The sequence below is a fragment of the Marinobacterium ramblicola genome, assembly GCF_019084545.1.
Classification (GTDB): Bacteria; Pseudomonadota; Gammaproteobacteria; order Pseudomonadales; family Balneatricaceae; genus Marinobacterium_D; species Marinobacterium_D ramblicola.
The window spans coordinates 1-57,468 of the sequence record NZ_JAHREP010000010.1; the positions used below are offsets into that span (position 1 = coordinate 1).

A 57,468-nucleotide genomic window follows, 5' to 3' on the forward strand; every position below is an offset into this window, starting at 1 on the left:
TGGCGTCCCATAGGGGGTTCGAACCCCTGTTACCGCCGTGAAAGGGCGGTGTCCTAGGCCACTAGACGAATGGGACGTAGCCGTTACGCTTTCGCGTTCCTCATCGAGGAGGCGCAAATAATACGTAGAGGCTTCACCTTCGTCAACACCTAAAAATATTTTTTTTAACCTCTGCGATCGCACCGCCTTCGAGCTAAACCCTTGAATATAAATTGAATACTTTTTATACAAAACTCTTGAAAGCCGATCGCCTGCCGCACAGAAACACAGCGACGGCCGTCACGGGCATCCGCACCCAAGACAGGGTAGTATAGACCCAAGATGCACGAGCGGACTCGCACACTCTCCAACCCGGAGCCGAGCGGCAGGCTCATCAGCGAAGGCCAGCCAGAATACAGGCCCGATATAACAAAACAAGGAGGTTTAGAGCGGACACAAGACCGATCCGGTCGCAGACCCAACCAACAACAGTGGGGTCGCCCAGCTTAGAGGCACAGATACAGCGCGTTGAAATGAAGAGATTTTGGAGCGGGAAACGAGACTCGAACTCGCGACCCCAACCTTGGCAAGGTTGTGCTCTACCAACTGAGCTATTCCCGCATATCATGACCAGAAGCATCATGAATAAGTGGCGTCCCATAGGGGGTTCGAACCCCTGTTACCGCCGTGAAAGGGCGGTGTCCTAGGCCACTAGACGAATGGGACGCTTAGGACGCAACCCGCAGCAGCGGGATGCGGGGCGCATATTAATGAGGCCGACATGACGGGTCAAGAGTTTTTTAACGCTTTTTACTATAGAATCAAACGCTTCAGAGCAGTGAACCGGTTCAGAGGTTAGATCATGAGTCCGACGCAGATAGGCATGCTGATACTGGGTGGCATCCTGGTGATGGCGGTCACCGCCTATATCATTCAGTCGATAGAAGCTCAGCGTCGGCAGCGCCGAATGAAACTGCTGGCGCTGAGAGACCAGATCCGTCGTGCCGACCACCTGCTTGGCAGCCTGCCCTCCTTTTATGTCACCCCCGATATCCGCGCGGTACTGATCAAATACATGGAGCTGAGATGGCGCCAGGTTGTGGAACTTGACGCCAATCCGGCCTACAGGAAGGAGATGGAAAAGCTGGCACAGCAGGCATCCGAACCGTTCGAACCCGGCCACTACCCGACAGGCTCGTTGACCTACTGTTCCGACCGGGATACCGGCCGCCGCGCCAGAGCCCTGCTGCGTGAACTGGCTCAGTTTCTCATCGACCTGCAGAAGCAGCAGCTGTTTTCCCAGCAAACCCTGAATGAGATGATCCGGCATATCAAACAGAGCTATTCTCGGATCACCATCGAGCTGGAGCTGATGGACGCACAGATGACCGAGGAGATCTCGGGACCTCAGGTTGCCCTGCACACCTACCGTAGCGCGATGACCAAGCTGCAGAGCTTCAACAACGCCTACCAGATCGACGCCCAGATCTTCGCCTTGACCCGCAAGATCGAAGAGTGCGAACGGGTTGCGGAGGAGCTTCGCCAGCAGACGGAAGAGGAGCTGCGCCAGCGTGACGAGAAGGAGAGAGAACGCGAGCAGCGCGAACGTTATCGCTAAGTCCAGCTGCCCGCCGCAACAGAGCCTGTCAGCCGAGCAGCTTCATCTTCAGCGTTACGTTGTTACGTGAATCCGCATTGTGCAGCACCTCATCCTCGGCGATCTTGCCAGCACTGTAAAGTTCGAGCAGATCCTCATCGAAGGTGTGGCTATGCGGATCGCTGCTCTGCTCTATCGCCTCGTGAATGCGGTTGAACTCCCCCCTCCCGATCAACTCTGCCACGAACGGCGTATTGACCAGCACCTCGGTGGCCGGCAGGAAATGTTTTTGAGTATCGCGCACCAGGCGCTGGGACACGATCGCCCTGAGGTTCAGCGACAGATCCTGACAGATCTTCTTCTGCTCGTTCTCCATGAAGAAGTTGGCGATATGTTCAATCGCCTGGACCGCGTTGTTGGCGTGCAGCGTCGATAAACACAGATGGCCGGTTTCCGAATAGCGTATCGCTTGCTCCATGGTCTGTCGGTCGCGGATCTCGCCGATCAGGATCACGTCCGGCGCCTCGCGCAGGCCATTCATCAAGGCGTTCTCATAGGAGAGCGTATCGATACCGATTTCGCGCTGGTTGATCAGTGAACGCTTGTTGGCGTGCATGAACTCGATCGGATCTTCGACCGTAAGAATATGCCCACTCGCGCGCTGATTACGGTGGTCGATCATCGAGGCCAGCGTGGTCGACTTACCGGCACCGGTCGCGCCCACGATCAACACCAAGCCACTGCGCATCATCACAAAATCCTGCAGGCAGCCGGGCAGGTTGAGTTCTTTCAGTGACGGGATAGTACTGCGGATATAACGAATGACTAGAGCCACATCGCCACGCTGGCGATAGACATTGACGCGAAAACGGCCTATGCCTTTGGGATTGTGGGAGAAGTTCATCTCCATCTCGGAGGCAAACACCTCCCGTTGCTTATCGGTCATCAGCGACTCTGCCAGTTCGCTGGTGACACCCGCCTGCAGAGCCTTGTCGCCGATCGGCCGTAGTACCCCCTCGATCTTGATTTGCACGGGCGAATCGGTACTTAAAAACAGGTCAGACGCCTGCTTTTCCACCATCAACCGGAGATACTGGTTCAGATCGAGCATGAGTCCTCCCTGCGGATCTCGCGCAACGCATCGTCTACAAACGACGCCGCTTGTTATTGTTGCTCGTTATCCCACAGGGAGCGCTTCGCATCAAGCGCGTGATCGCAAGAGTTCATTGAAAACGCGACGATTACCGCCAGCATCACCAGTATAATCAGGCGCCCCATACCTTCCCTCTCCCTTCATGACCGACAGATTCAAACACCCGTTTGCACCGAGGTAGGATAACGGCAAAGCGGCGCCCGATTAAAGGCTTAATCGCCAGTTACACGAAAGTCCTATCCCGATAATCGCACAGCGCCTGCTCGATCTCGTCCGATGTATTCATGACGAAGGGACCATACTGTACCACCGGTTCGCCTATGGGCCGGGCCGCCACCAGCAGCAACCGAGCCCCATCGCTACCGGCATGCAGGCCGACCCTGTCGCCCGCACCCAATTCGGCGGCACTTTCGCCAGGCAGCGCCTTATCGCCGATCGCGACCGCCCCTTCAAACAGGTAGATAAAACCGGACAGCTCCTCTGCCAACGGCAGCTCGAGACTCGCGCCGGCTGCCAACTGCAGATCGACAAACAGTGGCTGGCGACTGACCCCGCTGACAGGCCCTGTCAGCTGCTGTCCGGCAAAGTTCAGAGTACCCGCCACCAGACGGATCCGATTACCCTGCTCATCTACTGCCTCCGGAACCTCCTCCGGCTCTATATTCTGGTAGGCCGCGGGTTTCATCTTCTCCGCCGCCGGCAGGTTGACCCAGAGCTGAAAGCCGCGCATCAGCCCCTGCTCCTGTTGCGGCATCTCCTCGTGGATCACGCCTTTGCCTGCCGTCATCCACTGCACGCCACCGGAGCGCAACAGCCCCTCATGCCCCAGATGGTCGCGATGGCGCATCAAGCCATCGAGCATGTAGGTGACGGTCTCGAACCCCCTGTGCGGGTGCGCAGGGAAACCGGCGATATAGTCATCCGGGCTGTCCGATGAAAAGGCATCCAGCATCAGAAAGGGGTCGATGCGCGCCCCCATGCTCTGGCCGATGCTGCGTTTGAGGCGCACACCGGCGCCGTCGGAACTGTTGACCGCGCGAATTACCCGTCGAATCGTTCTATTACTCATCGCCCAACTCCCCGCGCCCATGCGGCGCGCTCAGGTCAAACTCGGGCCCAACCGGGATTATGCCGCTCGGATTGATACCCTTATGACTTCTATAATAGTGCTCTCGTATGTGATCGAGACGTGTCGTCCTGGCAAATGCCGGCCGCTGATACAGATCGCGCAGATAACCGGACAGCGCCGGGTAGTCCTGTATCCGATACAGGTCACACTTGAAGTGGCTGACATATACGGGATCAAAACGCACAAGCGTGGTGAACAGCCGGATATCCGCCTCGGTCAGGCGGTTTCCGACCAGGTAGCGCTGCCCCGACAGATGCCGCTCAAGCTGGTCCAGTACCTCAAACAGCTCGGTTACCGCTTCGTCATAGGCGCTCTGGCTGGTGGCGAAGCCGGCACGATAGACGCCGTTATTCACCGAACGATAGATCAGGCCATTCCAGTCATCGATCTCCGCTTTGAGAGGCGCCGGGTAATAATCGCCCTCTGCCGCCCCCAAGCCATCAAACGCTGTATTGAACATGCGGATGATCTCGGACGACTCGTTGCTGACGATTCTCTGTCGCGCCTTGTCCCAGAGCAGCGGCACGGTTACCCGACCACTGGCATCCGGCTGCGCCCGCGTGTAGAGCTGGTGCAGATAGTCGCTGCCGAACAGCGAATCGCCCGTACTGCCCTCAAAATTGCGCGCAAAGGTCCAGCCGTTTTCCAGCATCAGCGGATGCACCACATCGACACTGATCATCGCCTCCAGCCCCTTGAGCGCACGCATGATCAGCGTGCGATGAGCCCAGGGGCAGGCGTAAGAGACATAGAGGTGGTAACGGCCGGGGGCCGAGGCAAACCCCGCCTCCCCGGAAGGGCCTGCCTCGCCATCGGCGGTTATCCAGTTACGAAAACGTGCGGCATCGCGTTCAAACCGACCACCCTGCGCCGCCGTGTCGTACCACTTGTCATGCCAGCGACCCTCGATAAGCAGACCCATATTACCCTCCTCCACCTCCGTCTTGAATTACTGCAGATGCTGCCCCAGCGCCTCACGTGCCGCTGACAGCGTCTGCTCACGCAGCTCACCCATCGCCAACCCCTCGGCGAAGATGACACGGCTGTCATTGAGCCCGATGAAGGAGAAGAACTGGGTGACGAAGGGGATCTGGTAATCCAGCCCCGCATCCTTGTACAGACCGCCGCGAGTCGCCAGTAGCAGCACCGGCTTGTCTTCGAGCAGACCCACAGGACCGGTATCGGTGTATTTGAACGTCACGCCGGCACGCGCCAGATGATCGAACCAGGCCTTCATCTGCGAGGGTACGCCAAAGTTATACATCGGCACCCCCACCACCAGCATATCGGCCTGGCGGATCTCCTCGATCAGCGTGTCGGACAGCTCCACGACCGCCTGCTGCGTCTGGCTGCGCTCCTCTGCCGGGGCGAGGAAAGCACCGAAGCGCTCGCCGTCCAGGTGAGGAATCGCATCGGCGGACAGATCACGAACCACCACCTCACCGCCGGGATTCTGCGCCTTCCAGTCGTCGATCAGCGTCTGTGCGAGCTGGCTGGACTGGCCCTGATCACCAAAGATTGAACTTTTTACATACAGCAGCTTAGCCATGAGAACTCTCCCGTTGAGTGAATATGCAGCCATTCTCACATCAGTCAAAACTATTAAAAACAGCAGAAAATAGCGCTTTATGATCTACTATTTAGATATTTCATTCTGGAGATGAACTATGCAGATTACCCTGGAGCAGTGGCAGACACTGGTCGCAGTTGTCGACCGGGGCGGTTACGCCCATGCCGCCGAAGCCCTGGGCAAGAGCCAGTCGGCAGTCAGTTACGCCATTCAACGGCTGGAGGAGCGCCTTGGTCTTGCGGTATTCCGTATCGAGGGCCGCAAGGCGACGCTGACCGAAGCGGGCAAGGCGCTCTATCTCCAGGCTCAGAGCCTGCTCAAGAGCGCCCGCCTGACCGAGGAGCTGGCACAGCATTACAGCAGCGGCGCCGAAGCCCGCATTCGACTGGCGATCGACATCATCGTGCCGGAGATGCCGATTCTCTGTGCACTGAGCCGCTACGCCGAGGCCTTTCCCTTCGTTCGAATCGAGCTGCTGGAAACCGTACTCAGCGGCACCGACGAGGCCCTGATCAGAGGAGAGGCGGAGATCGTCATCAGCGGTCGCGTGCCGCCCGGTTTCAGCGGCGACCCGTTGATGCGGATGCGTTTCATCGCCGTGGCTCACCCGGACCACCCGCTGCACCAGTTGGACCGGCCGTTGACCCATGAGGATCTGCGCCTGCACCGCCAACTGGTGATTCGCGACTCCGGCAGCCGCAAGCTCGATGCCGGCTGGCTCGGTGCCGATCAGCGCTGGACCGTCAGCCACATCAGCACCTCGATCGACTGCGCCTGTCGCGGACTGGGGTTCGCCTGGTATCCGGAACTGAAGATAGCGCGCGAGCTGGAGCAGGGATTGCTCAAGCCGTTGCCGCTGGAGAGCGGGGCGGAACGCTTTGTGGATCTTTACCTGATCCTGCGCGATGCACACCTGGCAAGTCCCGGGATCAAGCAGTTGGCGAGTCTGATCCGCGAGCAGACCAGCATGCTGTAGCAACGGCTACCCGGCCGCTATCGATTCTGCATCAGCAGATCCAGCTCGTCCGGCGGCAACGGATGACCGAACAGGTAACCCTGGCCAAAGTCGCAGCCAAGCATGGACAGACAGCCCAGCTGGCTATCGCGCTCCACCCCCTCGGCCAGCACCTGTAGCTTGAGCGAGCGCGCCAGCGTCACAATCGAGGTGACCAGCGGCTGGTCCACCTCCCCCTCCTCCAGACTGCTGATAAAACTGCGCGCGATCTTCAGCCTGTTGATGTCGAACCGGCGCAGATAGGAGAGAGACGAGTAGCCGGTACCAAAATCATCGATGGCGAGGCGAACCCCCAACGCCTTGAGCCGGGCGATCCGCTCCTCAACCGACCCTATCGGGTCCATCAGCGCACTCTCGGTCACCTCAAGCTCGATCAGCTCCGGCGGAACACCGGTCTCCCGCAGCACACGTTCGATACTGTCGACCAGCCCCTGATGATGGAACTGTACCGGCGACAGGTTGATCGACAAGGTCGACAGCACCAAGCCCTGATCAAGCCAGCTGCGCAGCTGACGGCAGGCCTGATGTAACACCCACTCGCCAATCGACAGGATCAGCCTGGTCTCTTCGGCAAGCGGGATGAAGGCCTCCGGGGCCAGCATGCCCCTCTCGGGATGGTGCCAGCGCAACAGCGCCTCTACACCGGTGATCTCTCGGTCGCTCAGGCGCACCAACGGTTGGTAATGCAGCACGAACTCCTCACGCTCCAGGGCCAGGCTCAGTGCCGCCTCCAGCGCCAGCTTTTCGCGCGCACTCCGGGTCAGCGCATCGGTATAGAAACGGTAGGTGTTTCGCCCTCCCTCCTTGGCCTGATACAGGGCGGCATCGGCATACTGCAGAATTTCATCGGTGCGACCGGCATCCTCCGGGAACAGGCAGATGCCGATGCTCAGTCCCAGTGACACGTGACGTCCGTCACCGATATCGAACAGCTCATCGAACAGTGCAATCAGGTCGGAAGCGACCGCCGCCACGCTCTGCGGGTTGACGAGATCCTCAAGCAGCACGACAAACTCGTCGCCGCCCAGGCGCGCCAGAGTATCCCCCTCCCGCAGCCGCGTCTTCAATCGCCGTGCAACCTCACGCAACACCCGGTCACCCGCCCGATGACCATAGCTGTCATTGACCGACTTGAACCTGTCCAGGTCGAGGAACATCACCGCCCCCTGCCCGCCGCTACGGTGCAAGCGCTCCACCGCATGACCCAGACGATCGCGCATCATCGCCCGGTTAGGCAGTGCGGTCAGCGGATCGTGGTAGGCAAGATACTCGAGCTGCTCCTGGGACTGCTTGATCACCGAGATATCGGAAAATACGCCCACATAGTTGACCGGATCTCCCTGCTCGTCGAATACCGTGCTGATGGTAAGCCACTCGGGGTATATCTCACCGCTTTTGCGCCGATTCCAGATCTCGCCTCGCCAAAATCCACGCTGTTGGATCGCGCTCCACATCTCGTCGTAGAACCCACTGCTCTGCCGACCGGACTGCAGAATATTCAGATTTTGCCCCCTGATCTCCTCCTGAGAGTAACCGGTGATCGAGGTGAAAGCGGGATTTACCGCCAGGACATCGCCCTGCAGACTGGCGATCACCACCCCTTCGTGTGAGCTGAGAAACACCGTCGCCGCCTGGCGCAGTTCGGAACTCGCCTCATGGCGCTCTAATGCACGCCTGCGCCTGAGCTCACTGATAAGCAGAATGATCCCGCTGCCACAGAACCAGAAGGCACCACCGCCGAGGTAGACGGGGCGAAGCAGCTCCGCCTGATGCTGCCGGAAGGGGGTCAACGGCACGGAGACACTGATCGCGCCGACATCATCCCCCACCGACCGGCGCAGGTGACAACCCTGACATCGCGATTCCAGACCCAGTCGCTGGATCATACGTAACGCTGGCCGGCTGTCAGACTCGATCAACTCGAACGTTTCGTTGTGCCGAGTCTCGATCAACCAATCCAGCTTCTTACGCTCCCACGGGTCGGGACGCTCAAGATTGGAAAGGGGGGAGGCGCTGATCAGGCGGCTTTCAACACCGAGCTGCTCACCAAAGTGCTCATAAAAATGACGAATAAGATAGTCCGAGCTCATTAATGTCAGCTGCCGACCATCGGGCGTCAGCAAACCGTGCGTCGACGCGTCCAGCGCACTGTTTGGCGGTGTGTGCTCGCTGGTTTCGATATAGAGGCCACCGTGCTGATTGATCCAGTTTCGCAGCGCAATGTCGCGGTTGATGTTTGCCTTCGCCGCCTCGCGCGCCAGCGTCACCGAACGCTCCTCGGTCAGCGTGTCATACTCCACGAAGCCACCAAGAAACAGCAGTGACCAGACCACCAGCGCCAGCAGAGCATAGCGCTGAATATCACGACACTCTCGTTTGATCTGGCCCGATATATTGCTCACGCCTCTCTCCCTGGCATCAACCATATCCGTCCGCTTTAACCCGGCCAATGGGCCGGACCATGCACTTTTCTAAAACCAGTCTTGTGGTAACGGCGCGGCCTCCCGGCCCATCAGAAGATCGGCCAATGCGACTATCGCCTCGTGCTGAAACAGCACCGCCCGCCACTGAGACGGGATCGCGTGATAACCGTAAAACGTACCAGCAATCTGTCCGTAAATCGCGCCAGTTGTATCGGAATCTTCACCTAAATTGACCGCGAGCAACATTCCTTCATAAAAAGTACGGCTTTTACCAAATGCCCACAGCGCGGCCTCCAAAGCCGAGACCACGTATCCCCGTCCACGAATCTGCGGCGGCTCCCGCCGCTGGAAGGTGCCCCCGGCGAGCTCGCGCAGCTCCCTGTGTTGGAGATCGCCACTACCACGGGCCAGGGCTAGAAACCCCTCCTCCTTGCTCCCGCCTTCACCCAACAACCGAATCACCCGTGCAAGCAATCTGTTCGCCTCCAGACAGCGAGGATCGCCGTGGGTCAACCGACAGTGTTCCACCGCCAGTCGTTCCGCCTGCTCAGGATCCCGATGACAATGGATCATCAGCGGAGCAAGGCGCATCAAAGCGCCGTTGCCGGCGGAGTCGAACGATTCCTTGCCGGCAAAGAGCTCGCCCTGCTTTTCAAACCGGAGCAGCGCCTGCCGGGTACGCGTACCGATGTCGAAACAGCGCCCGGTGGAGGAGAGATAACCCTCGCGGAACCATCGCAGGAAGCGCTGCATATGGTCTTGCGGATCGAAGCCCCCTTGCAGATACAGGCTGACACCGGAACAGAGCGCCATGGAGGTATCGTCGGTCCAGTAGCCTTCCGGCAAACGGTGCGGACCGCCGGCGCGCATATCGACCACCGGTTCAAAGCTGCCCGGGTTCATGAACTCCACCGGCGCGCCCAGCGCATCGCCGACCGCCAAGCCCACCAACATTCCTCGCAGCCGGTCCTGATCTGGATCCATTCATACCTCCATCATCCGTATAGTGCGCCAGCCTGACATCGCTCCGCCTTCACAGCGGCGGGTCAACGTGGAGGCCAGGCATGAAAAACCCGGAGGCGCGCCACCGATTCCATCGGCAACCCCTGTGCATCATTGTCGTTTTATTGATCACTCCCGAGAATAGCACTCCGTCAGCAGCAGAGGCATTAACACAACGTATCAGCTTAGGAATAGACACAAACGGTAATTTCTGAACCTAATAGCATCGCTTGGCCCGGCAGGATTCTGTCACAGAGGGAAGTCCGATGTGCCTCTGGCGTCGCCTTGCGGCGCGAAGGCGAGATTTTGATCGACATCCAGATCAGCCAGCATTCGCGCCAACACCAGGAAGGCCCGGGCCGTGCCCCGCACCAGGTTGATCAGCATCAAACCGAAGGCGTCGGGCTCCTGCTGATGCAACACCAGAAACTGGTCGGAGCTGATCTCGACTACCACCGAGGCCTCCTCGGCAATAGCGATGGAGGGCCGATCGCACAGTGCGATCATCGGGATGAAGCTCATATCATCGCCCGGTTCATGCCGGCGTGCGAACACCCGACCACCATCCTTTCGTGGCATGTAATTATTGATGACACCTTGCAGGACGATAAAGAAGGAGGCGGCCGGATCGCCACTGGTATAGAGCGTTTCGCCCGCCGCGAGGCTGATCAGCCGACCATCAAGCAACAGCCGGTGGACCACCCTTTCCGGCAGCGCACCGAACGCGGATAACTCTTGAAAATAGGCGGTTCCCTGTGCCTGCCAGTACTCCCGGGCATCGATTACTTTCATCAGTAGTCCACACGACCTTGCCCATCTCAGGTTCAGTATAGCCAGCAGTGCAGCGTTGTAACGCCACGGTGACTAAGCTTTCGCCGCATCGGGTTTCTCGCCACGCCCCAGTTTTTGATACAGCGCCGCACGGGAGATACCGAGCAGTCTGGCCGCCTCGCTGCGATTCCCACCGGTCAGCTGTAACGCCTCCCGAATGGCACGTTGTTCGGCCTCTCTTAACCGCTCCTTCAAATTCAACGACCCCGTGTGTCTCGGCTCCGTCATCGGCTGAGGCAGACCTGCAACTTTGCCGACCGCCAGCGGCTTGGACTCTGCGCTCAAACCGGGCAGCAGCACGCTCAGCGCACTGGCATCGACGTAGGCGCTGTTTTCATTCAGGATGCAAGCCCGCTCCAGCACGTTGTATAGCTCACGCACGTTCCCGGGCCAGCTATGACAGGAGAGCAGCGCCAACCCTTCTCCGGTCAGCACCTTGGTGGTGACGCCAAGACGGGTGCAACACTCATCCAATATGCGCTCGCTCAACGCCTCAAGATCGCTCAGACGATCACGCAGTGCCGGCAGCTGGATCGGCATGGCACTGAGTCGGTAGTAAAGGTCGGCGCGGAACTCCCCGCTGTCCACCATCTCCAGCAGGTTACGACTGGTCGCCGCGACGATGCGCACATCGGTACGCTGCACCTCGTTGGAGCCGACACGCTCGAACTCCCGCTCCTGCAGCACGCGCAGCAGCTTGGCCTGCAGCGCCAGCGGCATATCGCCGATCTCATCAAGAAACAGCGTGCCATCGGCGGCGATCTCCAGCTTGCCGGGACGCCCCTCCTTTTTCGCGCCAGTAAACGCACCGGGCGCTACGCCAAAGAACTCGGCTTCGATCAGGGTTTCCGGGATCGCCGCCACGTTGATCGACACGAACGGCTTATCGGCCCTGGAGGAGAGGTCATGCAGGGCATGGGCGAACAGCTCCTTGCCGGTACCGGTTTCACCGGTGAGCAGCACCGAGACATCAAAACGCGCGGCCTGGCGGATCTGCTCCTTGACCAGGCGCATGGCGTCGCTCTGCCCGGCAACCTGAGACAGCTGATAGCGGGCGGTGCGGGAATCGCGAAAGCGGCTGGCGTTACGCACCTCGCGTTGCAGCAGGTTGTACTTCTCCAGCAGCGATTTCATGCCGGAGCGGCTGTCGGTGGCGACGAAACCGAACGCCCCCTCGATCTCGCCGGCCTCGTTGTGCAACGGAATGACACTGACCAACACCCACTGGTTGCGTATCTGCAGCAGGTCCAGCAGTACCGGTTCCCCGGAGGCCAACACCTGGGGCACGTAACTGCCGGGGATCACATCGGTGATGTGCTTGCCCAACGGCGGTTCCGCCAAACCGAGAAAGCGGCAGTAGTCATCACTGATCCAGTTGATGATGCCCTGACGATCCACGGCGATGGTGTCCTGATAAAAGGTTTCAAATGCGCGCTGCAGATAGGAGAAAAAGCGTTCGCGTACCGCTTTCGAAATATGACCGGTCATCGGCATTGAAACTACTCAACTGTCTATTTTATTGGACATTACTCGTCTACAAATATAGACACACTGTCCATTAAAATATACATGCAACCTTTCACAGCTCCGCTAAAAAATCGACTAAATCAATAAAAAACAATGAATTAAAAATATTGGCAAGAAATCTGCCGTATATGAACTATACCTAAGGGGCCGACGCAAGGCGCGATGATACCCCGGAACGATTGATCGCCGCTCCTGCGCATGAGCGCTATGGATGGCGTAAATGCCGCTTTTGCAGGAGCAAAAAGCGGCCCATGCGCCCGCGGCATACCGCACATTCTGTACATAACAATAACAAGGGTTCGACATGCACACTCCTCTCTGGACGCCGTCAACGGCGCGTATCGCATCCACCCGTCTCTGGCGCTTCATCCAGACGCTGAACGCTGAGCTGCAACTCGATATCCGGAACTACCCCGAACTCTGGCAGTGGAGCGTGGACAACAGCGAACTGTTCTGGAGCCGGCTGTGGGATTACGCCGGCATCAAAGCGGAAAGCAAAGGGATCAACGTGTTGAAAGATGGCGACCTGATGCCGGGCGCTCGCTGGTTCCCGGAGGCCAGGCTCAACTTCGCCGAAAACCTGCTGCGCTGGCGCGATGACTGCCCCGCCGTCGTCTTCTGCGGCGAGGATGGCCGCCGTACTGAACTCAGCCATGCCGAGCTCTACGCCAGAGTAGCCGCGCTGGCCGCCGCGCTGCGTCGACAAGGCATCAAGCCCGGCGATATCTGTTCCGGATTCATGCCCAATGTGCCGGAAACCCTGATCGCCATGCTCGCCACCACCTCGATCGGTGCGATCTGGAGCTCCTGCTCGCCCGATTTCGGTATCCACGGCGTGGTCGACCGTTTCGGCCAGGTGAAGCCCAGGGTGTTGTTCACCACCGATGGTTACCTCTACAACGGCAAGCGTTTGAGCTCCATCGACAAGGTGGCCGGTATCGTCGCCGATATCGACTCCGTCGAGCAGATCGTGGTGGTCCCTTTCCTCGAGCCGTCACCGGACATCAGCGCCCTGCCCGGTGCCAAGCTGCTCGATGACTACGCCGACAGCAGCGCAACCGAGATCCAGTTCGAACAGCTGCCGTTCGACCATCCGCTCTACGTGATGTACTCCTCCGGCACCACCGGCGTACCCAAGTGCATCGTGCACAGCGCCGGCGGCACGCTGATTCAGCACCTCAAGGAGCTGCTGCTGCACACCGATATCGACCGTGACGACCGCTTCTTCTACTACACCACCTGCGGCTGGATGATGTGGAACTGGATGGCCTCGGGACTGGCCACCGGCTGTACCCTGGTGCTGTTTGACGGCTCGCCCTTCGCGCCCGAGCCGGAGGTGCTCTGGGATATGGCCGAGCGGGAGAGGATCAGTGTCTTCGGCACCAGCGCCAAGTATCTGGCCGCGCTGGAGAAGGCCGACGTCAAACCGGGCAAAAGCCACGATTTGAGTGCATTAAAAGCGGTACTCTCCACCGGCTCGCCGCTGTCGCATGAGAGCTTCGAGTACGTCTACCGCGATATCAAGGCGGACCTCCAGCTCTCCTCCATCTCCGGCGGCACCGACATCATCTCCTGCTTCGCCCTGGGCTGCCCGATCCTGCCGGTCTGGGCCGGCGAGCTGCAGTGCCGCGGCCTCGGCATGGCGGTGGATATCTTCGATGACGAGGGCTGCTCACTGCTGGAGCAGAAAGGGGAACTGGTCTGCACCAAGCCGTTCCCGAGCATGCCGATCAAGTTCTGGAACGACCCGGATGGCCGGCGCTTCCACGACGCCTATTTCGCCCAGTTCGATAACGTCTGGGCCCACGGCGACTACGGCGAGATCACCCGCCATGGCGGCGTGATCATCCATGGCCGCTCCGACGCGGTACTCAACCCGGGCGGCGTGCGCATCGGCACCGCCGAGATCTACCGCCAGGTGGAGAAGGTGGAGGAGGTGCTGGAAAGCCTCTGCATCGGCCAGCCCTGGCAGGATGATGTCCGTGTCGTACTGTTCGTCCGTCTGCGCGAAGGGGTCAGCCTGGATGACGCTCTTATCAAACGGATCAAGGACTGCATCCGCGCCAACACCACACCGCGCCATGTGCCGGCGGTGATCGTCCAGGTCGCCGATATTCCGCGCACGATCAGCGGCAAGATCGTCGAACTGGCGGTGCGCCAGGTGGTGATGGGCGATACCGTCAAGAACAAGGATGCGCTGGCCAACCCCGAAGCGCTTGAGCTTTTCCGGGATCTGCCTGAGCTCTCCAACTAAGCTCTCCAACCAGGAGCAGGTTCAGTCTCGACCGCACAACAAGAAACGAGGATAGAGGATATAAGCGATGAGTGTTCGCAAACTGGCACTGGTCACCGGTTCGACCAGCGGGATAGGTCTTGCCATAGCCGAGGTGTTCGCCAAGCACGGGATCGAGGTGATCCTGCACGGACTGGAGTCGATCGCCGAGGGCGAAGAGCTCACTGAGCGCTTCGAGCGCGATTACGGCGTGCGCCCCCACTACTATCAATGCGATGTCAGTCAGCCCGACGAAATCGACAGGATGATCGCGCGCATCGAGTCCGAAGTGGGACAGATCACCGTACTGGTCAACAATGCCGGCATCCAGTATACCGCACCGGTGCAGGAGTTCCCGCCGGAGAAGTGGGACAAGATCATCGCTATCAACCTCAGTGCCGCCTTTCACGCCATGCGCCTGGCACTGCCCGGCATGCAGGCACAAGGTTGGGGCCGGATCATCAACATATCTTCGGTGCACGGTCTGGTCGCCTCGACCCATAAAGCAGCCTACTGTGCCGCCAAGCACGGCCTGGTCGGACTGACCCGCGTCACCGCGCTGGAAACCGCCACCCAGGGGATCACCGCCAACTGCATCTGCCCGGGCTGGACCGACACGCCGTTGCTGAACGACCAGTTGATGGAGTTCGCCCGCGAGCACAACACCAGTTTCGATGAGGCCAAGCAGGGCCTGATCAGCGCCAAGGCGCCCTATCCCGACTTCGTTGCCCCCAGCGAAATCGGCGAACTGGCGCTATTTCTCTGCTCCGACGCCGCCAGGGCGATCACGGGCACCGCAATGCCAATCGATGGAGGATGGACCGCACACTGAGATCTAGCAGCAACGCACAAACGAGAACGACCAAGGAACTTGAACGGCTAAAAAATAAAAGGGTTAAACCGATGAAAAAAGTACTTCAAGCAACAGCACTGACCGTAACCATCGCTACCTCCACCAGCGCCATGGCGGAGTTCGACCGGGTACGCTGGCAGGTGCCGATGGGCTTCCCCTCCACCCTGACCGCGCTGGGCGATACCATGCCAGAAGTGGCCAAGATGGTAAGCGATATCTCAGGCGGTCGCGTGACCCTGCAGACCTTCGAACCGGGCAAACTGATCCCCTCTCTGGGGGTATTCGAAAACGTCAGCAACGGCAACCTACCCGCCGGTTACTCCTGGATGGGTTACGAGTGGGGCCAGATCCCGGCCTCGGCGCTGTTCGGTGCCACGCCGTTCGGTCTGGAATCCCAGGAGTTCCTCGCCTGGATGTATCACCACGACGGTGACAAGCTGCTCAAGGAGCTGTTCCAGCCCTACAACGTCTACCCGATCCTGTGCGGCACCATCAGTCCCGAGGCAGCCGGTTGGTTCCGCGAAGAGATGGACAGCCTGGATAAGTTCAAGGGGCTGAAGTTCCGCGCCGCCGGCGTCGGCGGCGAGATCATGTCCGAGTTTGGCATGTCGGTGACTCTGCTGCCGGGCGGCGAGCTGTACCAGGCGCTGGAAACCGGCGTGCTCGACGCCACCGAGTTCTCCATGCCGACAGTGGACGAGCAGCTCGGCTTCTATCAGGTCGCCAAGCACTACTACCTGCCGGGTTGGCACCAGCCCTCCACCAACCAGTTCCTCTACATCAACCTGGATGAATGGAAAAAGCTGAACGGCGAAACCCAGGCCCTGATCGAAACCAGTTGCAAGGCGGCCAACACCATCGCGTTGGCCAAGGCGGAAGCGCTGCAGGGGGCGGTACTCAAGCGGTTCAAGGAGAACGGCGTACAACTGCACCAGTACAGCCCGGAGATCCTGAACGCGTTTGAGGAGGCCACCGATCGGGTGATGAAGCGTCGCTCAGAATCTGACCCCATGTTCGCCAAGGTCTACGACTCGATGAAGGCGTTCCAGGCCGAACATGCCGCGTGGAAGAAGTACGGCTACCTGCCGCGCGACTGGGGCATGGACGAGTAACAATACATCCACCGGATTAACGGATATTCACCATGGCTGAATATAACGTAGATCTGGACCGGATCGAGGAGGCGGTCGCCCACCGGGCGACCGTTTACCCTCGCACCGCGGTCTCCGATCTGTTCGAGGGTATCGTCGAGTTCTTCGGCAAATACTCCTCCTTTATCTGGGTGGTGCTGATGCTGCTGATCGTCGGCAACGTCTTGCTGCGCTATGTGCTCGGCACCAACTTCGTGGCCCTTGAAGAGCTGCAGTGGCACCTGTTCGCAATCGGTTTCATGCTCGCCCTCTCCTACTGCATCGTGCATGACGATCATGTCCGTGTCGATGTAGTGGCGGAGAACCTGAGCTGGCGCAAGCGCGCGGTGATCGAGCTGCTCGGCATCTCGCTGTTCTTTCTGCCCTTCTGCGGCTTTGTCCTGACCTACGCCTGGCCGTTCGTCGAGCGCGCCTACCAAATTGGCGAAGTATCGGCAGCCCCAGGCGGCCTGCCGGCCCGCTGGCTGATCAAGTCGGTGATTCTGTTCGCCTTCGGACTGATGATTCTGGCGGCGATTGCACGCCTGATAAGAGTTCTGTCTTTCCTGAGTGGCTGGCCGCGCCCCCGGCCGGATAAAAGTGCCGACTAACGGACGACAATAACAACCGAATCGGAGCGGGAGCGCTCCCGGTTCATGCTGCAGTGAGGTGGATTGCGTAATGGCAACCTACGAATTGATCGTAATCGCGATGCTGGTCAGCTTTATCCTGCTGATCTTCACCGGCTTCCCGGTGGCCTGGGTATTGGCCGGCGTGTCGGTGGTGTTCAGCGTATTCTCGGTAATCGCCAGCCAATATTTTGATGTGGATACCTACTTCCTGACCGACTGGCGTATCTTCGGTGTCATCGTGCAACGGATCTACGCGCAGATGTCGAACTGGGTACTGGTCGCCCTGCCGATGTTCATCTTCATGGGCTTGATGCTCGATCGCTCAGGCGTGGCGGAAAAGCTGATGAGGAACTTCGTCAACCTGTTCGGACGCTTCCGCGGTGGCCTTGGCGTGGCGGTGGTCCTGATCGGCATTCTGCTCGCGGCATCCACCGGCATCGTGGGCGCTTCGGTGGTGCTGCTCGCCATGCTGTCGCTGCCCGCGATGTTGGAGCAGAAGTACTCGAAATCCTTTGCCTGCGGCATCGTCGCCTCGTCCGGCACCCTGGGGATCCTGATTCCCCCCAGCATCATGCTGATCATCATGGCCGACCAGCTGTCGCTGGCCGTCGGCGACCTGTTCATGGGTGCGCTGATCCCGGGCGTCATGCTGGGCCTGATGTATATGGTCTATGTGGTGGTGATCTCGATGCTGGTGCCGTCGCTGAGCAGTCCACCCAAGGATCTGCCGCCAATCACCACCCAGATGGTGATCGATACGCTGAAAGCGGTGGTGCCCTCGCTGGGGTTGATTCTCGCCGTACTCGGCTCGATCTTCTTCGGTATTGCAACGCCCACCGAAGCCGCCGGGGTCGGCGCATTGGGCGCGACGCTACTGGCCTGGATGAACGGCAACCTGAACGCCGCGGTGCTGAAGGATGTCAGCATGAAAACCAGCCTGACCACGGCCTTCGTGTTCGGCATCTTCCTCGGCGCCACATCCTTTGCCGTGGTACTGCGCTCGCTAGGAGGCGATGAGTTCATCGGCAGCCTGCTGCACTCTATTCCGCTGTCACCGGGCGGCATCGTGGTGGTGATCCTGCTGATCGCCTTTATCGCCGGGTTCTTCCTCGACTGGCTCGAGATCAGCCTGATCCTGCTGCCGCTGGTGGGACCGGTCGTTTCGGCGCTGGGATTCGATCTGACCTGGTTCGTGGTGCTGTTCGCGCTAGCGCTGCAGACCTCTTTCCTAACCCCGCCGGTAGGCTTCTCACTGTTCTATCTGAAAGGAGTAGCGCCGCCGGAGATCCGTACGGTAGATATCTACAAGGGAGTGATTCCGTTCATCCTGATCCAGCTGACCGCCGTAGCCCTGGTGTTCTGGTGGGAGGATCTGGTGCTCTGGTTGCCCGCCGTACGCTACGGCACCGGTTGATATGCGGATACCGAACTGACGTCACCTCTCGCACCCTTGACGGGCAGCCCCTTTCGGGACCCGCCCGTCTTTTTTTGGGTGAGAATCACTACATGGAGACGGAGTCCAGCAACATCCTCATCGCTTGCGCCAGGCTCTTCTCCGCATCCTGATGCTTGCCGGCTTCATGCAGTTTCATCCCCTCGTCGCGCAGCGCTTGCACCTGAGCTTTTACCTCATCGCTCAGCGCCATCTTGGTTAGCGCAGCGTCGATCGACTTGGCGTCCATCGGACAGTGGCTGGCGAGAGCAGGCGACGACAACACCACTGCACACACTGCGGTAGCCAGAGTCGTTTTCAAATTAAACATAGCGGTAGCCCTCAATACAGTGGATCTGTTGGATTACAGCCTGAGTATAGCCGCCCTCAGCCGTTACGCTGTCGGGTGACGAAGGGCGGCGAATATTTGACCGAAAATGTCACGCTCCACAAACGCCAAACCTCCGCACAAATCCAAGTGAAACGGGCCTGACCACACCATTGCCATTTTTTGCCAGCAAAACTGGCAGCTTTTGTCATTGGCGACTCCCGGCCCATCGACCATGCTTAACCCAAGGAGCACAGCACTCAAGCCGTGCGCTGCGCCCTGCGCAGATTGCCAGTCGATAGCCCCGTATATAGCCCTACATAACGACAAGAGGGACGAGTCATGCCGGAATACAAGGCACCCCAACGCGATATTCAGTTCGTGCTCAATGATCTGCTGCAGATGGAGCAGCACTACCAGTCGCTGCCTGGCTGCGAAGACGCCACACCGGATATGGTCGGCGCCATCGTCGAAGAGGGCGCCCGCTTTGCCGAGCGGGTACTGTCGCCGCTGAACCGCGTCGGCGACGAGCAGGGCTGCAGCTTCAAGGATGGCGAAGTCACCACACCGGAAGGGTTCCGCGAAGCCTACCAGCAGTTCGTCGAGGGCGGCTGGCCGTCACTGTCGCACAGCCCTGAGTTCGGCGGCCAGGGCCTGCCGGAATCGATCGGCATCATCATCAACGAGATGGTCGGCAGCGCCAACTGGTCCTGGGCGATGTACCCTGGCCTCAGCCACGGCGCCATGAACACACTGGAAGCACACGGCACCGACGAGCAGAAACAGACCTACCTGACCAAGCTGGTCTCCGGCGAGTGGACCGGCACCATGTGCCTGACCGAGCCGCACTGCGGTACCGACCTGGGACTGCTGCGTACCAAGGCCGAACCCAATGCGGACGGCAGTTATGCGATCAGCGGCACCAAGATCTTCATCTCCGCCGGCGAGCATGACATGGCCGACAATATCGTGCACATCGTGCTGGCCCGTTTGCCGGAGGCCCCGGCCGGGGTGAAGGGGATCTCGCTGTTTATCGTGCCCAAGTTCATCCCCACCGCCGCCGGCGATGCGGGCGAGCGCAACGCGGTTGCCTGCGGCTCCATCGAGCATAAGATGGGGATCCACGGCAACTCCACCTGCGTGATGAACTTTGACGGCGCCACCGGATACCTGATCGGCCCGCCGAACAAGGGGCTGAACTGCATGTTCACCTTCATGAACACCGCCCGCTTGGGCACCGCGCTACAGGGGCTTGCGCATGCCGAGTGGGGCTTCCAGAACTCGCTGAGCTACGCCCGCGAGCGCCTGCAGATGCGGGCGCTGAACGGCCCGGCGGCACCGGACAAGCCCGCCGACCCGATCATCGTGCACCCGGAGGTGCGCAAGATGCTGCTGACGCAGAAGGCGATAGCCGAAGGCGGCCGCGCGCTGATCTACCACTGCGCCCAACTGGTGGATAAGACCAAACTGGCCAGCGATGAAGAGAAGGTACAGGCCGATACCCAACTCGCCCTGCTGACCCCGATCGCCAAGGCGTTCCTGACCGAACTCGGTTTCGAGTCCGCCAACCACGCGCTGCAGATCTACGGCGGCCACGGCTATATCAGCGAGTGGGGCATGGAGCAGAACGTGCGCGACAGCCGTATCTCCATGCTCTACGAGGGCACCACCCAGATCCAGGCGCTGGATCTGCTCGGCCGCAAGGTGCTGATGAGCGAAGGCAAAACGCTGATGGCGTTCACCAAGGTAATTCACAAGTTCTGCCAGGCCGCAGCCGAAGAGCCGAAGATGCGCGCCTTTGTTGGCCCGCTGGAGAAGCACAACAAAGAGTGGGGCGAGCTGACCCAGCAACTGGGCATGAAGGCGATGATGAACCGCGACGAGGTGGGCGCCGCCTCGGTGGACTACCTGATGTACTCCGGCTATGTCACCCTCGCCTACTTCTGGGCCCGCATGGCACAGGTGGCGCAGCATAAACTGGCCGAAGGCAGTGGCGATGCGGCGTTCTACCGCGCCAAGCTGACCACCGCCCGCTTCTACTTCGAGCGAATCCTGCCGCGCACTCGCTCGCTGGTGGAGACGATGCTGTCGGGCTCCGATAACCTGATGGCATTGAGCGAGGAGCACTTCGCCTTCTAAGTGCCACTTGCCGACGGCGTCTCCCTGCCAGGGTACGCCGTCACTACCATCTCTGACAGACCGAATAACAACAAATCAGGTAGACGATGGACAATCCAATCAGTACCGGCCAAAGCATTCCGGCGGAACTCAATTCGGATGGCTACCGCAACATCCCCGAGTTTCTCGCCAGCTGCTGCCGTCGTTACAGCGATAAGCCAGCCTTCACCAGCTTCGGTCGTACTCTCAGTTACCGTGAGCTGGACCACCTCTCCGCTGCCTTTGCCTGCTATCTGCAGCGCGAAACCGACCTCCAGCCAGGTGATCGCATCGCCATTCAACTGCCCAACCTGATCCAGTATCCGGTAGTGGTATTCGGCGCCTTGCGCGCAGGGTTGGTGATCGTCAACACCAACCCGCTCTACACCCCGGCCGAGATGGAGCACCAGTTCCGCGACAGCGGCGCCAAAGCCCTGGTGATCCACAAATCGATGGCGCACAAGGCGCAGCAGATCCTCGCCGAGACCGACATTGACCAGGTGTTCCTGACCCAGGTCGGCGATCTGCACGGCTTTGTCAAGCGCCACCTGATCAACGCCGCAGTAAAATATGTCAAGAAGATGGAGCCCCGCTTCGACCTGCCCGGTGCCATCAGCCTGCGCAGCGCGCTGCTGAAGCATATCAATACCATACCGACCCCGGTTGAGCGGTTACCATCGGATCTGGCCGCACTGCAGTACACCGGTGGCACCACCGGCGTGTCCAAGGGCGCCATGCTGACTCACGCCAACCTGCTCGCCAATATGCAGCAGGCACTGCGGGTGATTCAGCCGGTGGGCGATGATTGGGCCGATACAGTGATCGCGCCGCTGCCGCTCTACCACATCTACGCATTCACCGTCGCCCAGGTGGTCCTCGCCAGCGGTGGCCACAGCATACTGATCCCCGACCCGCGGGATATCAACGGCTTCGTCAAGGCGCTCAGGAACTGGCGTACCACCGCCTTCATGGGGCTGAACACCCTGTTTATTGCGCTGTGCAATAACGCGGCGTTCCGTAGCCTGGATTTCAGTGCTCTCAAAATCACCCTGTCCGGCGGTATGGCGCTGACCAACGCCGCGTCGAAGCGCTGGCAGGAGGTCACCGGCTGCACCATCTGCGAAGCCTATGGCCTGACCGAAACCTCACCGGCGGTGGCGATCAACCCGCCCCGGGCGATCCGTGGCGGCACCATCGGCCTGCCGGTCCCCTTTACCGAGATCAGTATCCGAGGTACGGCCGGCGAGCTCCTGAGCGATGGCGAGGCCGGCGAGCTATGTATCAAGGGGCCGCAGGTGATGGCCGGTTACTGGCAGCGCGAAGACGCCACTCGCGAGATCTTCACCGACGACGGTTACCTGAAAACCGGCGACATCGCCGTGCGCGATACCGACGGCTACCTGCGCATCGTCGACCGCTCCAAGGATATGATCATCGTCTCCGGCTTCAACGTCTATCCCAACGAGATCGAGGATGTGGTCACCTCGCATCCCGGCGTGGTCGAGTGTGCGGCGATCGGCATCCCCGATCCGACCTGCGGCGAGGTGGTTAAACTGGTGGTGGTTAAATCTGACGACTTGCTGGATGTGGAAACGATTCGTAACTGGTGCCGCGAGCGGCTAACCCGCTACAAGGTGCCCAAGGTGATCGAATTCGCCGACGAGCTGCCCAAAACCAATGTGGGCAAGGTGTTGCGCCGGGCACTGAAAACCGGCTGTCCGCTGACCGATAGCCAGGTCATCGACCGCAAGGAGGCCGCCAATGCCGTTGACTAAACCGGTACGCCGACGCCATATCCACACCCGAGCGGTGCAGTGCCTCGGCTTCGAACGCGAGGATGGGCTGTGGGATATCGAGGCGCGGATGACCGACACCAAGACCCGCGATGTGGACAATGAGTATCGCGCAAGTGGTTACGTCAGCGCAGGCGAGCCGTTCCACGATATGTGGATGCGGCTGACACTGGACCACCGGCTGACGATTCACCGGGTGGAAGCCAGCATCGACGCCTCGCCCTTCCCCAACTGTCCCGGTATCGCCGACGCCTTTCGTCAACTCGAAGGCACCCGCATCGGGCCGGGTTGGAACCGACAGGTCAGAGATCTGCTCGGCGGCGTCAAGGGCTGCACCCACCTCAACGAACTGCTGATCCCGCTGGCCACCACCGCGATACAGACGCTCTGGCCCAGCGATCGCGACGACCTCGTTGAGCAGGCCTCCTCCGTCTTGCTCAACAGCTGCCACGGCTGGTCACAGAGCGGCGAGGTGATCCGCAAACATATCCCGCATCTCTATATCCCCGATAAGGAAGAGACAGTAGAAGGAAACTGATTCGATGAGCATCCCCGACAACTATCTGGGCCGACTGAAACTGCCCCTCGTGGCCGCCCCCATGTTCCTGGTCTCCGGCCCCGAGCTGGTGATCGAGACCTGCAAGGCCGGTGTTATCGGCACCTTTCCCGCGCTGAACGAGCGCACCAGCGAAGGGTTCGAGCAGTGGCTTAACAGCATAGAGGAGGCTTTGGCGGAAGCGGAAAACCCAGCCCCGTTCGGCGTCAACCTGATCGTACACCAGAGCAATCCGCGTCTGCGCCAGGATCTGGAGCTGATCGTCAAACACCGGGTACCGCTGGTGATCACCTCCCTCGGTGCCGTGCGCGAAGTGGTCGACGCGGTACACAGCTACGGTGGCCTGGTGTTCCACGACGTCACCAATATCCGCCACGCCCGCAAGGCCGCCGAGGCCGACGTCGACGGCCTGATCGCCGTCTGCGCCGGGGCCGGCGGCCATGCCGGCACGCTAAGCCCGTTCGCACTGATCGGCGAGATCCGCCAGTTCTTCACCGGTACGCTGTTGCTATCCGGCTGCATCTCCAGCGGTCGCGATATCGCCACCGCACGCATGCTCGGCGCCGATCTGGCCTACGCCGGCACCCGCTTCATCAATACCCATGAAAGCCGGGCCGACGCCGCTTACAAACAGATGATCACCGACTGTGCCGCCTCCGATATTGTCTACACGCCGAAGGTCTCCGGCGTCCCCGCCAACTTCATGCAACCAAGTCTTGCCAAGGCGGGACTGGACAGCGACAGCACCGGGCCGACGCAGCTCAATATGGACCAGGACGAAGCCAAGGCGTGGAAAAACATCTGGTCCGCCGGCCAGGGGGTGGGCGCGATCCACGACCAGCCACCCGTCGCCGAATTGGTCCAGAGGATGCGGCACGAGTTCAATGATGCGGTGAACCAGTTCAACCGTGATAACACCCGATTTATGGAGTGAATATGAGCGTCGAACGGATCGAACACCCCCTGGGCATCGTCGAACTGCGACTGAGCCGTCCGGAGAAGAAAAACGCCCTGACCCAGGCGATGTATGGCCAGCTGGTCGAGCTGTTGAGTGCCGCCGCCGAGGATAGCGACACCCACGTAGTGCTGCTCAGCGGCGCAGGTGAAGCGTTCTGCGCCGGCAACGATATCGCCGACTTCCTCAATGGCGCATCAGACCCAACCCAGCTGCAGATCATCGTCCAGTTCCTGCACACGCTGGTCGATTTCCCCAAGCCGCTCCTGGCCGCGGTACAGGGTGACGCCGTCGGTATCGGCACCACCCTGCTGCTGCACTGCGACCTGGTGGTCGCTGCCGATAGCCTGAAGTGCCAGATGCCCTTTGTCCGTCTCGGCCTTGTACCAGAAGGCGGCAGCAGCCTGCTGATCACCCAGCGCCTTGGCCAGCGTCAGGCGTTCGAGCTGCTGATCGAGGGTCGCCCCTTCGGCGCCGAACAAGCGATGCAGGTAGGTCTGGCAAATCAGATCGTCGCCACTGCGGAACTCGCCACCGCGGCATTGGCCCGCGCCACTGCAATAGCCACACTGCCACCGGAAGCGGTCAGACTGAGCAAACGGCTATTGAAGGAAAAGCAGCGAGAGGAACTGCACAGGGTGATCGACACCGAAGCTACCCTGTTCGCGAAGAGGCTCAGTTCGGCTGAGGCTCAGGCCGCGTTTAAGGCATTTCTGCAAGGCTAATCTGCACGGCCCGATCCGATCTATGCGGAAAGGGCCGTCAGCAGCACGTATCCGGTCATAATAAGCACTGGCAGCGAGCTGAAGGTCCAAAAAGTCGCACGGATATCGTGAATCTGTGCCGTCACGTAGGCGCAAAAGTGCGCCATCCTGGCCACCACGTAGGTCCACATCAATACCTGCGCCAGCCATAATGGCGGGCCCGTCAGTACAAACAGGAAGCCCGCAGCCAGATATCCCGGAATACTCTCCAGATCATTCAAATTCAGACGTCGCGACCGTTCGACATATTCATTTACTTCGAGTTGACCGGGCACCGGATTGGGATTGAGCGAGGTCTTCTTCGTATCTTCCGGGCTGCGAAAGCCACTGCGGACTTTCATCATTCGATAGACAGTCATCCAGGGCTGCAGCATCAGTTTCAAAATCGCGATAGCCGCCGTGATCAGATAGGTGACAAGAACCGGGTTATCCATGCTCAGTATCGAGGGCTCGACAGGCATCGTATCGTCCTCCAAAGATAGTGTCGGCGTAAATCGACCTTGTTGGTATAGGTAATGACCGTTGTGCGGTCAATTTCGGTCGGGGTGCAGACCCCGTTACGGGTCTTTTTTCCAATCAGATAAGCAGGCGTACAAGCCAAGCCGCTATATAGAGGCCGAGGCCAAACACGCCGTGGTTGATCAGGCTCTGAACTCTAGCCGCGCCCGGACGCGGCGTGCGAGATGCCGCGATACCCGCCCCCATTCCGGGTTGCATCAGGAGGAACGGCGCCAGCACCGTCCCGATACCGACCATGAGTGCCGGTACAAGGGTGGGTTGCCGTAGCCATTCGACGCCGCATAGCCCGATTAACAACGTTGCGAAAGCGATGCCTATTAGATAGTGCATGCTCCAGCCGAGAGCCCCTTCGCCGCATATCGGCTCCGAAGCCGCGATGGCTTCGTGGCGAAAACGCCCAAACCGCATATGGCCAATCCAGCGCCCCACCAATCGATAGTTGGGCAAGGCGATGCCAAAAAATGACCGCCGGGCAACGGCCCACAGATCCATGATCGCGGTAGCACCGACACCGACCGCCAGCGTATGCAACAGGGTGTTCATTTAGTCCTCCAGTGATTGTTCAAACTACGACTGGATGCTAGCCTACAACTTCAAGTCAGCTTGAGGTCAAACAAGTTTATGGATATTGCTGAAGTCGCCAAACGATCCGGTATACCGGCCTCGACACTGCGTTTCTACGAGGAGAAGGGGTTAATCAGATCCGTTGGCAGAAGCGGTTTACGCAGGGTCTTCAATAGCAACGTCCTGGAGCGACTGGCGCTGATAGCCCTTGGCCGCGCCGCAGGTTTTTCTCTTGATGAAATGGCTCAAATGCTGGGCGCAGACGGGCGTCCCGAGATAGATCGCCAGCTACTGCTGGACAAGGCGGAGCAGATTGACCAGACCATACGCCAGCTGACCTCGATGCGCGATGGCCTGCGCCATGCGGCGGTCTGCTCCGCGCCCAGTCATATGGAGTGTCCCAAGTTCCGCCGACTGTTGGGTTTAGCCTCCAGAGGGGCCATAAGTGGAGGGATAACCAAGAGAACATCTCGAGCGCAACGTACGAGTAAAGCGGGCTAAGTAGCAGAGCGGGGTACGTCCAATCATGAGACTGAGAATCCTGTCAGATCTGCACATTGAACACTTCCGGCAAGGGCGTTCACTCCCAGAAGCAGCCGCGGATGTGGTGATATTGGCCGGCGATATCCACTCGGGAAGCAGTGGGATCGAATGGGCAGCCCGGCAATTCCCTGACCAGCCGGTGCTCTATGTGCCGGGCAACCACGAGTACTATGGTTACTCCATGCCGGCCCTGCGCGCTGAACTTCAGGCAGAAGCCAAACGTCTGGGTATTCGCCTGCTCGATAACACCAGCGTCGTCATCGACGGTGTGAAGTTCTTAGGCACTACGCTGTGGACCGATTTCGCCCTCTACGCCGACAGTGCTGATGAAAACGCCGAGCTAACGTACGCCAAGGCACTCGCCGTCATGCCGGATTTCAGTATCATCGAGCAGCCCGAAGGCTTGGTTTTCACCCCCGAGGAGAGCCAGCGACTGCACCGGGTCGCCATCCGTTGGCTTGAACAGGCGCTATCGGTTCCGTTTGCCGGACCCAAGGTGGTTATCAGTCACCATGCACCACTTGCGGCCTGTATTCCTCCCCGCTACCAGGGGGATATTCTCTCCCCCGCCTTCGCCTCGCGACTGTCTCAACTGATGGGGAGGGCGGCGCTTTGGATCCACGGACACGTACATGAGCCGGTCGATCTTGAGTGCCGCGGCACCAGAATTATTGCCAACCCGGGCGGATATCCGAATGAGTTCGACCCACCCTGCTTCGTCCCCGACCTGGTGGTGGATCTGCCTCGTCCTGGTCAGGCCGAGGCGCTGTGCCGCTCCAGCTGAACCAGCAGCGTCTGGCATTTGCTCACCTGCTCCTCCATTCCCGGCATCGTTTCCAGAGCCTGTTTCATTAGAGCGTAAGCCTCGATCAGCTGTCCATACTCAGGGAAACGCTTATGTAGGCCGCTGAGCAGGCGGATCGCGGTTTCGGCATCGCCGCTGCCGTAATATTCGCTGGCGAGATGGAAACGCAGATGGGCGTATTCGGGCATGTAGTCCGGCAGCAGGCTGTACAGCTTTTTCGCATCTCTGAGCAAGCCGAAGGTCTGGGCGCTCTCCAGCAGGTGGTGAAAATAGCGGTCGGCGATCTTCTGCAGCGCGGGCTTGTCCTCCAACCTGCACAGTAGCTCGAAGTAACGCTGCCACAATCGCGTGTTCTTGGGGTCGCTGGCGATCGCCTGCTGCAGAATAGCTGTTGCCCGTGAGTAGTTGCCCGCTTTCAAACGAAGATTGGCGTGCGCCAGCGCCACACTCGCCGGGCTCTGCGCCTTCAGCAGCTTATCCTCGATATCCTGGGCGGTGATGCCGAGCTTGTCCTGATGCTGGTACAGCAGGTACCCCATCAGATGAAACTCGACCATCGAGTAGTAGGAGGAGATCGAGGACTGGGCAAAGGCGGAGAACGCCTGCTGCTCATCGCCGATCCAACTGCTGAGCAGCGAAACGGAGCTGAACATGATGAACAGGAAGATTATCAGTACCCAGTAAGGCAACCCGGTATTCTTGATCAGGTGAAAAACATTGTCCGGAGAGACCGCCCACAGTATGTGATCGCTCATCGCGAAGCACATCAGAATTGCCGGCAGCACCACGACAAGCGTCAGAATCATGATAATTGCCGTTAACGGCCCAAGCAGTCGACCAAGAAACATCACCGCCAAACCGATCAGGAAAAACATCGCAAACAGGCGAATCAGTATGCTGAACGATCCCTCCACCGCCTCGCCCAATCTGGGCGGTTCCATATGGCCAACTGACGTCGCCTTAAGGCAGAGAAAACTGTAGTTCACCGCCAGGCCGCTGCAGAACAGCATGGCAATAAACTGCAACACCTCGCCGATTGGCATCAACGACAACGCGGTGGTCACCAGGCTCAAACCGATGATGAAACCCATCGCATTAGGATTCAGCGGGTAGAGAAACGCCTTCTTCAATCGTTTGGACAGGGGGTCGACACTGTCGGCACTGACCCGCACCCGCAACAGAGCACCGCACTGAAAGCAACGCGCCTCCCCCGCTACGGAGTGGTCGACGCACTGAGTACAGAAGCTCTCCCGGCACTCATCGCAACGGAAGTTGGGCGCCGTATCCGGGTGGTATTTACATGACTCCATTGTGACCATCCTTAGTCAGTTGCTGCGCATACTGCTGGTACTTCATGGCGTTGTTCTTGTCTCCAAGCTCCGCGTAGCGGGTTGCCAAACGCTGTGAAAGCAGCAGCACCTCACTGGGTTTGAAACCCTGGACATAGAGATGGTCGGCGATGTCGGCCGCCCCCTTCAGATCCTCCAGCGTGGTAAAGCGAAACGCCAGCTCCAGCTGGTCCTGCTCGGGCAGCAGATCCTGCGCTCTCGCCTCCTCCTGCCACACCTGGTTCAGATCACCGACCTGCGCCGCCGACAGGTTTTTCTGCGTCATCAGCGCACAGAAACTGGGGACGAACTGCTCGCCCCGTTTGATCTTTTCCAGGTTGTAGCGCACCCTGGCGAGCTCGAAATCGTTGCCGACCCGCTCCACCAGCGCCACCAGCTGCTTGATCGCCTCGTCGAAACGCAGTGCTTCGATGGTGCGGTACACCTCGGCCAACCCCTTGTTGCGTTGGGACGGCCCCTGCTCCTGCTCGACATACGCCTCATCCACCGCATTGCGACCGAACAGCATCGCCAGCCCGATCAACAGGGCACCGGCGACGAATCCACCGGCATGGGCCATATAGGCCACATTGGAGCCTTCGATACTCAGGTACTGGTACACCTCCTTGCCGATATACAGCGGCAGGATCAACAGCGCCGGGGCGCGAAAGTAACCGACGAAGAACAGCACCCAGTAGAAAAACTCGATCCTCTTCAGGCGGAAGATCGCCAGGTACATCGCCATCACGGCGGAGATGGCGCCGGAGGCGCCGATCAGCGGCGTATCGCTGCCGAGCGAGAACAGCACCTGTGTCAGCCCCGCGCCCGCACCGCCGATCAGGTAGAAGAGCAGGAAGCGCAGATGTCCAATCGCGGCCTCCACCGCAAATCCGAACAGCAACAAAAACAGCATGTTGCCAAAGATGTGATCGAAGCCGCCGTGCAGAAACTGATGGCTGATCAGCGTGACAAACGACACCTCCGTCGCCCTCAGGCCATAGGCAAAGCTGCTGATGGAGTCGAAAGTATCCTGAAACGGCTGACGCTCAGCTTGCCAGCGTTGATACAGATCGGGCTCAAATATGAAGGGCGCCTTGCTGGAGATGTGATGGTAATAGCCGTGATCCATCAGCATCTGCTGCGCGATGCTGTACGGATCACCCGCTTCGTTGGCTTGCTGCAGTGCAGCGAGATCGTCGTCGCGCCCCTCCAGCTCGAGGTAACGCTGGTAGATCGGCAACTCTTTGTCGATATACCGGGATTCGGCGAAACCGGTTACCGCTTCGTCGCCCTTCGCCCCATCGCCGCTCTGGTAGAGAAAAAACACCAGCAGATTCACGAGCAGGATCAGGATCAGAACAAACGGCGTGTTTCTCCACTCCAGCCGTTTCTCGGTGGGTACGATTATCATCGACTGTCAGCCCTCACAATTCCTTTTGGGGGTAGTTGGCACCCGCTCGTTTGGGGATGCATCAACCTGGCACTATCCTAGCCCGTCAAACATGCTATTCACAAGCCAACAGGCACGCGCCATTGCGTCGTTTTTTACGCTCAGTTTGCCCTAACGGCGAAACTTGGTCTCCAACACCACCGACGAGTTGGTGCGCTCCACACCGTCAAGATTGCCGATCTCATCCAGCACCGCGCTTAACTCCTCCAGCGACGGCGCCTGCACAATCGCGATCAGGTCGTATTCGCCACTCACCGAGAACAGTTGCACCACCTGGTTGATCTGCTCAAGTTCAAGGTTGGTCTTGGCGGTCAGCTTCTGCTGCACCTTGATTGACACGTGCGCCTCGACCTGGTTGCGCGCGAACTCCCCGCCCAATTCCACCGAATAGCTGCGGATAACACCACTGGCCTCCAGCCGATTGAGTCTGTTCTGCACTGTCGAGCGGGACAGATCCAGCGCCTTCGCCAGGTCGGTCACACTGGCACGCGCGTTACGCCGCAGCAGCTCGATCAACCGATGATCCTGCTTGCTTATCATTTTGATCAAAAAACCAAGTTAATTTGATAAATATTCACATCAATTAGCACAATATGAAACTACAATTTAGCAAGTACGCCAACCATAATTCCCGCATCGCCAGGGTTTACGCCCTGCCACGCTTGTTAAGCGCAGGTACGAGAATAATAAGGAGCGCACCATGATCATTCGTCCGATTACCGATCAGGATCTCGATACTCTCTATCAGATAGCGGTCGAGTCGGGCCCCGGCTTCATGTCCCTACCCAGTGATCGTGACTTTCTGCAACGCAAGATCCGGCGCTCGATCGACAGTTTCGCACGTGCGGCGAGATCGCCTGCCGGCGAGAGCTACCTTTTCGCGCTCGAGGACAGCGAGACCGGCGAGGTGATGGGTACCACCGGGATCGAGTCGTCGGTCGGGCTGCGCCAACCGCTCTACCACTTCCGGCACAGCCGGCAGACCTACCACTCCCGCGATCTGAATATCAGCAACCATGTGGATATGCTGGACCTGTGCAACCACTACACCGGCTGTACCGAGATCTGCACGCTTTATCTGCGCCCCCGTTTCCGTCACCAGGATTTCCGCCAACAGGCGTCTGGTCGGCAACATGCCGGCAAGTTGCTGTCCAAGGTGCGGTTTCTGTTCATGGCACAGCACCCGGAACGCTTCGCGGACACCGTAATTGCCGAGATGCGTGGCGTCTCCGACGAAGCGGGTCGATCCCCGTTCTGGGACTGGATGCGAGAGCATTTTCTGGCTCCTCATCACAATCAACTGGATTTTGCCACCGTCACCCGGCTGGCCGGTTCCGGCAACAGCGATTTCATTGCCGACATCATGCCCCGCTACCCGCTGTACACACATCTGTTAAACCCGTCAGCGCAGCGTGTGATCGGCGAAGTGCATGAACAGACCCGGCCGGCACTGAAGCTGCTGGAGAGCGAAGGCTTCGAGCACCGCGGTTATGTCGACCCATTCGACGCCGGCCCCACCGTCGAGGCGAAGCTCACCGACATCCGCAGCATCGCCGGGTCGTCCGCCTGTCGCATCAAGGTTGCACGCGACGAACGGCAGCTGGAGCAAAGCCCGGACAGTCTGATACTGCTGGCGAATACCTCGGTACCGGAGTTCCGCGCCGGTGTCGCCGACAAGGCCCGCTACCACGCAGGCGAGCAGGTACTCGAGATCTCCCGCACCCTGGCCGAGTCGCTGAATCTGGATCAGGGCGACTGCGCCCGTTTCCTTCAATTACCGGTATCCGGAGCCCGAGTGCCGGATGCGGCGATCGCAGTACCATCTAACAAGGAGAATATTCATGCACGCTGATCGCGATACCCTGTTCCGCCACCTTTGGACCCAGTACCTCGAGGTAACCCCCTCGGCACAGGAGGTACACCGGATTCTCGGCGACACCCAGGATAGCGATATCGTCAACGACCATATTGCCCTGCGGACTTTCAACCTCGAAAAGGTCAATCTGGAAAAGCTGGCCGCCCATTTTCTGGCTCTGGGGTATCGGCAGTGTGGCGAATACCGCTTCGAGGCGAAGAAACTCTATGCCCGCCACTACGAGCATGAGGACCCGACCGCGCCGAAGGTGTTTATATCGGAGCTGCTGGTCGAGGAGTTTTCGCCTGAACTTCAAGCGATCGTGGGCAAGCTGGTCGATCAGGTCGACGCTGACGCGGTGTCGGCAGATGACTTCCTCTATTCCGGCAGTCACTGGCAGATCGACTACGCCAGCTACCAGCGGCTTCTGGCGGAGAGCGAATACGCCGCCTGGTTGGCAGCCTGGGGCTTCCGCGCCAACCACTTCACCGTCAGCATCAACCACCTGATACGGTTCGACTCGGTGGAAGCCGTCAACGCGGCATTGAAAGCACAGGGATTTGCCATCAACAGCGCCGGCGGCGAGGTGAAAGGCACACCGGAGGAGCTGCTGGAGCAGTCGTCGACACTGGCGGACAAGGCGGAAGTTGCCTTCAGCGACCGCTCGGCCACTATCCCGAGCTGCTTCTACGAGTTCGCCCGCCGCTACCCGCAGAACTCCGGTGAGCTCTATACCGGCTTTATCGCAGCCTCCGCCGACAAGATTTTCGAGAGCACCCACGCAATGATGTAAACGAGCCTGTTCAACTTGCCTGAGGCGATATAAGCGGTGATAGTACTCGCTCTTCACATCCAGCTTGAACAGCCACAATGATCGATGCTATCAACCGCAAGATTATCGCCGCCCTGCAGCAGAACGCCCGCATCTCCTATGCGGAGCTGGGCAAGAGGGTCCACCTCTCCGCACCAGCGGTGGCCGAACGGATACGCAAACTGGAAAGCGCCGGTATCATCACCGGTTACCGCGTGAAGGTGGACCTGGACAAGCTCGGCTACCCCATCCTGGCGATGGTGCAGTGCAAGGTCTACCGCACCAAGGAGCGCGAGTTCAAGGCGTTGCTGCTCAGTTACGACGAGGTGGTCGAATGCATCAACGTGACCGGGGAGCAGGCGTTTCTGGTCAAGCTGGCGGTGGAGTCCCTGTCGCAGCTGGACGCGATCCTGGAAGCGTTTATCGATCTCAGCGACACCAATACCATGATGATCCTGTCCACGCCGGTGGATCGCGCCCTGCCCGAAACTTTCTTTAAGTAGGGTGCGTCCGCGCTACAGCCTCAGCTCTGGCTCGGTAGCGGCTGTTTCTGCCGTACCGGCCACTGGGTCACCAGCATTCCGGCCAGCATCAGGCTGCAGCCGAGCAGCTGCTTGCTGCCGAACTGCTCGCCCAGAAATAGCCAGCCACCGAGAGCGGCAAACACCGACTCCATGGACAGCACCAGCGCGGCGATACCCGGTTCGACCTTACGCTGGGCGATCACCTGCAGCGTGAAGCCTATACCGCTGGAGGCAACGCCGACATAGAGCAGCGGCAACCAGGCAGCCTCGAATGCCGGCAGGCTTGGCGTTTCATACAGCCCCGCCGCAATACCGGACCATAACGCCGCGACCATAAACTGGATGATCGACAGGCCGACAGCATCGGCCCTGCGCGACAACCAGCCGAGGATGATCACATGGGCGGTCCAGAAGAAAGCACCGATCAGTTCCAGCGTATCCCCATAGCCCATGGCGAAGTCAGGGCCGACCGACAAACTGTAGAGACCCAGAATCGCCAGGATAATGCCGCTCCAGGTCTGCATTGTGGTGCTCTGGCCAAGCAGCAATCCCGCGATCGGTACCAGCACTATGTACATACCGGTGATGAAGCCGGCATTGGCGGCCGTGGTATGCAGAAGACCGATCTGCTGGAAGCTGAAGCCGCCAAACATGATGGTGCCCGCCGCCAACCCGCCAAACAGCAGTGTGCGCGCCGAAAATTCCCCATGGTGTCTCTTCAACAACCAGATCGGCAGCAGTGAAAGTGCGCCCAACAGGAAACGCGCGGCATTGAAGCTGTGCGGTCCCAGAGTTTCCATCCCCGTGCTCTGGGCGACAAAGGCAAAGCCCCAGATGGCGGCGACACTGATCAGTAGCAGGTGTGGAGGAACGGTGAAACGCATCGGATTGATCTCGAAAACTTGAGCGGGTAGTCAAGCGGCTATTCTATAAGCGACAGCGTTTGGCAGACAGCGAGAACCAAACGATTCGAAACTGATAAGCATCAAAACGATCTTTATTACACACCTTTACTTTCGAATCGTAACCACCTCATTCACCGGTGCAGAGAAACGGAGCGATCAGCCATCCGGTAGCGCCAACACCGCCTCCCTGGGCGCAGACCGGGCTCACTGCCGTCAGGATACCCCCCAGGACGAGACGGCGCGGTGGCGCGTACAAACATTTTTCACCTTCGCGACACGGCAGCACTGCCAATATCCAGTGGATAGGTCGCTCAGGATTTAGATATACGGATCTATTTTCACGCAGGAATTATAAACAGCAGAATAATACTGAACATTATTTACACAGGGTGTGTGATACTTGATTAAATCCATTGATTTGGATTTTCTCCTCCATTATCCTGAAACGATCGTAAAATAACCAACTCAAACAAGCATTTATATGTAGATCTCTCATTTATATATGAATGAAAGATTGGCGAAACGGGAAAGAGCAAGCCTGCATGAGCTTTCAAAACACGCATCGGGAAACCTTCGTACTAAAAGCCACGTGCCGCGCAAGTAGCGGAATCGTCGCGGCCGTCACCTCCTTCCTCTCCAATCGCGGTTGTTACATCAGCGAGCTGGCCCAGTTCGATGATGTCGACACCGGACAGTTCTTCATGCGAGCCGTTTGCTACGTGGAGACGGGCGACTGCACGCTGGCCGATATCCGTGAGCAGTTTCCCGAAGTGGCTGCCACCTTCGATATGAACTGGGAACTGCATGCCGCGGACATACCGACCAAGACCCTGATCATGGTCAGCAAGTTCGATCACTGCCTGGACGACCTGCTCTACCGCAAGCGCAAGGGTGAGCTCCACATGGAGATCACCGCTGTCGTCTCCAACCATCTGGATCTGCGTCCGATGGCGGAACGGGAAGGCATACGCTTCATCTATCTTCCGGTCACCAAAGAGAACAAGCCCGAACAGGAAAAAGCGCTGCTCGATATCATCGCTGAAACAGGAACCGAACTGGTGGTATTGGCGCGTTACATGCAAGTCCTGTCCGATGATCTCTGCAAGCAGCTTCGCGGCCGTGCGATCAACATCCACCACTCCTTCCTGCCCGGTTTTAAAGGGGCCAAACCTTACCATCAGGCTTTCGAGCGCGGCGTCAAACTGATTGGCGCCACCGCCCACTACGTCACCTCCGATCTGGACGAAGGCCCCATCATCGAGCAGTCGGTGCAGCCGGTCGATCACACCTTCCGTCCGGATGCGCTGGTCGCCGTGGGCCGTGATACCGAAACGGTGGCCCTGGCCCGGGCAGTAAGATTGCACATTGAACAACGCGTATTCCTCGACGGCAACAAAACCGTGATCTTCCGATAAACGGCGGCGCCGGTATAACCACAATCGCACTGCGGAGCCCCCCTGGCCCTCTCCGCAGTGCATGCCTTAACCTCGCTACTGCTGGCCGATATTCAGCTTACCCACCAAGGCCATATCGATTAAAAGACTGTATAATCTAACGACGTAAAAAATAATGTTTTAGCGAGGCCACTCTCCATGTCTGCTTCCAAACGACAGCGTACTTTCAGTAGCCTTTTTATAGGAAGCAACCAGGCGTTTATCGAAGGAAAAAACGTCGAAGATATCGGCCCCGTTCGAATCGGATTTATCCTGTTAGAGAATTTTTCCATGATGGCATTTACAGGTGCCGTCGATGCTCTCGTGACCGCTAACCTGCTGAGCAGCACACCGCTTTATCGCTTCGAAACCATGGGTATCGGCGGTTCTACGGTAAGGTGTGATCTTGGTTTCGATATATCGGTCAGCTCACAGATCCAAGGATACCGGGTCGAAGAGCTGGATATGATATTTATTTGCGGCGGATATCGCTCTCCGCTAAAACCCAACGAACAGTTATCCGATCTATTGCGCACAGCCGACAAGAAAGGACTGGTGCTCGGCGGGCTCTGGAATGGCAGCCTGTTTCTGGCCTGGGCGGGACTGATGGATGGCTACGAGTGCACCCTGCACCCGGAAAACCGCGCCTGTCTGGAAGAGACCTGCCCCAAGGCGATCCCTTCGAAAAAGGCCTTTGTGATCGATCGCAACCGCGTCTCCTGCGCCGGCGCCAGCAGTGCGCTTGAGATGATGCTGGCCACTATAAAAAAGCACTACGGCAAAGAGGTAGTGCGCGGTATCGAAGAGATACTCACCTGCGACAAGATCAGTGAAGAACAAGGCCGACCGATGCTGACAGCCGCTAGCGATCCTATGATGCCGGATAAATTCAAGGAAGTTTTACAGCTGATGGAGAGCAATATCGAGGAACCGTTGGGCATCGATGAACTCGCTAATTTCGTCGGTCTTTCACGCAGACAGATCGAACGCCTATTTCAACGTTATGCGGACACCACACCGTCGAAATACTATTTGGAGCTGCGTATAACACGTGCCAGACGGCTTTTGCTGCAGACCAATGAGTCCGTCACCAGCATCGCCGCTGCCTGCGGTTTCCTGACTCAGCCACATTTAAGCCGCTGCTATCGCGACTATTTTGGAATTTCCCCGACCGAGGCTCGTCAGGCGCGGGATAGAGGCTTAACCTGACCCATCCGAAGACATCAAAGTAGCGCCATCAAAACCCAATGCCATCAAGTTAAGCCATAGACGAAATAACTCTTTAAATATCATATAATTATGCATGTTTCATTGTGCTGAAAAATCAAAGTTTAACGGTTGACAACATGTTCTCTATACCGCAGAGAAATTGTACAAAAAATAGCCAGCCACCTCCATAATCCGGCGTTCATCCATCATTTCCGGCCGGATGAAAAAGCGTTCATTCGCGAACGCAAGCTAACATTCACCCATCTGGTGCTGTTTCTGCGCAATCTGGTCAAGGGATCCGTCGAGGACGAACTGGAAACCTTCTTCCAGACGCACCATGGCCAGGAGCCGGACGCGCTATTCGTCACCAAGTCCGCCTTTACCCAAGCGAGGAAGAAGCTCAAGTCCGAGGTGTTTATCGAACTTAACCGGCTTCTAGTCGATACGCTGTACCAGCAGGACTGTCAGCGCTGGTACGGATTCCGGGTCCTTGCTGTCGACGGTTCGGTGCTCAATCTGCCCGAACGGCCCGCACTGCGGGGACACTTCCAGCCCGACGCCGGGAATCGCCCCCAGGCGCGTGACGCTGCAACCGTCCGGCGATGCGATCAGGCAAGGCCGAATCGCGGGGGCGTCCTGTGATCCGCTGGAGGTCCGCCTGGTGCGAGTCGATCTGCCCAACGACGACCCCGAGATTCTGGTCACTTCCATCTTGGACGAGGAACGGATTCCAGCCGAAGAGTTCAAGGCCCTATATCACCTGTGCTGGGGGTATCGAGGAGGACTACAAGAAGATGAAGAGCCACCTCGAAGTCGAACAGTTTTTCCGGTCTGTCGGTGCCGGCCGTGCAGCAGGACTTTCATGCCAAGGTGTTCAGCAAGAACCTGGGCAGCCTGCTGGTGACGGCCGCCCAGCGTGACGTCGACCAACGGACAGCCCATCGGAAACGACGCTACAAGGTCAACTTCACCCGCGCGCTGTCGCGCATGACGCACCAGATCGTCAGACTCTTCACTCTGGCTGACGTGAGCGATTTTCTTGAGCGGCTGCTTCGGTTGATGGCGCAGAGTGTTGAGGCTGTACGCCCGGAACACAGCTATCCCAGGAAACCGGGCCGAGGGCCGAAGTATGCGACAAATTATAAAAGAGCGCGGTGAACTAGTGCGTGCGAGGGCTTAACTTAATGGCATTGCCTGCATACCGGCAACGGCCTGACTGATGTTTCGCCCCTGCGCTTCGAAGCCGGCACTCTGGCTCAACTCCCGCTGATTACCGTTAAGGGTATCGATGGCCAACAGCCCGATCGCGCCGAATAAAACAAGAGACAGAATGTTGATAACCAGCCCAGCGAACAGGGACTTCTTGATCGCTATATTTATATTAAGCCTCATCGCAGCAGTGCCCCCGACTTCATCGCAATATGGTTGCCTCTGGACCGACATGCCCGCCTGGTGACCCGACGGGCACCCGCTGACTTATCCCGTAATACCTCGCAAGCGCTCATTGCGCCGGCGCAGCAGCTCCAACACGGTCAGCAACAGAACGGACATGGCCACCAGAATGGTTGCCACCGCCAGAATGGTCGGGCTGATCTGCTCGCGTATACCCGACCACATCTGCAGAGGCATCGTGCGCTGTTCGACGCCGGACAGGAAGATGACCACCACCACCTCGTCGAAAGAGGTGATGAAGGCAAATAGCGCGCCGGAAATAACCCCCGGCGTCACCAGCGGCAGCACCACCTTGAAAAACGAGTAAGAGGGAGAGGCACCCAGGCTCGATGCCGCCCGTGTCAACGAGTGGTCGAAGCCGGACAGGGTAGCCGTCACCGTAATCACCACGAAGGGAATTCCCAGTGCGGTATGAGCAAGCACTACACCGAGATAGGTCTGCGCCAGGTTCACGCTGGAGTAGAAGAAGAACATCCCCGCCGCCGAAATGATCAACGGTACGATCATCGGCGAGATCAGAATGCTCATGATGAGACCGCGGAACGGCATCTGAGGACGAGACAGCCCCAACGCGGCCAGCGTTCCCAATACTGTCGCCAGAATAGTCGATGCAATACCGACGATGAAACTGTTCTTGATCGCCGCGATCCAGTCCGCATTCGAGAGAAAGTCCTCATACCACCGTAAAGAGTACCCCGCCGGATCGAAAGAGAGCATCTCATGGGTGAACGTGAAATAGGGTTCGGCGTTGAATGAAAGTGGAATAATGATCAGGATCGGACCGATCAGAAAAACGAATATCAGCGCACATAAAATACGGTAGCCGTAGTGCCAAATACGATCGAGAGTGCTGGCGTAAGCCGGTAGTGCAGACATGGATCACCCCATTTTTATTTTGTCGATGCCGATCAACTTGTTGTAAATCGAATAAAGAACCAGTACCAAAGCCAACAACAACACACCCAGAGCGCCCGCAAGCCCCCAGTTCAGGGATTTCTGCATGTGATAAGCGATCATGTTGCTGATCATCTGGCCCGACTGCCCCCCTACAAGGGCCGGCGTAATGAAGTAACCGATCGACAGGATGAAGACCAACAGGCTGCCTGCGCCGATGCCATTTACGGTCTGCGGCACATACACCCGCCAGAATGCGACCAGCGGATTGGCACCAAGGGAGCGGGCTGCACGCATGTAACTCGGCGGCACCGTTTTCATGACGCTGTACAGCGGCAAAATCATGAACGGCAGCAGGATATGCGTCATCGCCACCAGTGTGCCCGTCTTGTTGAAGATCATCTGGATACGCCCCTCATCATCGATGAGATGGAGCCACACCAACAGATCGTTGACGACACCCTGAGACTGCAGCAGGACAATCCAGGTGGTCGTGCGTACCAGCAACGATGTCCAGAACGGCAGCAACACGAGAATCATCAGCAGATTGCTGGTGCGCAGCGGCAGATTCGCCAGCAGGTAAGCAACCGGATAGCCAAGCAGAATACAAAACAGGGTCACGGTGGCACTCATGACGAGCGTTCTGGTGAACAGGGGGACGTAAACACGCTGAGATTCCGGCTGCATCACGATACTGCCGTCATCGTCGTAGCCCATATCCAGCGCGGCCAACAGATAGGAAAGGGTGTAAGGAGCCGACTCCCGCTTGATCACCCGCCAGGTCGCAGGCTCCCCCCACACCGCGTCGATATCGATCATCGCGTCTTTGTAGGGGCCGCTCTTTATACGTGCCGCCTGGCGCGCCGACCCCATGATGGCACTGCGCATCCCCTGCACTTCATAATTCAATCGCGTGGCGACCTTACCGATCTCCTTGCTCTTGTAGCCCGACTTGAGGTCTTCGACGAGCGCCGCAAACACAGGCTCATCCGGCAGACCGTTACCATCCCAGTCGCCTAACGCGGCGGTCGTCTTCGGCATGATGTCGTGGATCTGTGGATTCTCCACACCCCGCAACGCCATATTGAACACGGGTACGATAAAGGTAACCAGAATGAACACCAACAACGGGGCGACCAACAACATCGCCCACAAACGCTGTCGCCGCAACGCCCGCCTGAGGCTGACCTTCAACGGCGTCCCGTCAGCGGTTGTCACACCCGAATTCGTTCCAGTCCGCGGCACCAGGCCGACATCGTCCGCGGTCCCTGCTGCGATCTGTGCTTGAGTCATTTTTATATAAACCTGTTGAAACCGTAGATGTTGGGAAATGCGATGGCGTATAAGAGTGCGGGGTGAATGGATCACCCCGCAGTTTCAGGTTACTTGGCTAGCCAGGCATTGAAACGCTCGCGCATTTCGTCGCCATGATCCGCCCACCAGATGGCATCTTTCTTGATGGGATTGAAAAAGTTGGCTGGATTGGTCGGCATGTGCGGTTTCATATCGACACCGGTATCCGCATGCGTGGACACCAGCGGTGCAGAAGAGGCACGGGCCGGACCGTAAGCGATGAACTTGGACTCGTCTGCCAGGCGCTGCGTATCGGTGGCGAAGTTCAGGTATGCCTTGATTCCGTCGGTCAGCTTACCTTTGGGCACAACCCAGCCATCCAGCTCGAACATCTGCGCATCCCACATGATGGTAAATGGCTGTTTTTCGTTGACCTGAGCATTGAAAAAGCGACCGTTGTAGCCGGATGCAATGACAACTTCCTTGTCGGCCAGCAGTTGCGGCGGCTGGGCACCGGCATCCCACCAGACGACCTGATCCTTGATGGTATCCAGTTTCTTGAATGCGCGCTCCACACCCTCTTCGGTGCTCAGCACATCGTACACCTCTTTCGGTGACACGCCGTCGGCAACCAGCGCCCACTCCATGTTGCCGTCCGGAATCTTCTGCAAGGCACGCTTGCCGGGGAAGCCTTCAAGGTCGAATATATCGGCAACTGTTTTCGGCTTCGCACCTGCAAAAGCGGTATCGTTATAGGCGAGGACAGTGGCGTAGACGATCTGAGGAATAAAACAGCCACTCAGAGAGCCCTCGATAAAATCCTTGCTTGGCAGCGTACCGTCGGGAGCCGCAGCCAGAATCGCGTCGTAGTCGATCTCTTCTATGATACCTTCGTCACATGCCAGAATCGCATCGCCCTCCAGCATATCGACAAGATCCCAGGTCACATTCCCGGCCTCTATCTGGCTACGCAAGCTGGCCAGCCCCTGCCCGGCCTTGGGTTCCATCAAAATCTTGTCGCCGGTCTTTTCCATCCACGGATCGTGAAACGCCCGTTTCTGGGCTTCCGAATAAGCACCACCCCAGGAAACGATGGTCATGGAGTTCTCTGCATGCGCGATACCGCCAAGGGCACTCCCAAGCACAGCACCGGTAATCACGGAAAGTTTACACATGTTTTTTATCATTGATATTTCCTTGTGGTCATTTGGCCGGACCGGCCTGTCTTGCAATACAACGGCGCCCCGGGATTGAGACGAACCGCTGCGGCGAAACGGAACATCAGGCATCCAGTGCTCGACAATCCTCTGTCGCCCAGCCTATATTGACGATCTCCCCCTCCTTGAGTGGGGTGTGACGCTGGGTGTTGGGCACCTTGGTGATAAAGTTGGAGTTTCCGGAAACCGTCATTCGGGCGCGGATATGATCGCCCAGATAGATCAACTCCTCGACTCGCGCTTGACACCTATTTGGATACGCCGGGTCTTCGGGCTCGATCACGATGCGCTCGGGGCGAATGGAAAGTGTCGTGGGACTATCGAGCCCGTCGACATTGACCTTCAGGGCCTCAACGACACCGGCTCCACCGTCGAGCTCCACCGAACAGGTCTCGCCGCCGATCGACTTGATCCGGCCCGCCAAGCGATTGTTCTCACCGATAAAGCCGGCGACAAAGGCGTTTTCCGGCTTTTCGTAAAGCTGATCGGGTGTCGCCAGCTGCTGTACGATACCGTCCTCAAACACGGCAATACGGTTGGACATGGTCAGTGCTTCGGATTGATCATGTGTCACATAGACCATGGTGATGCCGAGATGCTCATGGAGATGCTTGATCTCATACTGCATCTCTTCCCGAAGATTCTTATCCAAGGCTCCGAGCGGCTCATCCATCAGCACCAGCTTGGGTTCGAACACCAGCGCCCTCGCCACCGCCACACGCTGCTGCTGTCCGCCGGAAAGCTGTGCGGGGCGTCGGTTGCCGAAGTTGCCGAGCCGCACCATCTCCAGCGCGCGTTTCACCTTGGCATCGATTTCGGCCTGCGGAATCTTTCGCACCCGCAACGGGAAGGCTAGATTTTCAGCCACCGTCATGTGTGGAAATAGCGCGTAGTTCTGAAAAACCATTCCGATATCGCGCTTGTGGGGCGCCACATTGTTGATCGACTGACCATCGAGAATGATCTCGCCGTGAGTAGCCGTTTCAAATCCGGCGAGCATCATGAGACAGGTGGTTTTTCCGGAGCCGGACGGCCCCAGCATGGTAAGAAATTCGCCGGCAGCTATGTCGATGTTGAAGTTTTTAACAACCAGTGTTTCACCATCATAGCTCTTCTGTACATTTACAAAACGTACAAACTGTTCCGAGTTACCACCCATAGGAATGCATACCTCTTTTTTCCTTTATCTTTGTTATAATTTTCGCCATAGAATGCACAGCCAAGATCGCATTGCAAATTACAGCCAGATACCGAAGATGCCCGCCAAAAAATGACATTCAACGAATCTCATGTCACACAAGGCTACGCCGGAGAGAACCCTAAAAATGTAACATTAACACCGAAAAGTATTAGATTTAGGACATTCCCGCCCATTCGCGAACCCATCGCCACAAAAAATATATCTAATCATCCAGCAATCAACGTTATTTAATTCTTAAATTCTGCCACTAAACAGCATCATCACCCACACTGAGCGCTTGGAAATTCCGCCAGAATAAGGAACACTCATTCAGCCACGCTCTATTTTCTCAAGATTCAAACCCACTGCCAGAAATATCAAGACCTGAACGTTGCTTAAACATTCTATTATCGGTCGCAATAATCCTATTTGCCGCAATCTTCAGACGTTAGAGTGCTCTTTCAATAACCGATTTATTTTGCGGTTACCGACATATAACAAGCGCGGAAGGCACTACATATGGAAAAATATAGAGGCTTTTGGTACGCACAAGCGCTGGACTACGACAGCCACGTAGCCCCTGCGCTGGAAGCCGACATCAGCGCGGATATCTGCATTATCGGTGGCGGATACCTCGGACTTTGGACTGCAATCCGACTCAAGCGGGAAAAGCCGGACCTGAAGGTCGTCATCGTCGAACGCGACCTCTGCGGTGCCGGCGCCAGCGGGCGCAACGGTGGCGTCGCGACCAACTGGTGGGGAAAATTCCTGTCCGTACGCAAGCTCTGCGGGCACGAAGAAGCGTTGCGCATCTGTACCGCAGCCGAATCGGCCATCGACGAGATCGGCAAGTTCTGCGAGCAGAACGGTATCGACGCCCAATACCGCAAGGACGGCTGGATCTGGTCGGCCAGCTCGCAGAAACAGCTGGGCTCCTGGGATATTCTCGTCAACTCCCTCAAAGAGTATCAGGTTAACCCCTTTGTCGAGCTGGGCCCGAATGAAGCCAGGGCACGCACCGGCAGCCCGAGGAATATCGCCGGAATTTTCGACCCGAACGCCGCGACCGTGCAGCCGGCCATGCTGGCACGCGGGCTGAGAAAGCACGCGCTAGAGCTGGGTGTCGAGATCTACGAAAAGTCACCGATGAAGCGCCTGGAACGCAGCGCGACGCCGATCGTTCACACCGAACAGGGCAGCGTAAAGGCACAGAAGGTAATCGTCGCAATGAATGCCTGGGGCGCGCTTTTCCCCGAGTTGCGCCGCAACATCGCACTGGTATCGAGCGATATGATCGCGACCGCCAAAGTCCCCGAGCGCCTCAAGCAGATCGGGTTTACCGGCGGCGAGTGCATGACCGATTCCAGGGTGGTGCTGAACTACTACCGCAACACGACCGAAGGCCGTGTCGTATTCGGCAAGCCGCTGGGCAAATTCGGCTTTGCCGGCCGCGTTGGCGACATCTACGAGCGCCCCACGCCGGCGGTCGAAGGGGTCACCAAGGCCTTTCACGAAATCTACCCGAACCTGTCGGACGTACCCATCGTCAGCAGCTGGACCGGCCCTATCGACCGCGCCATGAACGGACTCCCGACCTTCGGTCATCTGGGTGGTCACGAGAACATCGTCTATGCCATCGGTTTCTCCGGAAACGGTGTGGGCACCACGGTGTTCGCAAGCCGCATCGTCGCATCCCTGGCACTGGAGAAGAACGACGAGTGGAGCAACTGCGGCCTGGTCGACACCCATATCAAGATCAAGCGCTTCCCGATCGAACCCTTCCGCTATGTGGGCGGCTACATGGTTCGCGATGCGCTGGTACGCAAGGAAGCCCTCGAAGACCGGAACAAGACCGCCGGCATGATGACACGTTTCCTGGCCGGCCTCGCCCCTGCCGGCTATGTCCCGACCAAGAAAGGCTGATAGACACCGCCATGCATAAAATAATATTCCTGGACAGGTGCGCCGTGGCGCCCCAGATTCAACTGCCCAAGCCCGACTTCGCCCATGACTGGGTCGATTACGAGTTTACCGACAGCGATCAAACGGTCGAGCGTGCCCAAGGGGCGACAATCGCCATCACGTGCGGCGCCCCTCTGCGCGCAGAGGCGCTCGCCCAACTGCCCGATCTGCAAATGATCTGCGTTGCCATGACCGGCACCGACCATGTCGATGTGGATTACTGCCACGAACATGACATTGTGGTTTGCAACGTACCGGCCTATTCGCCGACCACGGTCGCCGAACACGCCCTGGGGCTGCTGCTGGCCCTGCGCCGCAGGATCCTGGCGTATCACAATCTGCTGGCTACTGATCAGTGGTATGGCGAAGGCTGGCAGACCAGCGTCTTTCTCGATTATGAGATTCGCGACATCCACTCCAGCCGTATCGGCATCGTCGGAACCGGCATGATCGGCCGGGCGATGGGCCGCCTGTGTTCGGGCCTGGGAATGGACGTGGTGTACCACAACCCTCGCGAAACAGACAGTTCCCTCCCTCTCGTCGAGTTCGACGAGCTTCTCGAAACCTGCGATGCGATCAGCTTCCACTGCCCGCTGACCGAGTCCACACGCGACATGTTCAGGCTCGAAGAGATGAAGCGCATGAAGCCGCATGCGGTTCTCATCAATGCGGCACGTGGCGGCATCGTCAACGAGAAAGACCTTGCCGAGGCGCTGAAATCGGGGGTGCTGACGGGTGCCGCAATAGACCTGGTCGAGCAGGATCCGATTCAGCCGACCGAACCCCTGCTGGAACTGATGAAGCTGCCTAACTTCATCATGACACCTCATGTTGCCTGGAGCAGCCGGCAGGCAATGCAGGGTCTTTGGGACCGCGCCATCGAGAACATCAACCAGTTCGTCAAAGGCACACCGATCAACCGGGTCTGACGCCTACACAGAGAGAGCGACATGAAAACCAGCTACATCAACGGCCGCTTTATCGAGGCCGGCGAGCAAGAGCTCAAGAATATCAACCCGTCCGACATCAGCGATGTTATCGACACCTTCAGCCGCGCGGGACGTGCCGAGACCCGACAGGCGATCACAGCCGCTGCCGCTGCCGCCGACAGCTGGGGGCGATCCAACCCGCAGCAGCGTTTCGATATACTCGACTTCATCGGTAGTGAAATTCTGGCGCGACGCGAAGAGCTTGGCGCCCTGCTCTCCCGCGAAGAGGGCAAAACCCTGCCGGAAGGGATCGGTGAAGTCACCCGCGCCGGCTACCTGTTCAAGTTTTTCGCCGGCGAAGCCCTGCGCATCGGCGGCGAAAAACTGGACTCCGTACGCGCCGGCGCCACCATCGACATCACGCGCGAACCTGTCGGTGTCGTCGGCATCATCACCCCCTGGAACTTTCCCGTCGCGATTCCGGCCTGGAAGATTGCACCAGCGCTCTGTTACGGCAATGCAGTGGTCTTCAAACCCGCCGAACTGGTGCCCTCCTCCGCCTGGGCTCTGGCCGAGATCATCTCCCGCTCCGGCCTGCCCGCCGGAGTGTTCAACATGGTGATCGGCCCGGGCCGCGAAGTCGGCGACGAGATCATCGGCAGCAACGAGGTTCAGGCGATCACCTTCACCGGTTCGGTCAGTACCGGCACCATGATCGCCCAGCGCTGTGCCGCGCGCATGGCCAAGGTCCAGCTCGAACTCGGCGGCAAGAACCCGCTGATCGTACTGGATGACGCCGACCTGGAGCAGGCGGTCGATGTTGCCGTTCAGGGCAGCTTCTACTCCACCGGTCAGCGCTGCACCGCCAGTTCGCGCATCATCGTCACCGATGGCATCTACAACGACTTCATCGCGCTGCTAGCCAAGCGAACCAAGGCATTGCGTGTAGGCAACGCCCTGTCCAGCGATACCCAGATCGGCCCGGTGGCCAGCGCAAGCCAGTTGCAGCAGGACCTCGAGTATATCGAGATCGCCAAACAGGAGGGCGCCACTCTGCTGGTGGGCGGCAAACGCATCGAGGGCGAAACCGAGGGTTACTACCTGCAACCGGCCATCTTTACCGACGTCGACAACCGGATGCGGATCTGCCGGGAGGAGGTGTTCGGTCCCGTGGCGACGGTATCGCGGGTTGCCGATTATGAAGCGGCCCTGGCCGAAGCCAATGACACTCAATTCGGCCTGTCCGCCGGTATCTGCACAACCTCCCTGAAGTATGCGGAACACTACAAGCGACACGCCAAGGCGGGCATGGTCATGGTCAACCTGCCGACGGCAGGCGTGGACTACCACGTACCTTTTGGCGGCACCAAGGCGTCAAGCTACGGTCCTCGCGAGCAGGGCCGCTACGCGGCGGAGTTCTACACCCGCGTCAAGACCGCTTACCAGAAAGCAGACTGAGTCAAATAGCGTTACGGAGTCTTAGAATCATGGCATCAGTAAAACCGATCGATTTCAAACACGCCGATGTTGCGCCGCTGATCTCCGTCATGGAGCCCGCACGCCGGATCAGCGGTGCACCCGAGCAGAGCCTGACCAACATCTATAAAGACGCTACCGGCGCCCTCCTATCAGGCACCTGGAGTTCCGAAATCGGCAAGTGGAAAGTGGACTACAGCAACCGCCACGAGTTCTGCTATCTGTTGGAGGGTCGCATCGTCCTGACCGGCGACGATGGCGAAACCACAGCGTTCAAGGCCGGCGACGCATTCGTCATCCCGGTCGGCTTCAAGGGATCCTGGGAGGTAATCGAACCCGTAACCAAGCATTACGTCATCCTCAACACCCCCTGATCGCTATAACGGGTGGTGTGCGCAACGGCCGATTCATCCAGCACACCACTCCATAATAAAAGAGCCAACGCAGAGGCAGCACCATGCAAATTCGCAACCTTCCCGCCGATGACGGCAGCAGTGGGTGGATCAATGTCCTGCCACCTCGTGAGCCGAAGCGATTGGCGCCCCCCCTGGAAGCCGACTGGGTCATTGTCGGTGCCGGATTTACCGGTCTGGCCGCCGCGCGTCAGTTGGCACTGCATTATCCCGGTGACCGTATATTGCTTATCGACGCGCAACGCGTTGCCGATGGAGCATCAGGCCGCAACTCCGGCTTTCTCATCGACCTGCCGCATGATCTCAGCGCCCCGGACTACATCGGTGACCTGGTCGCCGCACGTAACGACATGACCCTGAACCGGGCCGCGACCGGATACCTCCGGGATATCCTTAAAAAGGAAGATATAGAGTGTCACTGGCGCGAATGCGGCAAGATCCAGGGAGCGGTCAGCACCAGCGGTATCAAGGTGCTCGATGCCTACCGCTCTGGCCTGGACCGTCTGGGCACCGAGTATCGGATGATGAATTCCGATACATTGGAACGTAAGCTGGGTACAAGCTATTACCGCCAGGGGCTGTTTACACCGGGCACCGTTCTGGTTCAGCCTGCTGCCCTGGCACGCGGCCTCGCCAATGCACTGCCGCAGAATGTCCAGTTATGTGAACAGACACCGGTAACGCAGGTCGAATACGGCACTCCGATCACGTTGACCACCCCCGGCGGCACCATCAAAACCGGCAAACTGCTGCTGACCACCAACGCGTTCGCGAAGGAGTTCGGATTTTTTGGCAATGCGCTACTCCCGGTCTTCACCTACGGCGGTATCACGCGACAGCTGACCGAGGAGGAGCAACAGCTCGTCGGTGGCGACCCCTACTGGGGCATCATCCCGGCAGACCCCTTTGGCAGCACGGTAAGACGAACGCCGGACCAGCGCATCCTGATCCGCAACACCTTCAGCTACAACCCTACCGGACGCAGTACCGATGCGATCAGGGCACGAGCACGTGATCATATCGAGAAAGGCTTCAAGGCCCGCTTCCCGAAGATCAAGAATATCGAGATTGAATACGTATGGGGTGGCGCACTCTGCCTTAGCCGCAATCATGCTCCCTATTTCGGCAAGCTCAGAGACAATGTCTACGGCGCAGGTTGCCACAATGGACTGGGGGTAACCAAGGGCACCATTGCCGGAAAGCTGCTGGCCGACTACCTGGCCGGCGAGGATTCGGAGATGTTGCGATACATGCTGTCCCGGCCGACACCGTCGGCAAACCCTCCGCGTCCGCTCCTCGACATAGGTATAAAAATGACGCTGCTATATAATCAATTGAAAGCAGGTGCAGAGCGCTGAACAACTGCACATCAAGCCGGACACTCATGACACACCCAACCGGTGAGTGGGCGGCATCCACCAAGATTCGTTCGCTGGAGTGGTTCCGTAACCATGAGCTTTCATTACCCCGGGGCTTTTGACGAAGAGATGGAGCTCGCCGAGGATGCCTCCCCCGACCTCAACGTCGGCTTTCTACTGGTCCAGGATTTCACGCTGATGCCTGTCGCCGGGTTCGTGGAATCACTGCGTTTCGCTGCAGATCGCTCATTCCGCAGTCAGCAACTCTATTGTCGCTGGGATTGGATGTCGGAGGGCAAGCAACCGGTAAAGGCCAGCTGCGGGTTGGAGATCAAGCCGCAACATGACCTTGGCAACCCCGCGCAATACGACTACATCGCCGTTGCAGGCGGCTTGCTGGATGCGGCCACATCACCGTCGGAAGCCATCCTCGACTATCTTCGCAAGGCACATGAAATGGATATACCGCTGATCGGCCTCTGCTCCGGCAGCTTTGTGCTGGCCGAAGCGGGGCTGCTCGATAACCATAAATGCGCCGTGCATTTCACGGTGTGGGAGTATTTCAAGAAGCGCTACCCAGGCGTGCAGGCCGTCGTGGATTCAGGGCACATACGCGATGGCAATATCATCACCTGCCCGGGGGGCACTGCCATCGACCTGGCGGCCGAGGTGATAGCGGCTCATTGCGGTCGTTCCAGAGCTCAAAAGGGGCTGGATTATCTCCTGGTGTCACCGCCATCCAAGGGGGCGGCCGAAGAGGATTCCGCCGAAAAGCCCTTCGACGTTGCGCGATATGAAAACCGCCTGCTTGAAAGCGCTATCATGCTGATGCAGGAGAACCTGAGCACCCCCTATTCGATCAAGAACCTGGCGGAACAACTGGATACGACCGAACGCCAGTTGACGCGACTATTCTCTACATTTCTTCACTCGGCCCCCGCAAACTACTGGAGAAAACTTCGACTGGAGCACTCCCGCCTCCTGTTGTTGAACACAACGAAGAAAGTCACCGAGATAGCCTACGAAACCGGTTTTGCGGACGCCTCCCACTTCTCTCAGTGGTACCGCAAAAGATATGGCGAAACACCCGCCGAGTTCCGTAAAAGGCGGACAAGTATCGATGCCTGAGACCACCGACCGCTACTCAACCCACCGACAAGGCCCAGAACGCAAGGAGCGGCGTGTCGATTGATCGCATGGCGTGTTTGATGCACGGTACGTTGTAGAAGGAACCGCCCACCCCCGGTGAGAACCACTCACCGTCAGCCTGGCGAAACTCCCCCTCCGACAGAACGAGGTAGACCTCTTCGGGCGCGTGTTGGTGATCTGGATATCGAACGTTCGGGGCCATCAGAGTGACGCCGAGCCAGAGGTCCTTGCGCTCTTCAATCCCGCCCGGACCGATGATCATCGCGTTGGCATGACCATCAATGAAATTTCGGCTCGCTGTCTCGCCATGGTTCGGGCGACGGCGCCACTCCAGCAACGGCTCGATAACCTTGAACCGAGCTGTCAGATGGTGAAGCGACGCATGTTCGGTTTCGACCGCCAACGCCGCATCCAGCCAGGAGCAGACAGGCAGCCGACCTCCCGGTCCCGACCGTTGCGCCCCGGGCGTTTCCAATGCGGCGGAAATCCGACGGATAGAGCGGCGCGACTCCGGCACCTGCGCGAACTGCCTGAACGCCGTAATAGCGGCCTCGGCAAACTGTTGGAGCGAGTCTCCTCTGGGTGTACTGATCGTTGAACCACTAAACATATCGATTAAAAACGAGCATGAAGTTTCATTCAAAGTTTAACAGGATAATTTGTATGCGAAGCGCTGTATTTTTCGTTAACCAATAACCTGCAGTTATCCTAAATGCCGAAAAAAGGTTGATTGTTTCACCGGCACACGAGTGACTACCATCATTCGATAGTCGGTTGCATTGTCATCTATCGGTCTGACCCTGGCCGAACTCTGCCTGAACAAGCACACACGACTGGCTAACTTCTTACGCACGCCATTCAATTGATTTGTCGTGCATTAAAACAACAAGAGTATGGCTTGGCTATCTACTGCTTTCTAATCAGAAAGCGCCGATCCACCAACCTAAAACGAGAATATTGGAATGGGTTTTAAAAGAACAATTAACGCCGTAGACACTCACTCCGGCATACCGATGCGCGTAATTACCGGCGGCGTCCCGCATATTCCGGGCGCGACGGTGTATGAAAAAATGAAGTGGCTGGAAGAGAACGACGATCAATTGCGTAAGTTGATGCTTCGTGAGCCGCGGGGCTATCCGGCACACTGCTGCAATATCATCGTGCCTCCCACCCATCCGGAAGCCGACGCAGGCTACATCATAATGGAGCAGATCGAGTATCCCGTGATGTCCGGCGGAAACACGATCTCGGTGGTGACAGTGCTGCTGGAGATGGGGCTGCTTCCCATGAAGGAGCCTGTAACCGAACTCGTGCTGGAGGCACCGGCCGGGCTGATTCGCATAACGGCGCAGTGCCAAAACGGAAAAGTGAAAGGCGTGACGTTCAAGAACGTACCCGCATTTGCCGCTCACCTTGACGCGGTAATTGACGTGCCGCACCTCGGGAAAGTAACCGTTGATGTCGGCTGGGGAGGCATGTTCTATGTAATCGCGGATGTCCGGCAGTTCCCCGGCCTCGAACTGAGCCCCAAGCACGGTGCCGAACTCACGCGCATCTCCTCGATGATCCGACAAGCCGCTATCGAACAGCTCCCGGTGGAGCATCCCGACTACCCCGGCATCGGCATCACGATATCACAACTTTCCGGACCCAGTGATGATCCCAGGGCCGATTGGAAAAACGTCGTCACCATGTCGACAGGCGAGTTTTCCTGGGATGACCCTTCGACCTGGACCGGCGCGATCGATCGCTGCCCCTGCGGTACCGGCACATGCGCCAAGATGGCGGTACTCCACGCCAAGGGCCAACTGGAGCTGAATCAGGACTTCCGTCACCAGGGCATTGTCGGCAACGTTTTCACCGGTCGCCTCGTAGAAGAAACAACGATTGCCGGTCGAAAAGCGGTTGTCCCGACGATCACCGGTACCAGTTGGATCTACGGGCTGTGCACTTACGTACTGGATCACGATGACCCCTTCACCGAGGGCTTCATGATCGGTGACATCTGGCCCTGATCAACGTCTACACGGGAAATCACCATGCACTTTATTTCCGCTCAGAGCATCAATTCATTACTGGACTGGGATGGCGTACTGGATGCACTGCATGCAGCCCACCTCGGTCCGCGACCGATAGGGGACGGCTTCTTTCTTGGGGACGCAGAGTATGGCCTGCTTGGCCGTGGCGTGGTCCTGCCGGGCTCCGGTGCCGGGCTGAAGATAGCATCCATCTGCGTTGCCAATAGCCAAGCGACCCCTCCACGCCCGATAGAAGACGCCGCCATTGTAGTCATTGACGAAGAAACCAAATCGATCAATGCGATACTCGATGGCCCCGAGATAAGCCGCTGGAAGACACCGGCCGACTCGGCGCTTGCCGCCAGACGACTCAGCCGCGAGGACAGTTCGGTTCTGCTGGTGTTGGGTGCCGGCCCGATCGCGAAAATGCTGGTTGAAGCCTACCTGCACATCCGCCCTTGCATACGCGAAGTTCTGCTATGGAATCGCACATCGGAGAAGCTGAATGAAACCCATGCCCTCTTGACGTCCAGGGGCATCAACGCGCAGATCGTTCAAGACCTCGATTCCGCGGTAAGCAGCGCCGACATCGTCGCATCCGCCACCAGCTCTTCGACTCCGCTGATTTTCGGTGAGTTCGTCAAGCCCGGAACGCACATCGATCTTCTGGGCGGATACCGTCCCGATATGCAAGAGGCCGATGCGAGCGCGCTGGCGAATGCCCGAATATTTGTCGACGATCGGTCGAACGCGGAGGCTTCAGGGGACATTTTGATCCCGCTCGAGGCGGGTGTTATCAGTCAAGAGCAGATTGAAGGAGATCTGTATGACCTTTGCCAGGATGCCGACTTTGTTCGCCATCCTGAAGATATCACTGTTTATAAAAATGCGGGGGGCGCCCATATCGATCTCGTCGTGAGTCAGCATGTCCTCGACAGACTCGAGACAAAATAATCGGTCTCATTTGGTTGTTTTTGTATTCAACAGATATCGATAACCTGAGGTTATTTTAAAAGCCAAAAAAAGGTTGATTGTGCCGCTGATACTCTACTGACTAACATCATTCAATGGTCGGTTGCATTTTTGTTGGCCGGTTTAATTAATAAAAGATAACGAAGGTAAGCCAGATGCATTTTGAAGGGATCTACACCCCTGTCATTACGCCATTTCGTGAAGATGGCTCAATCGACTTCGACGCCTTTGCCGTTCACGTCAAGTACCTGCAAGACGCCGGAGTGCATGGCCTGATGATCGGCGGTACGACGGGGGAGTACTACGTCGAGAGCCACGAAGAGCGTGTCGAACTGCTGAAAGTTGCCCGGCAGGTCTGTGGCAATGAGCTGACAATTATTTTCGGTACCGGCTCGGTTGATCCGCGCGCTTCGGTGAAGCTGGCCGAAGAGGCAGCCAAGCATGAAGCCGACGTAATTCTGGTCGCCACCCCCCCCTACTCGCTGCCGACCCAGCGTGAACTCGCGCTGCACGCACTAAAGGTCGATCGCGCCGCGAATCTGCCCGCCATGCTATACAACTACCCCGACCGAATGGGTGTAAACATGGAGGAGGAGTTCCTGGACCGCGTAGGTCGTTCCAAGAACTTCTGCGGCATCAAGGAGAGTTCCGGCGACATAAACCGTCTGCACATGCTGGCACGCGATTATCCTCATATCCAGGTGTCCTGCGGGATGGACGACCAAGCCCTGGAGTTTTTTGCCTGGGGTGCGAAAAGCTGGGTATGCGCCGGCTCCAACTTCCTTCCGAAAGAACATATTGCGCTCTATAAGGCGTGTGTCCTTGAGAACGACTTCAGAAAGGCTCGCCGCATTATGTCCGCGATGTTGCCGCTTATGCGCGTTCTGGAACAGGGCGGGAAGTTTATCCAGAGCGTGAAATACGGCGTCACGCTGGACGGTCGTGTCTCCGGCGATGTCCGCGCACCGCTGCGCGGTTTGAACAAAGATGAAAAACGGGCGATGGAGCAGGTGGTGAAAACCCTGAAGACCACCATCGCGGCCATAGAGGCCGAAGGCAACAGCCGGCCGGCCGCGACGAGCAAAAAGTCTGCCGCAACCACCGAGACCGAGGAGGTATAAGCGATGTCTGATTTGTTGACTATTGAGGAATATAAAGCGATCGCTGCCGATCTCCAACTGCCGACCATGAGCTTCGTCGATGGTGCATTCCGGCCCTCCGTCAGCGGCAACACCTTCGAGTCGATCAACCCCGCTACGGGAGAGGTGCTGGCAAATATTGCAGCCTGTAATGCGGAGGATGTCGACTTTGCGGTTGGCAAGGCTCGTGAAGCGTTCGAAGACGGACGCTGGAGCAGGCTCCACCCCAGTGAGCGCAAAGAGGTTCTGATCAAGCTTTGCAAGCTGGTACAGCAGAATAGTCACGAGTTGGCGGTCATGGAAAGCCTTGATTCCGGCAAACCGATCGCCGACTGTGAAACGATCGACATTCCGGAGTTTATCCATACCCTCTCCTGGCACGCCGAGGCGATCGACAAGATCTACGATCAGACCGCACCTGTGGGCCCGAACGCGATGGCGATGATCGTCCGTGAACCGATCGGCGTCGTGGGTGCCGTGCTGCCCTGGAACTTCCCGCTGCTCATGCTGGCGTGGAAGATCGCACCGGCACTGGCGGCCGGTTGCTCGATGGTTGTCAAACCCGCCGCGCAAACCACATTGACTGCGTTGCGGATTGCGGAACTGGCTGCGGATGCCGGTCTTCCGAAGGGGGTCCTCAACATCGTGCCCGGTAGCGGCGCCGATGTCGGTGAGCCGCTGGGCCTGCACATGGATGTGGATATGGTGACCTTCACCGGATCCACCGTAACCGGTCGCCGCTTTCTGCGCTATGCGGCCGACTCCAACATTAAAAAGGTCGTGCTGGAGCTTGGCGGCAAGAACCCGTGCATCGTGTTGGACGATGCGGAGGATCTGGACAAGGTAGCAGCACAGGTGTGTGCCGCCGCCTTCTGGAACATGGGCGAAAACTGCTCCGCCGGATCACGCCTGATCGTCCAGTCCGGCATCAAGCCGGCACTGCTGGAGCGAATCAAGGTGCACGCCCGCTCATGGAAGTTGGGTGATCCGCTGGATCCCACTCATCAACTGGGCGCCATGATCGACAAGGGCCATTTCGGAAAAGTGGCCGAATATCTTGAACTCGGAAAGTCCGAGGGCTACGACATTGTGCTGGGCGGCGAGAGCATCGACGGTACCTACATCGAGCCCACCGTTTTCGATGGTGTTTCCAGTACCGATCGTTTGGCGCGCGAGGAGATCTTCGGCCCGCTGCTGTCGGTTATCACCGTTGAAAGCTACGACGAGGCGATCGCTGTTGCCAATGACACCGAGTACGGTTTGGCCGCATCGGTCTTCACCTCCAACGCGAAGAAGGCGCTACGTGCAGCTCAGGCCATCAAGGCGGGTACCGTTACCGTCAACTGCTTCGGCGAAGGCGATATCACTACACCCTTCGGTGGTTATAAGCAGTCCGGATTCGGCGGTCGTGATAACTCGATCCATGCTCACGACCAGTATACCGAGTTGAAAACGATCTGGGTTGACCTCAGCGACGATGCCGTAGACAGCAGCATCGACTAACCCGACGACGTCATTGACAGTATCGGGATAGTGCCATTGATCCGAGCGGTCGTCTGCTCTTGCGGGCCGCTCTTTTCAATGGTGCCTGATTCACGCCGCGTGAGAGCGCACTATGAATACCAAAAAAATAAATGTTAAGCGTTTGCCCAAAGATCCCGGGCCCTCGGCCTGGAATTGCATACTTAAGCCGGAACCTCAATACCCCTCGATAACAGACGACATTCAGGCCGACTGGGTTGTGGTGGGCGGAGGCTACGCCGGTATTGCCGCCGCGCGGCGTCTGGCACAGCTGGTCAATGGCGAGAGCATTGTTCTGCTTGAGGCCGGGCGTTTGGCAGAAGGGCCTGCCGGTCGCAACAGTGGCTTCATGATCGATCTGCCTCACGAACTCAATTCGGAAAGCTACGCCGGAGCCAGAGACAAGGATCTCCAGCAGATTCGGTTGAATCGCGTCGCGATAGCCTTCGCCCAGGAGATGGCCTCTGAATACGGAATGGACGCCAAGGTGTTCGATCCCTGCGGCAAAATCACCGCTGCTGCGACCGATAAAGGGATCGCCCATATCGAGAGCTACCGAAAGCATCTGGATGCGCTTGGTGAAAGTTACACGCTGAAAAGCGCAGAGGAGTTGAAAGCCTGGACGGGAAGCGACTTTTACCGCGCAGGCCTGTTTACTCCGGGTGTGGTAATGATTCAACCTGCCGCCTTCATACGCGAAGCAGCCAGAGGGCTGAGTGACCGGGTAAGGATCTATGAGAACACCCCGGTAACCGCCATTGAAAAAGATCGCACTCTGGTGACACCCAAGGGGAAGATCCGCGCCGGCGGCATCATCCTGGCGGTGAACGGACATATACAGTCGTTTGGTTTCTATCCCAGCCGCTTGCTGCACGTGTTCACCTACGCGTCGATGACACGCAAGCTGACGCCGCAAGAGGTGCGGCGCCTGGGCGGTGTACCGGATTGGGGCATCCTGCCGGCCGACCCGCTCGGGACTACGGTACGACGCTTCTCCGACTATCAGGGCTGCGGCGACCGCATCGTGATACGCAACCACGCCACGCTCAACCAGTCGATGGAAGCCAATGATCGAAATCTGCGCAAGGCGGCCAAGCTGCAGGACCGATCCTTCGACAATCGCTTTCCGATGCTCAAAGGGGTCGAAATGGAGTACCGCTGGGGCGGTCGGCTGTGTTTGTCCTGGAACTCTGTGCCCGCGTTCGGAGAGATGGAAGACCGAATCTGGTCGGCCTGCTGTCAAAACGGCTTGGGAACGGTAAAGGGCACCCTATCCGGCATGATGGCTGCAGAGATGGCCGTATTGGGAGAGGGATCGTCAACAACTCTCAGGGACTTCCTCGATCATCAACAGCCGAAGAGATTGCCGCCCGAACCCTTCCTGTCGATCGGGGCCAACCTGACGATGCGGTTAAAGGAGTGGCAGGCAGGTGATGAGCTGTAGACATGCT

Annotated in this window: 54 protein-coding genes and 3 tRNA genes; 32 read left to right on the plus strand and 25 right to left on the minus strand. The window is 58.3% G+C overall.

All coding sequences use genetic code 11. The annotated features are described in order from the left end of the window. The 3 genes from KQ940_RS09060 to KQ940_RS09070 form a co-directional block, all read right to left on the minus strand. Positions 1–76, minus strand: a tRNA-Glu gene (locus KQ940_RS09060). A gap of 448 nt (positions 77–524) precedes the next feature. Continuing rightward, a tRNA-Gly gene (locus KQ940_RS09065) sits at positions 525–600 on the minus strand. Between the two features lie 29 nt (positions 601–629). Next, positions 630–705 (minus strand) — tRNA-Glu (locus KQ940_RS09070). A gap of 136 nt (positions 706–841) precedes the next feature. Between KQ940_RS09070 and KQ940_RS09075 the strand changes: the two genes are divergently transcribed. After that, positions 842–1,597, plus strand: coding sequence for a hypothetical protein (locus KQ940_RS09075; RefSeq protein WP_217413172.1), 756 nt, complete (start codon positions 842–844; stop codon positions 1,595–1,597). Between the two features lie 28 nt (positions 1,598–1,625). Here KQ940_RS09075 and KQ940_RS09080 read toward each other — a convergent pair whose 3' ends face one another. From KQ940_RS09080 to KQ940_RS09095, 4 genes are all read right to left on the minus strand, one after another. Next, complete coding sequence (locus KQ940_RS09080) at positions 1,626–2,687, minus strand: PilT/PilU family type 4a pilus ATPase (RefSeq protein ID WP_217413174.1); 1,062 nt, start codon at positions 2,685–2,687, stop codon at positions 1,626–1,628. 265 nt (positions 2,688–2,952) lie between these two features. After that, the gene (locus KQ940_RS09085; RefSeq protein ID WP_217413176.1) at positions 2,953–3,798 is read right to left on the minus strand and encodes a pirin family protein; all 846 of its coding nucleotides are present in this window, start codon (positions 3,796–3,798) and stop codon (positions 2,953–2,955) included. Next, positions 3,791–4,780: a glutathione S-transferase family protein gene (locus KQ940_RS09090; protein WP_217413177.1), complete on the minus strand. Its 990-nt coding sequence runs from the start codon at positions 4,778–4,780 to the stop codon at positions 3,791–3,793. The genes KQ940_RS09085 and KQ940_RS09090 overlap by 8 nt, the downstream gene beginning before the upstream one ends. A 27-nt stretch (positions 4,781–4,807) precedes the next feature. Beyond that, on the minus strand, positions 4,808–5,407 hold the full coding sequence (locus tag KQ940_RS09095; protein ID WP_217413178.1) for an FMN-dependent NADH-azoreductase: 600 nt from the start codon (positions 5,405–5,407) through the stop codon (positions 4,808–4,810). Between the two features lie 118 nt (positions 5,408–5,525). Between KQ940_RS09095 and KQ940_RS09100 the strand changes: the two genes are divergently transcribed. Next, positions 5,526–6,404, plus strand: a complete 879-nt coding sequence (locus KQ940_RS09100) for a LysR family transcriptional regulator (RefSeq protein ID WP_217413179.1) — start codon at positions 5,526–5,528, stop codon at positions 6,402–6,404. A gap of 17 nt (positions 6,405–6,421) precedes the next feature. Here KQ940_RS09100 and KQ940_RS09105 read toward each other — a convergent pair whose 3' ends face one another. The 4 genes from KQ940_RS09105 to KQ940_RS09120 form a co-directional block, all read right to left on the minus strand. After that, positions 6,422–8,845: an EAL domain-containing protein gene (locus tag KQ940_RS09105; RefSeq protein WP_217413180.1), complete on the minus strand. Its 2,424-nt coding sequence runs from the start codon at positions 8,843–8,845 to the stop codon at positions 6,422–6,424. A gap of 69 nt (positions 8,846–8,914) precedes the next feature. After that, complete coding sequence (locus tag KQ940_RS09110; protein WP_217413181.1) at positions 8,915–9,850, minus strand: ADP-ribosylglycohydrolase family protein; 936 nt, start codon at positions 9,848–9,850, stop codon at positions 8,915–8,917. 267 nt (positions 9,851–10,117) lie between these two features. Further along, positions 10,118–10,660, minus strand: a complete 543-nt coding sequence (locus KQ940_RS09115) for a cyclic nucleotide-binding domain-containing protein (protein ID WP_217413182.1) — start codon at positions 10,658–10,660, stop codon at positions 10,118–10,120. A gap of 72 nt (positions 10,661–10,732) precedes the next feature. Further along, positions 10,733–12,187 (minus strand): sigma-54 interaction domain-containing protein, encoded by a 1,455-nt coding sequence (locus KQ940_RS09120; protein WP_246589916.1) that lies wholly within the window; start codon positions 12,185–12,187, stop codon positions 10,733–10,735. Between the two features lie 343 nt (positions 12,188–12,530). Here KQ940_RS09120 and KQ940_RS09125 point away from each other — a divergent pair, with 343 nt between their 5' ends. From KQ940_RS09125 to KQ940_RS09145, 5 genes are all read left to right on the plus strand, one after another. Then, positions 12,531–14,480 (plus strand): acetoacetate--CoA ligase, encoded by a 1,950-nt coding sequence (locus KQ940_RS09125; RefSeq protein WP_217413184.1) that lies wholly within the window; start codon positions 12,531–12,533, stop codon positions 14,478–14,480. 67 nt (positions 14,481–14,547) lie between these two features. Further along, positions 14,548–15,330, plus strand: a complete 783-nt coding sequence (locus KQ940_RS09130) for a 3-hydroxybutyrate dehydrogenase (RefSeq protein WP_217413185.1) — start codon at positions 14,548–14,550, stop codon at positions 15,328–15,330. A 71-nt stretch (positions 15,331–15,401) separates the two neighbouring features. Further along, positions 15,402–16,463 carry a TRAP transporter substrate-binding protein gene (locus KQ940_RS09135; protein ID WP_217413186.1) on the plus strand — a complete coding sequence of 354 codons (1,062 nt, stop codon included), beginning with the start codon at positions 15,402–15,404 and terminating at the stop codon, positions 16,461–16,463. 32 nt (positions 16,464–16,495) lie between these two features. Continuing rightward, entirely contained in the window at positions 16,496–17,092 is a 597-nt protein-coding gene (locus KQ940_RS09140; protein WP_217413187.1) for a TRAP transporter small permease subunit, read from the plus strand. 70 nt (positions 17,093–17,162) lie between these two features. Continuing rightward, a complete protein-coding gene (locus KQ940_RS09145; RefSeq protein ID WP_217413188.1) occupies positions 17,163–18,527 on the plus strand; it encodes a TRAP transporter large permease in 1,365 nt (454 codons plus the stop codon). A gap of 88 nt (positions 18,528–18,615) precedes the next feature. Here the strand turns inward: KQ940_RS09145 and KQ940_RS09150 are convergent, their stop codons facing one another. Both KQ940_RS09150 and KQ940_RS09155 read right to left on the minus strand, forming a co-directional pair. Next, the gene (locus KQ940_RS09150; protein WP_217413189.1) at positions 18,616–18,876 is read right to left on the minus strand and encodes a hypothetical protein; all 261 of its coding nucleotides are present in this window, start codon (positions 18,874–18,876) and stop codon (positions 18,616–18,618) included. Positions 18,877–18,932: 56 nt separating this feature from the next. Then, positions 18,933–19,085, minus strand: coding sequence for a hypothetical protein (locus KQ940_RS09155; protein ID WP_217413190.1), 153 nt, complete (start codon positions 19,083–19,085; stop codon positions 18,933–18,935). Between the two features lie 130 nt (positions 19,086–19,215). Here KQ940_RS09155 and KQ940_RS09160 point away from each other — a divergent pair, with 130 nt between their 5' ends. From KQ940_RS09160 to KQ940_RS09180, 5 genes are all read left to right on the plus strand, one after another. Continuing rightward, positions 19,216–21,012 carry an acyl-CoA dehydrogenase C-terminal domain-containing protein gene (locus KQ940_RS09160; RefSeq protein WP_217413191.1) on the plus strand — a complete coding sequence of 599 codons (1,797 nt, stop codon included), beginning with the start codon at positions 19,216–19,218 and terminating at the stop codon, positions 21,010–21,012. 86 nt (positions 21,013–21,098) lie between these two features. Further along, positions 21,099–22,805 (plus strand): AMP-binding protein, encoded by a 1,707-nt coding sequence (locus KQ940_RS09165; protein WP_217413192.1) that lies wholly within the window; start codon positions 21,099–21,101, stop codon positions 22,803–22,805. Beyond that, a complete protein-coding gene (locus KQ940_RS09170) occupies positions 22,792–23,361 on the plus strand; it encodes a DUF2889 domain-containing protein (RefSeq protein ID WP_217413193.1) in 570 nt (189 codons plus the stop codon). Before KQ940_RS09165 ends, KQ940_RS09170 begins: the two co-directional genes overlap by 14 nt. 4 nt (positions 23,362–23,365) lie before the next feature. Next, on the plus strand, positions 23,366–24,313 hold the full coding sequence (locus KQ940_RS09175; RefSeq protein WP_217413194.1) for an NAD(P)H-dependent flavin oxidoreductase: 948 nt from the start codon (positions 23,366–23,368) through the stop codon (positions 24,311–24,313). A 2-nt stretch (positions 24,314–24,315) separates the two neighbouring features. Further along, positions 24,316–25,059, plus strand: coding sequence for an enoyl-CoA hydratase-related protein (locus KQ940_RS09180; RefSeq protein ID WP_217413195.1), 744 nt, complete (start codon positions 24,316–24,318; stop codon positions 25,057–25,059). Positions 25,060–25,079: 20 nt separating this feature from the next. Here the strand turns inward: KQ940_RS09180 and KQ940_RS09185 are convergent, their stop codons facing one another. Continuing rightward, a complete protein-coding gene (locus tag KQ940_RS09185; protein ID WP_217413196.1) occupies positions 25,080–25,559 on the minus strand; it encodes an MAPEG family protein in 480 nt (159 codons plus the stop codon). A 115-nt stretch (positions 25,560–25,674) separates the two neighbouring features. Next, entirely contained in the window at positions 25,675–26,160 is a 486-nt protein-coding gene (locus KQ940_RS09190) for a DUF2938 domain-containing protein (RefSeq protein WP_217413197.1), read from the minus strand. Between the two features lie 78 nt (positions 26,161–26,238). Between KQ940_RS09190 and KQ940_RS09195 the strand changes: the two genes are divergently transcribed. Next, entirely contained in the window at positions 26,239–26,682 is a 444-nt protein-coding gene (locus KQ940_RS09195) for a helix-turn-helix domain-containing protein (RefSeq protein ID WP_217413198.1), read from the plus strand. Positions 26,683–26,707: 25 nt separating this feature from the next. Then, the gene (locus KQ940_RS09200; RefSeq protein ID WP_217413199.1) at positions 26,708–27,508 is read left to right on the plus strand and encodes a metallophosphoesterase; all 801 of its coding nucleotides are present in this window, start codon (positions 26,708–26,710) and stop codon (positions 27,506–27,508) included. Here KQ940_RS09200 and KQ940_RS09205 read toward each other — a convergent pair. The 3 genes from KQ940_RS09205 to KQ940_RS09215 form a co-directional block, all read right to left on the minus strand. After that, positions 27,478–28,839 (minus strand): tetratricopeptide repeat protein, encoded by a 1,362-nt coding sequence (locus KQ940_RS09205; protein ID WP_217413200.1) that lies wholly within the window; start codon positions 28,837–28,839, stop codon positions 27,478–27,480. The genes KQ940_RS09200 and KQ940_RS09205 overlap by 31 nt on opposite strands. After that, positions 28,826–30,268, minus strand: a complete 1,443-nt coding sequence (locus KQ940_RS09210; protein WP_217413201.1) for a rhomboid family intramembrane serine protease — start codon at positions 30,266–30,268, stop codon at positions 28,826–28,828. The genes KQ940_RS09205 and KQ940_RS09210 overlap by 14 nt, the downstream gene beginning before the upstream one ends. A 150-nt stretch (positions 30,269–30,418) precedes the next feature. Next, positions 30,419–30,847, minus strand: a complete 429-nt coding sequence (locus tag KQ940_RS09215; protein WP_217413358.1) for an Lrp/AsnC family transcriptional regulator — start codon at positions 30,845–30,847, stop codon at positions 30,419–30,421. Positions 30,848–31,007: 160 nt separating this feature from the next. Between KQ940_RS09215 and KQ940_RS09220 the strand changes: the two genes are divergently transcribed. From KQ940_RS09220 to KQ940_RS09230, 3 genes are all read left to right on the plus strand, one after another. Beyond that, positions 31,008–32,159, plus strand: coding sequence for an arginine N-succinyltransferase (locus tag KQ940_RS09220; protein WP_217413202.1), 1,152 nt, complete (start codon positions 31,008–31,010; stop codon positions 32,157–32,159). Beyond that, entirely contained in the window at positions 32,149–32,955 is an 807-nt protein-coding gene (locus KQ940_RS09225; protein WP_217413203.1) for a DUF1338 domain-containing protein, read from the plus strand. The genes KQ940_RS09220 and KQ940_RS09225 overlap by 11 nt, the downstream gene beginning before the upstream one ends. A gap of 77 nt (positions 32,956–33,032) precedes the next feature. Further along, complete coding sequence (locus tag KQ940_RS09230; RefSeq protein ID WP_246589917.1) at positions 33,033–33,476, plus strand: Lrp/AsnC family transcriptional regulator; 444 nt, start codon at positions 33,033–33,035, stop codon at positions 33,474–33,476. A gap of 20 nt (positions 33,477–33,496) precedes the next feature. Here the strand turns inward: KQ940_RS09230 and KQ940_RS09235 are convergent, their stop codons facing one another. Further along, entirely contained in the window at positions 33,497–34,381 is an 885-nt protein-coding gene (locus KQ940_RS09235; RefSeq protein WP_217413204.1) for a DMT family transporter, read from the minus strand. A gap of 563 nt (positions 34,382–34,944) precedes the next feature. Here KQ940_RS09235 and purU point away from each other — a divergent pair. From purU to KQ940_RS09255, 4 genes are all read left to right on the plus strand, one after another. Further along, a complete protein-coding gene (gene purU / locus KQ940_RS09240) occupies positions 34,945–35,817 on the plus strand; it encodes a formyltetrahydrofolate deformylase (protein WP_217413205.1) in 873 nt (290 codons plus the stop codon). Between the two features lie 177 nt (positions 35,818–35,994). After that, a complete protein-coding gene (locus KQ940_RS09245; RefSeq protein WP_217413206.1) occupies positions 35,995–37,044 on the plus strand; it encodes a GlxA family transcriptional regulator in 1,050 nt (349 codons plus the stop codon). Between the two features lie 129 nt (positions 37,045–37,173). After that, positions 37,174–37,686, plus strand: coding sequence for a hypothetical protein (locus KQ940_RS09250; RefSeq protein WP_217413207.1), 513 nt, complete (start codon positions 37,174–37,176; stop codon positions 37,684–37,686). Positions 37,687–37,890: 204 nt separating this feature from the next. After that, positions 37,891–38,202: a hypothetical protein gene (locus KQ940_RS09255; protein WP_217413208.1), complete on the plus strand. Its 312-nt coding sequence runs from the start codon at positions 37,891–37,893 to the stop codon at positions 38,200–38,202. An 18-nt stretch (positions 38,203–38,220) separates the two neighbouring features. Here the strand turns inward: KQ940_RS09255 and KQ940_RS09260 are convergent, their stop codons facing one another. The 5 genes from KQ940_RS09260 to KQ940_RS09280 all read right to left on the minus strand — a co-directional run bounded on the left by KQ940_RS09260 (position 38,221) and on the right by KQ940_RS09280 (position 43,059). Beyond that, positions 38,221–38,436 (minus strand): hypothetical protein, encoded by a 216-nt coding sequence (locus KQ940_RS09260; RefSeq protein WP_217413209.1) that lies wholly within the window; start codon positions 38,434–38,436, stop codon positions 38,221–38,223. Between the two features lie 84 nt (positions 38,437–38,520). Beyond that, positions 38,521–39,372 carry an ABC transporter permease gene (locus KQ940_RS09265; RefSeq protein WP_217413210.1) on the minus strand — a complete coding sequence of 284 codons (852 nt, stop codon included), beginning with the start codon at positions 39,370–39,372 and terminating at the stop codon, positions 38,521–38,523. 3 nt (positions 39,373–39,375) lie between these two features. Next, positions 39,376–40,608, minus strand: coding sequence for an ABC transporter permease (locus KQ940_RS09270; RefSeq protein ID WP_343222639.1), 1,233 nt, complete (start codon positions 40,606–40,608; stop codon positions 39,376–39,378). A gap of 164 nt (positions 40,609–40,772) precedes the next feature. Next, entirely contained in the window at positions 40,773–41,858 is a 1,086-nt protein-coding gene (locus KQ940_RS09275) for an ABC transporter substrate-binding protein (protein WP_217413212.1), read from the minus strand. 106 nt (positions 41,859–41,964) lie between these two features. Then, the gene (locus tag KQ940_RS09280) at positions 41,965–43,059 is read right to left on the minus strand and encodes an ABC transporter ATP-binding protein (RefSeq protein WP_217413213.1); all 1,095 of its coding nucleotides are present in this window, start codon (positions 43,057–43,059) and stop codon (positions 41,965–41,967) included. A 540-nt stretch (positions 43,060–43,599) separates the two neighbouring features. Here KQ940_RS09280 and KQ940_RS09285 point away from each other — a divergent pair. The 6 genes from KQ940_RS09285 (at position 43,600) to KQ940_RS09310 (ending at position 50,346) form a co-directional block, all read left to right on the plus strand. Then, positions 43,600–45,003 carry an NAD(P)/FAD-dependent oxidoreductase gene (locus KQ940_RS09285; RefSeq protein ID WP_217413214.1) on the plus strand — a complete coding sequence of 468 codons (1,404 nt, stop codon included), beginning with the start codon at positions 43,600–43,602 and terminating at the stop codon, positions 45,001–45,003. Positions 45,004–45,014: 11 nt separating this feature from the next. Then, entirely contained in the window at positions 45,015–45,971 is a 957-nt protein-coding gene (locus tag KQ940_RS09290) for an NAD(P)-dependent oxidoreductase (protein ID WP_217413215.1), read from the plus strand. A gap of 21 nt (positions 45,972–45,992) precedes the next feature. Then, positions 45,993–47,429: an aldehyde dehydrogenase family protein gene (locus KQ940_RS09295; protein ID WP_217413216.1), complete on the plus strand. Its 1,437-nt coding sequence runs from the start codon at positions 45,993–45,995 to the stop codon at positions 47,427–47,429. Positions 47,430–47,458: 29 nt separating this feature from the next. Beyond that, complete coding sequence (locus tag KQ940_RS09300) at positions 47,459–47,821, plus strand: cupin domain-containing protein (protein WP_217413217.1); 363 nt, start codon at positions 47,459–47,461, stop codon at positions 47,819–47,821. A gap of 83 nt (positions 47,822–47,904) precedes the next feature. Continuing rightward, a complete protein-coding gene (locus tag KQ940_RS09305; RefSeq protein WP_217413218.1) occupies positions 47,905–49,218 on the plus strand; it encodes an NAD(P)/FAD-dependent oxidoreductase in 1,314 nt (437 codons plus the stop codon). Positions 49,219–49,311: 93 nt separating this feature from the next. Beyond that, on the plus strand, positions 49,312–50,346 hold the full coding sequence (locus tag KQ940_RS09310; RefSeq protein WP_217413219.1) for a GlxA family transcriptional regulator: 1,035 nt from the start codon (positions 49,312–49,314) through the stop codon (positions 50,344–50,346). 16 nt (positions 50,347–50,362) lie between these two features. Here KQ940_RS09310 and KQ940_RS09315 read toward each other — a convergent pair whose 3' ends face one another. Next, positions 50,363–50,977: a dimethylsulfoniopropionate lyase gene (locus KQ940_RS09315; protein ID WP_217413220.1), complete on the minus strand. Its 615-nt coding sequence runs from the start codon at positions 50,975–50,977 to the stop codon at positions 50,363–50,365. A gap of 352 nt (positions 50,978–51,329) precedes the next feature. Between KQ940_RS09315 and KQ940_RS09320 the strand changes: the two genes are divergently transcribed. The 5 genes from KQ940_RS09320 (at position 51,330) to KQ940_RS09340 (ending at position 57,461) form a co-directional block, all read left to right on the plus strand. Further along, positions 51,330–52,382 carry a proline racemase family protein gene (locus tag KQ940_RS09320; protein WP_217413222.1) on the plus strand — a complete coding sequence of 351 codons (1,053 nt, stop codon included), beginning with the start codon at positions 51,330–51,332 and terminating at the stop codon, positions 52,380–52,382. A gap of 24 nt (positions 52,383–52,406) precedes the next feature. After that, a complete protein-coding gene (locus KQ940_RS09325; RefSeq protein ID WP_217413224.1) occupies positions 52,407–53,339 on the plus strand; it encodes an ornithine cyclodeaminase family protein in 933 nt (310 codons plus the stop codon). Positions 53,340–53,512: 173 nt separating this feature from the next. Next, on the plus strand, positions 53,513–54,478 hold the full coding sequence (locus KQ940_RS09330) for a dihydrodipicolinate synthase family protein (RefSeq protein WP_217413226.1): 966 nt from the start codon (positions 53,513–53,515) through the stop codon (positions 54,476–54,478). A gap of 3 nt (positions 54,479–54,481) precedes the next feature. Beyond that, positions 54,482–55,999, plus strand: coding sequence for an aldehyde dehydrogenase (locus tag KQ940_RS09335; RefSeq protein WP_217413228.1), 1,518 nt, complete (start codon positions 54,482–54,484; stop codon positions 55,997–55,999). Positions 56,000–56,111: 112 nt separating this feature from the next. Further along, positions 56,112–57,461, plus strand: coding sequence for an NAD(P)/FAD-dependent oxidoreductase (locus KQ940_RS09340; RefSeq protein WP_217413230.1), 1,350 nt, complete (start codon positions 56,112–56,114; stop codon positions 57,459–57,461). The last annotated feature ends 7 nt before the right edge of the window (positions 57,462–57,468 follow it).

Bases quoted from the DNA above. Each gene is read 5' to 3' on its own strand.
- KQ940_RS09075 (WP_217413172.1), top strand. From the start codon at position 842: ATGAGTCCGACGCAGATAGGCATGCTGATACTGGGTGGCATCCTGGTG.
- KQ940_RS09080 (WP_217413174.1), bottom strand. From the start codon at position 2,687: ATGCTCGATCTGAACCAGTATCTCCGGTTGATGGTGGAAAAGCAGGCG.
- KQ940_RS09085 (WP_217413176.1), bottom strand. From the start codon at position 3,798: ATGAGTAATAGAACGATTCGACGGGTAATTCGCGCGGTCAACAGTTCC.
- KQ940_RS09090 (WP_217413177.1), bottom strand. From the start codon at position 4,780: ATGGGTCTGCTTATCGAGGGTCGCTGGCATGACAAGTGGTACGACACG.
- KQ940_RS09095 (WP_217413178.1), bottom strand. From the start codon at position 5,407: ATGGCTAAGCTGCTGTATGTAAAAAGTTCAATCTTTGGTGATCAGGGC.
- KQ940_RS09100 (WP_217413179.1), top strand. From the start codon at position 5,526: ATGCAGATTACCCTGGAGCAGTGGCAGACACTGGTCGCAGTTGTCGAC.
- KQ940_RS09110 (WP_217413181.1), bottom strand. From the start codon at position 9,850: ATGGATCCAGATCAGGACCGGCTGCGAGGAATGTTGGTGGGCTTGGCG.
- KQ940_RS09115 (WP_217413182.1), bottom strand. From the start codon at position 10,660: ATGAAAGTAATCGATGCCCGGGAGTACTGGCAGGCACAGGGAACCGCC.
- KQ940_RS09120 (WP_246589916.1), bottom strand. From the start codon at position 12,187: ATGACCGGTCATATTTCGAAAGCGGTACGCGAACGCTTTTTCTCCTAT.
- KQ940_RS09125 (WP_217413184.1), top strand. From the start codon at position 12,531: ATGCACACTCCTCTCTGGACGCCGTCAACGGCGCGTATCGCATCCACC.
- KQ940_RS09130 (WP_217413185.1), top strand. From the start codon at position 14,548: ATGAGTGTTCGCAAACTGGCACTGGTCACCGGTTCGACCAGCGGGATA.
- KQ940_RS09135 (WP_217413186.1), top strand. From the start codon at position 15,402: ATGAAAAAAGTACTTCAAGCAACAGCACTGACCGTAACCATCGCTACC.
- KQ940_RS09140 (WP_217413187.1), top strand. From the start codon at position 16,496: ATGGCTGAATATAACGTAGATCTGGACCGGATCGAGGAGGCGGTCGCC.
- KQ940_RS09145 (WP_217413188.1), top strand. From the start codon at position 17,163: ATGGCAACCTACGAATTGATCGTAATCGCGATGCTGGTCAGCTTTATC.
- KQ940_RS09150 (WP_217413189.1), bottom strand. From the start codon at position 18,876: ATGTTTAATTTGAAAACGACTCTGGCTACCGCAGTGTGTGCAGTGGTG.
- KQ940_RS09155 (WP_217413190.1), bottom strand. From the start codon at position 19,085: ATGACAAAAGCTGCCAGTTTTGCTGGCAAAAAATGGCAATGGTGTGGT.
- KQ940_RS09160 (WP_217413191.1), top strand. From the start codon at position 19,216: ATGCCGGAATACAAGGCACCCCAACGCGATATTCAGTTCGTGCTCAAT.
- KQ940_RS09165 (WP_217413192.1), top strand. From the start codon at position 21,099: ATGGACAATCCAATCAGTACCGGCCAAAGCATTCCGGCGGAACTCAAT.
- KQ940_RS09170 (WP_217413193.1), top strand. From the start codon at position 22,792: ATGCCGTTGACTAAACCGGTACGCCGACGCCATATCCACACCCGAGCG.
- KQ940_RS09175 (WP_217413194.1), top strand. From the start codon at position 23,366: ATGAGCATCCCCGACAACTATCTGGGCCGACTGAAACTGCCCCTCGTG.
- KQ940_RS09180 (WP_217413195.1), top strand. From the start codon at position 24,316: ATGAGCGTCGAACGGATCGAACACCCCCTGGGCATCGTCGAACTGCGA.
- KQ940_RS09185 (WP_217413196.1), bottom strand. From the start codon at position 25,559: ATGCCTGTCGAGCCCTCGATACTGAGCATGGATAACCCGGTTCTTGTC.
- KQ940_RS09190 (WP_217413197.1), bottom strand. From the start codon at position 26,160: ATGAACACCCTGTTGCATACGCTGGCGGTCGGTGTCGGTGCTACCGCG.
- KQ940_RS09195 (WP_217413198.1), top strand. From the start codon at position 26,239: ATGGATATTGCTGAAGTCGCCAAACGATCCGGTATACCGGCCTCGACA.
- KQ940_RS09200 (WP_217413199.1), top strand. From the start codon at position 26,708: ATGAGACTGAGAATCCTGTCAGATCTGCACATTGAACACTTCCGGCAA.
- KQ940_RS09205 (WP_217413200.1), bottom strand. From the start codon at position 28,839: ATGGAGTCATGTAAATACCACCCGGATACGGCGCCCAACTTCCGTTGC.
- KQ940_RS09210 (WP_217413201.1), bottom strand. From the start codon at position 30,268: ATGATAATCGTACCCACCGAGAAACGGCTGGAGTGGAGAAACACGCCG.
- KQ940_RS09215 (WP_217413358.1), bottom strand. From the start codon at position 30,847: ATGATAAGCAAGCAGGATCATCGGTTGATCGAGCTGCTGCGGCGTAAC.
- KQ940_RS09220 (WP_217413202.1), top strand. From the start codon at position 31,008: ATGATCATTCGTCCGATTACCGATCAGGATCTCGATACTCTCTATCAG.
- KQ940_RS09225 (WP_217413203.1), top strand. From the start codon at position 32,149: ATGCACGCTGATCGCGATACCCTGTTCCGCCACCTTTGGACCCAGTAC.
- KQ940_RS09230 (WP_246589917.1), top strand. From the start codon at position 33,033: ATGATCGATGCTATCAACCGCAAGATTATCGCCGCCCTGCAGCAGAAC.
- KQ940_RS09235 (WP_217413204.1), bottom strand. From the start codon at position 34,381: ATGCGTTTCACCGTTCCTCCACACCTGCTACTGATCAGTGTCGCCGCC.
- purU (WP_217413205.1), top strand. From the start codon at position 34,945: ATGAGCTTTCAAAACACGCATCGGGAAACCTTCGTACTAAAAGCCACG.
- KQ940_RS09245 (WP_217413206.1), top strand. From the start codon at position 35,995: ATGTCTGCTTCCAAACGACAGCGTACTTTCAGTAGCCTTTTTATAGGA.
- KQ940_RS09260 (WP_217413209.1), bottom strand. From the start codon at position 38,436: ATGAGGCTTAATATAAATATAGCGATCAAGAAGTCCCTGTTCGCTGGG.
- KQ940_RS09265 (WP_217413210.1), bottom strand. From the start codon at position 39,372: ATGTCTGCACTACCGGCTTACGCCAGCACTCTCGATCGTATTTGGCAC.
- KQ940_RS09275 (WP_217413212.1), bottom strand. From the start codon at position 41,858: ATGTGTAAACTTTCCGTGATTACCGGTGCTGTGCTTGGGAGTGCCCTT.
- KQ940_RS09280 (WP_217413213.1), bottom strand. From the start codon at position 43,059: ATGGGTGGTAACTCGGAACAGTTTGTACGTTTTGTAAATGTACAGAAG.
- KQ940_RS09285 (WP_217413214.1), top strand. From the start codon at position 43,600: ATGGAAAAATATAGAGGCTTTTGGTACGCACAAGCGCTGGACTACGAC.
- KQ940_RS09290 (WP_217413215.1), top strand. From the start codon at position 45,015: ATGCATAAAATAATATTCCTGGACAGGTGCGCCGTGGCGCCCCAGATT.
- KQ940_RS09295 (WP_217413216.1), top strand. From the start codon at position 45,993: ATGAAAACCAGCTACATCAACGGCCGCTTTATCGAGGCCGGCGAGCAA.
- KQ940_RS09300 (WP_217413217.1), top strand. From the start codon at position 47,459: ATGGCATCAGTAAAACCGATCGATTTCAAACACGCCGATGTTGCGCCG.
- KQ940_RS09305 (WP_217413218.1), top strand. From the start codon at position 47,905: ATGCAAATTCGCAACCTTCCCGCCGATGACGGCAGCAGTGGGTGGATC.
- KQ940_RS09310 (WP_217413219.1), top strand. From the start codon at position 49,312: ATGAGCTTTCATTACCCCGGGGCTTTTGACGAAGAGATGGAGCTCGCC.
- KQ940_RS09315 (WP_217413220.1), bottom strand. From the start codon at position 50,977: ATGTTTAGTGGTTCAACGATCAGTACACCCAGAGGAGACTCGCTCCAA.
- KQ940_RS09320 (WP_217413222.1), top strand. From the start codon at position 51,330: ATGGGTTTTAAAAGAACAATTAACGCCGTAGACACTCACTCCGGCATA.
- KQ940_RS09325 (WP_217413224.1), top strand. From the start codon at position 52,407: ATGCACTTTATTTCCGCTCAGAGCATCAATTCATTACTGGACTGGGAT.
- KQ940_RS09330 (WP_217413226.1), top strand. From the start codon at position 53,513: ATGCATTTTGAAGGGATCTACACCCCTGTCATTACGCCATTTCGTGAA.
- KQ940_RS09335 (WP_217413228.1), top strand. From the start codon at position 54,482: ATGTCTGATTTGTTGACTATTGAGGAATATAAAGCGATCGCTGCCGAT.
- KQ940_RS09340 (WP_217413230.1), top strand. From the start codon at position 56,112: ATGAATACCAAAAAAATAAATGTTAAGCGTTTGCCCAAAGATCCCGGG.